At 40.9% G+C, this 57,671-nt stretch carries 56 protein-coding genes (1 of these 56 cut by a window edge); 13 read left to right on the top strand and 43 right to left on the bottom strand.

What is annotated here, in order from left to right; all coding sequences use genetic code 11:
• From WDA22_02545 to WDA22_02480, 14 genes are all read right to left on the bottom strand, one after another.
• Positions 1 to 268, bottom strand: partial view of a GyrI-like domain-containing protein gene (locus tag WDA22_02545; protein MFA5832333.1) — the 5' end (the start) only. It extends 344 nt beyond the left edge of the window; 268 of the gene's 612 nt are visible here — the first part of the coding sequence; its start codon is at positions 266 to 268; its stop codon lies off the left edge, out of view.
• A gap of 210 nt (positions 269 to 478) precedes the next feature.
• Positions 479 to 1,423, bottom strand: coding sequence for a YafY family protein (locus WDA22_02540; protein MFA5832332.1), 945 nt, complete (start codon positions 1,421 to 1,423; stop codon positions 479 to 481).
• 22 nt (positions 1,424 to 1,445) lie between these two features.
• Complete coding sequence (locus tag WDA22_02535) at positions 1,446 to 1,811, bottom strand: response regulator (protein ID MFA5832331.1); 366 nt, start codon at positions 1,809 to 1,811, stop codon at positions 1,446 to 1,448.
• A gap of 176 nt (positions 1,812 to 1,987) precedes the next feature.
• Positions 1,988 to 3,682, bottom strand: a complete 1,695-nt coding sequence (locus WDA22_02530) for an ATPase, T2SS/T4P/T4SS family (protein MFA5832330.1) — start codon at positions 3,680 to 3,682, stop codon at positions 1,988 to 1,990.
• Between the two features lie 4 nt (positions 3,683 to 3,686).
• On the bottom strand, positions 3,687 to 3,860 hold the full coding sequence (locus WDA22_02525; protein MFA5832329.1) for a hypothetical protein: 174 nt from the start codon (positions 3,858 to 3,860) through the stop codon (positions 3,687 to 3,689).
• A gap of 143 nt (positions 3,861 to 4,003) precedes the next feature.
• A complete protein-coding gene (locus WDA22_02520) occupies positions 4,004 to 4,393 on the bottom strand; it encodes a response regulator (GenBank protein ID MFA5832328.1) in 390 nt (129 codons plus the stop codon).
• A 12-nt stretch (positions 4,394 to 4,405) separates the two neighbouring features.
• The gene (locus WDA22_02515) at positions 4,406 to 6,109 is read right to left on the bottom strand and encodes a GspE/PulE family protein (protein MFA5832327.1); all 1,704 of its coding nucleotides are present in this window, start codon (positions 6,107 to 6,109) and stop codon (positions 4,406 to 4,408) included.
• Positions 6,110 to 6,111: 2 nt separating this feature from the next.
• Positions 6,112 to 6,444 (bottom strand): hypothetical protein, encoded by a 333-nt coding sequence (locus WDA22_02510; GenBank protein MFA5832326.1) that lies wholly within the window; start codon positions 6,442 to 6,444, stop codon positions 6,112 to 6,114.
• The gene (locus tag WDA22_02505) at positions 6,441 to 6,806 is read right to left on the bottom strand and encodes a response regulator (GenBank protein ID MFA5832325.1); all 366 of its coding nucleotides are present in this window, start codon (positions 6,804 to 6,806) and stop codon (positions 6,441 to 6,443) included. The genes WDA22_02510 and WDA22_02505 overlap by 4 nt, the downstream gene beginning before the upstream one ends.
• Positions 6,807 to 6,925: 119 nt before the next feature.
• Positions 6,926 to 7,345 carry a hypothetical protein gene (locus WDA22_02500; GenBank protein MFA5832324.1) on the bottom strand — a complete coding sequence of 140 codons (420 nt, stop codon included), beginning with the start codon at positions 7,343 to 7,345 and terminating at the stop codon, positions 6,926 to 6,928.
• A gap of 1 nt (position 7,346) precedes the next feature.
• Complete coding sequence (locus tag WDA22_02495) at positions 7,347 to 7,766, bottom strand: hypothetical protein (protein MFA5832323.1); 420 nt, start codon at positions 7,764 to 7,766, stop codon at positions 7,347 to 7,349.
• 69 nt (positions 7,767 to 7,835) lie between these two features.
• Complete coding sequence (locus tag WDA22_02490) at positions 7,836 to 8,036, bottom strand: cysteine-rich CWC family protein (protein ID MFA5832322.1); 201 nt, start codon at positions 8,034 to 8,036, stop codon at positions 7,836 to 7,838.
• Positions 8,037 to 8,097: 61 nt separating this feature from the next.
• Positions 8,098 to 9,123, bottom strand: coding sequence for an acyl-ACP desaturase (locus tag WDA22_02485; protein MFA5832321.1), 1,026 nt, complete (start codon positions 9,121 to 9,123; stop codon positions 8,098 to 8,100).
• A 207-nt stretch (positions 9,124 to 9,330) separates the two neighbouring features.
• Positions 9,331 to 12,069: a vitamin B12-dependent ribonucleotide reductase gene (locus WDA22_02480; GenBank protein MFA5832320.1), complete on the bottom strand. Its 2,739-nt coding sequence runs from the start codon at positions 12,067 to 12,069 to the stop codon at positions 9,331 to 9,333.
• A gap of 660 nt (positions 12,070 to 12,729) precedes the next feature.
• Between WDA22_02480 and ndhC the strand changes: the two genes are divergently transcribed.
• From ndhC to mreC, 12 genes are all read left to right on the top strand, one after another.
• Positions 12,730 to 13,083 (top strand): NADH-quinone oxidoreductase subunit A, encoded by a 354-nt coding sequence (gene ndhC, locus WDA22_02475; GenBank protein MFA5832319.1) that lies wholly within the window; start codon positions 12,730 to 12,732, stop codon positions 13,081 to 13,083.
• Positions 13,074 to 13,616 (top strand): NADH-quinone oxidoreductase subunit B family protein, encoded by a 543-nt coding sequence (locus tag WDA22_02470; protein MFA5832318.1) that lies wholly within the window; start codon positions 13,074 to 13,076, stop codon positions 13,614 to 13,616. The genes ndhC and WDA22_02470 overlap by 10 nt, the downstream gene beginning before the upstream one ends.
• Positions 13,617 to 13,656: 40 nt before the next feature.
• Positions 13,657 to 14,139: an NADH-quinone oxidoreductase subunit C gene (locus tag WDA22_02465; GenBank protein MFA5832317.1), complete on the top strand. Its 483-nt coding sequence runs from the start codon at positions 13,657 to 13,659 to the stop codon at positions 14,137 to 14,139.
• Between the two features lie 19 nt (positions 14,140 to 14,158).
• Complete coding sequence (gene nuoD, locus WDA22_02460; GenBank protein ID MFA5832316.1) at positions 14,159 to 15,415, top strand: NADH dehydrogenase (quinone) subunit D; 1,257 nt, start codon at positions 14,159 to 14,161, stop codon at positions 15,413 to 15,415.
• Between the two features lie 66 nt (positions 15,416 to 15,481).
• Positions 15,482 to 15,946 carry an NAD(P)H-dependent oxidoreductase subunit E gene (locus WDA22_02455; protein MFA5832315.1) on the top strand — a complete coding sequence of 155 codons (465 nt, stop codon included), beginning with the start codon at positions 15,482 to 15,484 and terminating at the stop codon, positions 15,944 to 15,946.
• Between the two features lie 55 nt (positions 15,947 to 16,001).
• Positions 16,002 to 17,267 carry an NADH-quinone oxidoreductase subunit NuoF gene (nuoF, locus tag WDA22_02450; GenBank protein MFA5832314.1) on the top strand — a complete coding sequence of 422 codons (1,266 nt, stop codon included), beginning with the start codon at positions 16,002 to 16,004 and terminating at the stop codon, positions 17,265 to 17,267.
• 72 nt (positions 17,268 to 17,339) lie between these two features.
• Positions 17,340 to 18,161, top strand: coding sequence for a hypothetical protein (locus tag WDA22_02445; GenBank protein ID MFA5832313.1), 822 nt, complete (start codon positions 17,340 to 17,342; stop codon positions 18,159 to 18,161).
• A 2-nt stretch (positions 18,162 to 18,163) separates the two neighbouring features.
• Complete coding sequence (locus WDA22_02440; protein MFA5832312.1) at positions 18,164 to 19,102, top strand: LD-carboxypeptidase; 939 nt, start codon at positions 18,164 to 18,166, stop codon at positions 19,100 to 19,102.
• Between the two features lie 125 nt (positions 19,103 to 19,227).
• Entirely contained in the window at positions 19,228 to 19,818 is a 591-nt protein-coding gene (gene purN / locus WDA22_02435) for a phosphoribosylglycinamide formyltransferase (GenBank protein MFA5832311.1), read from the top strand.
• Positions 19,814 to 21,364, top strand: a complete 1,551-nt coding sequence (purH, locus tag WDA22_02430; protein ID MFA5832310.1) for a bifunctional phosphoribosylaminoimidazolecarboxamide formyltransferase/IMP cyclohydrolase — start codon at positions 19,814 to 19,816, stop codon at positions 21,362 to 21,364. The genes purN and purH overlap by 5 nt, the downstream gene beginning before the upstream one ends.
• A gap of 11 nt (positions 21,365 to 21,375) precedes the next feature.
• Positions 21,376 to 22,401, top strand: a complete 1,026-nt coding sequence (locus WDA22_02425; GenBank protein ID MFA5832309.1) for a rod shape-determining protein — start codon at positions 21,376 to 21,378, stop codon at positions 22,399 to 22,401.
• Positions 22,402 to 22,407: 6 nt separating this feature from the next.
• The gene (gene mreC / locus WDA22_02420) at positions 22,408 to 23,232 is read left to right on the top strand and encodes a rod shape-determining protein MreC (protein ID MFA5832308.1); all 825 of its coding nucleotides are present in this window, start codon (positions 22,408 to 22,410) and stop codon (positions 23,230 to 23,232) included.
• A 6-nt stretch (positions 23,233 to 23,238) separates the two neighbouring features.
• Here mreC and WDA22_02415 read toward each other — a convergent pair whose 3' ends face one another.
• From WDA22_02415 to WDA22_02405, 3 genes are all read right to left on the bottom strand, one after another.
• Positions 23,239 to 24,174, bottom strand: coding sequence for a CPBP family intramembrane glutamic endopeptidase (locus WDA22_02415; GenBank protein MFA5832307.1), 936 nt, complete (start codon positions 24,172 to 24,174; stop codon positions 23,239 to 23,241).
• 320 nt (positions 24,175 to 24,494) lie between these two features.
• Positions 24,495 to 24,638 carry a hypothetical protein gene (locus WDA22_02410; protein ID MFA5832306.1) on the bottom strand — a complete coding sequence of 48 codons (144 nt, stop codon included), beginning with the start codon at positions 24,636 to 24,638 and terminating at the stop codon, positions 24,495 to 24,497.
• A gap of 59 nt (positions 24,639 to 24,697) precedes the next feature.
• Complete coding sequence (locus WDA22_02405) at positions 24,698 to 25,948, bottom strand: hypothetical protein (protein ID MFA5832305.1); 1,251 nt, start codon at positions 25,946 to 25,948, stop codon at positions 24,698 to 24,700.
• Between the two features lie 347 nt (positions 25,949 to 26,295).
• On the opposite strand from WDA22_02405, the gene WDA22_02400 reads away from it, so the two are divergent.
• Positions 26,296 to 26,583, top strand: coding sequence for a rod shape-determining protein MreC (locus WDA22_02400; protein MFA5832304.1), 288 nt, complete (start codon positions 26,296 to 26,298; stop codon positions 26,581 to 26,583).
• Positions 26,584 to 26,691: 108 nt separating this feature from the next.
• Here WDA22_02400 and WDA22_02395 read toward each other — a convergent pair whose 3' ends face one another.
• The 26 genes from WDA22_02395 to WDA22_02270 form a co-directional block, all read right to left on the bottom strand.
• Positions 26,692 to 27,672: an RluA family pseudouridine synthase gene (locus WDA22_02395; protein MFA5832303.1), complete on the bottom strand. Its 981-nt coding sequence runs from the start codon at positions 27,670 to 27,672 to the stop codon at positions 26,692 to 26,694.
• A 99-nt stretch (positions 27,673 to 27,771) separates the two neighbouring features.
• Positions 27,772 to 28,422 (bottom strand): signal peptidase II, encoded by a 651-nt coding sequence (locus tag WDA22_02390; protein MFA5832302.1) that lies wholly within the window; start codon positions 28,420 to 28,422, stop codon positions 27,772 to 27,774.
• Complete coding sequence (locus WDA22_02385; GenBank protein ID MFA5832301.1) at positions 28,392 to 28,889, bottom strand: TraR/DksA C4-type zinc finger protein; 498 nt, start codon at positions 28,887 to 28,889, stop codon at positions 28,392 to 28,394. The genes WDA22_02390 and WDA22_02385 overlap by 31 nt, the downstream gene beginning before the upstream one ends.
• Positions 28,890 to 28,922: 33 nt before the next feature.
• On the bottom strand, positions 28,923 to 32,117 hold the full coding sequence (gene ileS / locus WDA22_02380; protein MFA5832300.1) for an isoleucine--tRNA ligase: 3,195 nt from the start codon (positions 32,115 to 32,117) through the stop codon (positions 28,923 to 28,925).
• A 4-nt stretch (positions 32,118 to 32,121) separates the two neighbouring features.
• Positions 32,122 to 32,943 carry a purine-nucleoside phosphorylase gene (locus WDA22_02375; GenBank protein ID MFA5832299.1) on the bottom strand — a complete coding sequence of 274 codons (822 nt, stop codon included), beginning with the start codon at positions 32,941 to 32,943 and terminating at the stop codon, positions 32,122 to 32,124.
• Entirely contained in the window at positions 32,943 to 33,470 is a 528-nt protein-coding gene (locus tag WDA22_02370; protein ID MFA5832298.1) for a DivIVA domain-containing protein, read from the bottom strand. Before WDA22_02370 ends, WDA22_02375 begins: the two co-directional genes overlap by 1 nt.
• Before the next feature lie 11 nt (positions 33,471 to 33,481).
• Positions 33,482 to 34,180 (bottom strand): YggS family pyridoxal phosphate-dependent enzyme, encoded by a 699-nt coding sequence (locus tag WDA22_02365; protein ID MFA5832297.1) that lies wholly within the window; start codon positions 34,178 to 34,180, stop codon positions 33,482 to 33,484.
• Between the two features lie 243 nt (positions 34,181 to 34,423).
• On the bottom strand, positions 34,424 to 34,906 hold the full coding sequence (locus tag WDA22_02360) for a universal stress protein (GenBank protein ID MFA5832296.1): 483 nt from the start codon (positions 34,904 to 34,906) through the stop codon (positions 34,424 to 34,426).
• 21 nt (positions 34,907 to 34,927) lie between these two features.
• Positions 34,928 to 35,146, bottom strand: a complete 219-nt coding sequence (locus WDA22_02355; GenBank protein ID MFA5832295.1) for a hypothetical protein — start codon at positions 35,144 to 35,146, stop codon at positions 34,928 to 34,930.
• Positions 35,146 to 36,501: an acetyl-CoA hydrolase/transferase C-terminal domain-containing protein gene (locus WDA22_02350; GenBank protein MFA5832294.1), complete on the bottom strand. Its 1,356-nt coding sequence runs from the start codon at positions 36,499 to 36,501 to the stop codon at positions 35,146 to 35,148. Before WDA22_02350 ends, WDA22_02355 begins: the two co-directional genes overlap by 1 nt.
• A 3-nt stretch (positions 36,502 to 36,504) precedes the next feature.
• Positions 36,505 to 36,771: a ferredoxin gene (locus WDA22_02345; protein MFA5832293.1), complete on the bottom strand. Its 267-nt coding sequence runs from the start codon at positions 36,769 to 36,771 to the stop codon at positions 36,505 to 36,507.
• A gap of 12 nt (positions 36,772 to 36,783) precedes the next feature.
• Positions 36,784 to 37,590 (bottom strand): TonB family protein, encoded by an 807-nt coding sequence (locus WDA22_02340; GenBank protein ID MFA5832292.1) that lies wholly within the window; start codon positions 37,588 to 37,590, stop codon positions 36,784 to 36,786.
• A 198-nt stretch (positions 37,591 to 37,788) separates the two neighbouring features.
• Positions 37,789 to 39,627 carry a phosphoenolpyruvate carboxykinase (GTP) gene (locus WDA22_02335; protein ID MFA5832291.1) on the bottom strand — a complete coding sequence of 613 codons (1,839 nt, stop codon included), beginning with the start codon at positions 39,625 to 39,627 and terminating at the stop codon, positions 37,789 to 37,791.
• Positions 39,628 to 39,767: 140 nt separating this feature from the next.
• Positions 39,768 to 42,281 carry a choice-of-anchor B family protein gene (locus WDA22_02330; protein MFA5832290.1) on the bottom strand — a complete coding sequence of 838 codons (2,514 nt, stop codon included), beginning with the start codon at positions 42,279 to 42,281 and terminating at the stop codon, positions 39,768 to 39,770.
• Positions 42,181 to 44,220 (bottom strand): FG-GAP-like repeat-containing protein, encoded by a 2,040-nt coding sequence (locus WDA22_02325; protein MFA5832289.1) that lies wholly within the window; start codon positions 44,218 to 44,220, stop codon positions 42,181 to 42,183. The genes WDA22_02330 and WDA22_02325 overlap by 101 nt, the downstream gene beginning before the upstream one ends.
• Complete coding sequence (aroB, locus tag WDA22_02320; GenBank protein ID MFA5832288.1) at positions 44,210 to 45,319, bottom strand: 3-dehydroquinate synthase; 1,110 nt, start codon at positions 45,317 to 45,319, stop codon at positions 44,210 to 44,212. Before aroB ends, WDA22_02325 begins: the two co-directional genes overlap by 11 nt.
• Complete coding sequence (locus WDA22_02315; GenBank protein ID MFA5832287.1) at positions 45,312 to 45,869, bottom strand: shikimate kinase; 558 nt, start codon at positions 45,867 to 45,869, stop codon at positions 45,312 to 45,314. The genes aroB and WDA22_02315 overlap by 8 nt, the downstream gene beginning before the upstream one ends.
• A 73-nt stretch (positions 45,870 to 45,942) precedes the next feature.
• Positions 45,943 to 46,632, bottom strand: a complete 690-nt coding sequence (locus WDA22_02310) for a hypothetical protein (protein ID MFA5832286.1) — start codon at positions 46,630 to 46,632, stop codon at positions 45,943 to 45,945.
• A 19-nt stretch (positions 46,633 to 46,651) separates the two neighbouring features.
• A complete protein-coding gene (locus WDA22_02305; protein MFA5832285.1) occupies positions 46,652 to 48,742 on the bottom strand; it encodes a peptidylprolyl isomerase in 2,091 nt (696 codons plus the stop codon).
• A 132-nt stretch (positions 48,743 to 48,874) separates the two neighbouring features.
• Positions 48,875 to 50,770: an excinuclease ABC subunit UvrC gene (gene uvrC, locus WDA22_02300; GenBank protein ID MFA5832284.1), complete on the bottom strand. Its 1,896-nt coding sequence runs from the start codon at positions 50,768 to 50,770 to the stop codon at positions 48,875 to 48,877.
• Positions 50,771 to 51,425: 655 nt separating this feature from the next.
• Positions 51,426 to 51,830: a methylmalonyl-CoA epimerase gene (gene mce, locus WDA22_02295; GenBank protein ID MFA5832283.1), complete on the bottom strand. Its 405-nt coding sequence runs from the start codon at positions 51,828 to 51,830 to the stop codon at positions 51,426 to 51,428.
• Between the two features lie 63 nt (positions 51,831 to 51,893).
• Positions 51,894 to 52,463 (bottom strand): pentapeptide repeat-containing protein, encoded by a 570-nt coding sequence (locus WDA22_02290; protein MFA5832282.1) that lies wholly within the window; start codon positions 52,461 to 52,463, stop codon positions 51,894 to 51,896.
• A gap of 30 nt (positions 52,464 to 52,493) precedes the next feature.
• Entirely contained in the window at positions 52,494 to 53,213 is a 720-nt protein-coding gene (gene radC, locus WDA22_02285; GenBank protein ID MFA5832281.1) for a DNA repair protein RadC, read from the bottom strand.
• A 2-nt stretch (positions 53,214 to 53,215) separates the two neighbouring features.
• Entirely contained in the window at positions 53,216 to 55,189 is a 1,974-nt protein-coding gene (locus WDA22_02280; GenBank protein ID MFA5832280.1) for an ABC transporter substrate-binding protein, read from the bottom strand.
• Positions 55,189 to 56,937, bottom strand: a complete 1,749-nt coding sequence (locus WDA22_02275; protein MFA5832279.1) for a hypothetical protein — start codon at positions 56,935 to 56,937, stop codon at positions 55,189 to 55,191. The genes WDA22_02280 and WDA22_02275 overlap by 1 nt, the downstream gene beginning before the upstream one ends.
• Positions 56,934 to 57,668, bottom strand: a complete 735-nt coding sequence (locus WDA22_02270; protein ID MFA5832278.1) for an ABC transporter ATP-binding protein — start codon at positions 57,666 to 57,668, stop codon at positions 56,934 to 56,936. Before WDA22_02270 ends, WDA22_02275 begins: the two co-directional genes overlap by 4 nt.
• Positions 57,669 to 57,671 lie beyond the last annotated feature (3 nt).

Genomic DNA, 57,671 nt, shown 5'->3' with positions numbered 1-57,671 from the left:
AATCTTCCATCACTGGCACCCACCATAGTCCCTCCAACGGTAATACACTATAATTAATGAGCCCCTTTCCCTTTTTAACCATAAACTTAATAGTGTAAGAGACGGTGTACAATGCTTCAACAGCTTCACGGTATTCAATGGCAGTGTTTGGGTCACCTTTTCCATCAATCATCACATATTGCAACGCAGGAACATCAACAAGAGTAATTTCTGTTGATGAGGATGCATAGAGAAGGTGCAATTCCTTTTTATAATCAATTTTTCTCATTATTCACTCCATGTGGATAGTATAGTTGAATAGTGATTCCTATTGCAATTTTCCGGATGAGGAATGCTATCGCGAGTGGTATTTTTATCATGAGCATCGTTCCCTCCGTAGTTTTTAATTTGAAGAACACTACAAATTTACAAAAGGGGTATGACAACCCTATGTCAGCAGGAAACGATTAATAAAATTATTTACAAAGAGAAGAGGTGTTTATTGGTAGATTTCGAGAAATTTTTTGAGGGTAGCTTTTACATTCTCGCGAAATGGTAAGGGGGAAATTGCCTCCGCCTTTTCTCCCCACCGAAGAAGCCACGTAATAATGGCGCTTTCGCTGGAGGATTCGATCGTAAGCATTACATGATGCTTGCTGGTTTGAGTTTTGATGATTTTATACGGCGGCTGTTCTTTTACCCAGCGAAAAATATCCCGGGAAATTTTTATCTGAAATAACGTTTTCACCGTTTGTTCTTCTCTTGCCAATTGGGAAAATCGGAAATTCTTCGGTCGCTCAAATGATTTGGATGTGACCATAACTGCTTCCATCCTGTCTAAACGGAACATCCGAAGACTTTTTCTTAAATGGTCAAAACCAGACATGGCCCAATTGCCATAAAAATTCGTCAACGCATATGGATCAACTTCACGCACCATAGGCTCTGTAGTATCTGAATAGCGTTTGTAGTATCGAAAGGCAAGACTCTTTTTTTCGATTATCGCGCGTCGAATTTTTTGCATTGCATCGCTTAAATTCCCTTTTTCTGCCTGTACTCCGGAAAAAAATGCAATATAGCTTTTTAGATAGGAGACCTCTTTTTTGAGTCCCTTTGAAAGCGATGCATGAATTTTATTTTCAGCTGAACGTGCCGCCTTTTTATACTGCGCATCAAAATGCTGTCCGACAGCATCAGCGCCAAGAATCAGCAGCAATGCTTCGTCTTTCGTGAAACTGACGGGAGGAAGAAAATACTCTTCATCAATGGAATATCCCTCTCCTGCTTTTCCTTTTACGGGAACGTTTGCTTCCATCAGCGCAAGAACATCGCGGTATATGGTCCGTTTGGTTACATCAAACCGTTCCGCTAGTTTTTGTGATGTAATTGTAGGGTTGTTTTGGATCTCAAGAAGGAGTGCAAAAAGCCGGTCAGTGCGGTTCATAGAGTGAGGCGTTGTTTTTGAATCAACTGATGACCTTGTATTTTTTTAATACCTCAGTGATATCCGGAAACGATATCGGTTTCGGTAAAAATTCTTCCGCATTGCACGATTCCATGATAGCTTTAATATCTTCCTCATTTGTCAAGGCCGACATCAAAATCGCAGTGAAGTCCAATGTAATGAGTTTCATCTGTTTTATTGCATCCGATCCGTTCTTGTGCGGCATAATCTGATCGATGAAAACAATATCCGGTTTGAATGCGGCGAATTTTTGGACGGCGTCTTCGCCATCAACAGCATATTCAACCTTTACACCCAGCTTTGAAATAATGGCGCCAAACAGAATGCGATTTGCTTCCGCATCGTCCACGATGAGAGCTTTTTTCATACATATCCCAATTTCTCCCCCCGCTGTTATAGTAAGAAGAAATCAAAGACGAATCAATACTTTTGCCGAATTTTGAAAATATTTTCAAATAATAATTTGCATCTTTTTGTTGGAATGGGTGAAAATAAAAACGCCGATAATAAATTATCGGCGTTGAAATCTTTTTTGGACTTCTCCTAACCCAACACGCGTAAATATTCTTCAAGGGATATAATTCCAGAAACTAATTTTTTTGCGGCATCGAATCGGATTCCTTCAAACCCTTTTTTCACTGCCGATTCTTTCACCTTCACCGGTGATGCTTCATTAAAGATCAAATCTTTGAGTTCTTCTTCAACGATCAATACTTCATGAATCGCTGTTCGTCCCAGATGCCCATCACCGCCGCATACTTCGCATCCTCGTCCTCGGTATAATACGATTGAATCTTCCAGCTGACTAAGACCGGCGGCATTCATCATATGTTTTGTCGGTTTATAACTTTCTCGGCAATGTTTGCAAATTTTTCTCACCAATTGCTGGTAAATAATTCCATTTAATGTCGGCGCCAGCCATGATGGAGGAATTCCGAAATTGGTCATACGAGGAATGCAGGAAAGTGCATCGCTGGAAAGGATTGTACTGACAACCATCGTCCCCGTCAGCGCAGCTTCGGCGGCGGCGGCGCCCGCCTCCGCATCCCGGATCTCTCCAAGAAAAATCAAGTCTGGGTGTTGTCGCAATACTGCACGCATGGAAGAAGCATAGTCCAGTTTTTGATCGACATCCACCTGCACCTGGCTGGCAAATTCCAGCCGGTATTCAACCGGATTTTCAACAGTAATAATATTCTTTTGTGAATCACGAAGCTCGTTCATACATCCGTAAACAGTGGATGTTTTTCCTCCGGCAGAAGGACCAGCAACAATCAATAATCCACGAGGTCTGTTCAGCAGATATCGCACAAGCACGAGATTTTCCGAGGAGAATCCAAGATCGTTGATGTCAACAACACGGTTCGATTTTTTCAGAATACGTACGGAAAACCGTTCTCCCTCAACCGTCGGCAGCGTACTCACCCTCATATCGAACGAAAAATTTCCGTAAGTGGAAGCGTACCGGCCATCCTGTGCTTTTTTCTTATCGAACATGTTCAAACTGCCGCGCGACCGCATAACGTTACACAACGATTCGGTCATCTCTTTGGGGAGTGAAACAGCATATTCAAGAACACCGTCTATATTGTATCGTACCCGGAACTCCTGTTCCATCGGTTCAAAATAGATGTCTGTTGCTCCAATTTTGATCGCTCGAATAATAATCTCATCAATCAGCACATCGGCATTCGGGATTCTGCCTGTCTTATAAATTTCATAGACTTTCTCTTTCCCGCGTTTCCGCATATCAAGAGTATCAATCTGAAATTTCGACGGAATTTGTTGATATTCATCTGTCTCATCCACCGGTGCTTTCATAACGATAGCATGGTAGGCTGAGCGTTTCACCGCTACGGGAATGATGAACACCTTCGCGTCACGGCGCATCTCATCCAGTATTTCTTTATAGGGCGGATCGGTAAACGCAACAGTCAATTCAACCCCGCTTCGAATAATGGGGAGAGCATGATATTTCCCCAGAAATTCATCTTTCAGCTGTTGATTGGTGACAGAAACTATGGAAGGAGCTAGATTGACATAAGGAATTTTGAATTCTTCTGAAATGGAGGTGGCAACAGTCTCTTCATTTACACCAAGATTGTCAATCAAAACATCGGCACACCTTTTTTGTTCCACGTCCCCCATCATTCGATGAAATTTATCGAACTTTGTCTTTTCAACATATCCCTTGGCAAAAAGGAATTTAATGATCTTTACGTCTTCGTCCCTGATCATAGACTTATTCGAATAATTTATCAATATCGGTTTGAGAGACAGCGTTTGTTATCTCTTCCGCATGAGTGGTAATCTGCTGGATTTCAATTAATCGCATCAATTCCTGTTCAGAAAAATTAGGATTCGGGTTTGCGTTGGATTCTAACCGAAGCGTACGCGACAGTAAAGAAGACTTCATTAATTGTTTCCCGCACGACCCGCAGTACGAATCCATCAAAGAGTTTAAAAATCCACATCGGCACCGGACCGTATTCAATTTGTTTCCGCAACTGATACATTCCAAAGCAGTTCGCGGATTATCGCTGCTGCATAAAGAACAGATCATGGCGCAACTCCTTCCAAATTGAGTAACTTTTTCATTATTTCTACAATCTTGTTCGGCATATACGGTTTAACAAGATAATAACTCGCCCCTCTGTTCTTTGCTTCCTGGACTGCTTCGATGTTGGAAACTGCGGAAACAATGACAACAATCGCATCGGGTTTCACATTCCGAATTTCGCGCAACACTTCCATACCCGACATTTTTGGAAGCATATTATCCAAAAAGGTAATCGTCGGTTTATCCTGCGTGTACCGCATTAATCCTTCTGCACCATCGGCAGCATAATGGATCTCTTTGATTCCGATTTTTTTGAGTGATAATGCAAACAAAGTACGAATATGATCAGAGTCATCTACTACCAGGACAGAAACATCTTCAATCTTCATAATGCTTTTGAGTTATAAAGTGGAACGCGTTACACGTTGAATCTCTTCCAACGTTGTGAGGCCAGCGACAACTTTTTTCATTCCGTCAAAACGCAGATCACGAAAACCATTCTTTAATGCCGCTTCGCGAATTTTCGATGTTGTTTCATTTTGATAGATGAGAGTTTGTATTTCTTCGTTAACAAAAAAGACTTCATGTATTGCTATTCGGCCGCTGTATCCTTGATAATTACACTTCTTACATCCCACACCGCGGTAAAACGGTGCTCTGCCTGAAAGACCGCTGACTCCGGCTTTATACAATATTTCTTCCGAAGGTTGATATTCATCCTTACAAAAATCACACACTTTCCGAACAAGCCGCTGTGCAAGCACTCCAATGAGTGCGGGCGCAAGCCAATAGGATGGAACGCCCATATTGATTAACCGAGGAATTGCGCCGACAGCATCATTCGTATGCAGTGTGCTTAACACCAGATGACCCGTTAACGCTGCTTCCGTTGCAATAATCCCGGTTTCCGAATCACGAATCTCGCCGACAAGCGCCACATCAGGATCTTGTCGCAATATCGCGCGTAACGCATTGGCAAACGTAAGTTCTCGGTCAGGGTCGACATTAACTTGATTGATCGTATCCACAAGATATTCTACGGGATTTTCCACCGTAACAATATTTTTTTCGACCGATTTAATATGATTGATTGCTGCGTACAGTGTAGTACTCTTTCCGCTCCCGGTCGGGCCGGTTACCAAAAAAAGACCGTTCGGTTGATTCAATAAATGTTCGAGCATGGCCAGATTATGATTAGCCAATCCAAGCTCAGTAATTTTTTTATTGATAGAACTCTTATTCAGGATACGAAGAACAATTTTTTCGCCTCCTACAGTCGGCAATGAATTGACCCGAAGATCGAATGACCGTGTTTCCAGCGTCAATGAGATACGCCCATCCTGAGGTTTCTTCTTCTCAAAAATATCCATTGCCGCTTTATTCTTCACTACCGCAGCAATCCCTTCCGATATTTTTTTGGGGAAGGAAGCCACCCGTTGCAACACACCGTCCAACCGGTACCGGAGCCGCACTTCATCGTCAAATGGTTCAAGATGGATATCGCTCGCACCAATCTTAATCGCACGGAGAAATATTTCATCAACCAACTCAATCAACGGCGGAAATTCACCGATCTTTTCGAGACGATCGACCTCTTTCCCTCCCGTTCGCACGACATCGAATTTTTGGAGATCAATGACACTTGCAATGCGCTTTAATTCGTCGAATCCCCCCTGTTGGATTTTCAGTGTCTCATCAAAATCATTCACTGCCGCAATAACAGGGATAATTTTCTTTTGAGTAAGTTTGGCAAGTTCATCCAACACTTCTTTATAAGGAGGATCAGTGACCGCGACGGTCAGTTCATTACCAAAAAGAAACATTGGGATCACGCGGTGTTTACGAATAAACGAAATTGAGAGGATCTCTTTGGGGGCCGAATTCGTTTCGGCATATAATTTCATGACGGGTAAATTAAACGCTTTACCGATATGGTGGACTAATTCATCCGGTGTAAAGAAACCAAACTCGACCAGCGCACGCGCAATTCCTTCATTCATACCATAATTATTGGCAGTGTCGGTAAATTGCTTCCACCGTTCCTCTGTCAACACTTTGTTGGTAAGACAATAATCACGGAATATGTAGTCTTCGCGGGCAAACATAATCAGTCGAAAAGTTTATCAAGGTCAGATTGCGTGAGCGTTTGAATTTCTTTTTTAGCGACAAGTCGTTCACCCTCTTCCAGCATTTCGCCGATATCATTTTCATTATACTGAGGGATATTCATCGTGCGAAGCTGTTTCCCTTCATTAATCATTGCTGCAATAACAGTTGGAATGGGTACGCCGCATTTGCCGCACCGTCGATACACAAGTGGGTTACCATGGTTACAGGACGAACATTTCCATCCCAACTCCGTTCCGCAATCCGTACATTCGAACGGAGGATCGAAATATTTTTTATTGCACGTGGGACAAGCGTAATTGGGAACTGTCATTCGGTGATAAGGTTGAATTTTCTCAGGACTTCGTAAATTTTTTCCGCTTCATACGGTTTTAAAATATAACCGTTCGCTCCCGCAGCTTTTGCTTCTTGAACATCTTCGGTAGCGGAAATGGACGTCAACATCACTCCGATAAAATTTGGATTTATTTTTTTCATCTCGGCTAATGCTTCAACGCCCGATTTTTTTGGCATGATATAATCTAAAAAAACAATATCCGGTTGAGCGGCAACGAATTTTTCAACACCTTCTGCGCCGTTTTCTGCCATTTCAACGATCAATCCTTTTTTCCGCAAAATAGCATTTAAGAGAGTACGATTATATGCGGAATCATCAACAACAAGGGCTTTTTTCATGTAAGTATTTTTGTCATGTCATTCAGATAGTAGGAATAAAATGAGAATGAAGCAACCACGATACGCCTGATGTTATAGTACTCTCATTTATTTTTTCTTACTGTTTAGATGTTAATTTTTTAATCGAGCGGAATGTCTATATGAGCAAAAGCTTTTTTTATTGGCAGTACTTCATCTTCATATAATCGGATGGATGTTCCTTCTGCATGATGATATACGTTTAATTTTGGCCGTTTATCGGGTTCAATTTCGACTTGTGTAATATCGCTTTTTTGAATAACTATTCTCCTCTTTGAAAAACCGATCGGTTTTTCAAACACGACTATTGTGGGATACACGGCAATAAACCGAAGTGTAAATGCATACGTGGCTACGATACTAATGATTATCAGCGGAATTAAAAATAATTGGTTCTCCATAAATATTTCATCCGTTGGTCCATAAATATACATGGGTAATTCAATAAGAAGTATTATTGAAAAAACAACGAATATACCATCCCAAAAAACATCAAACCGTGAGCGATAAATTGGCTTCATTTTATCGAGTCCGTTTAATTTTATAATCCTTACCGGTAATAGTTACGGTGTAACGGGGAATTATTTTAGTGCGAACCGGAGCAATACCATCTGCTTGGATAATGAGTGAATTGGTTGATGCATTGGTGACTTGATACGTAGCAAATGATTTTTTATTGCCATAGACTGCACCAACTTCTAAATATTTTTGTAATCCTGCAGTTCCTTTTTTTATTTTCGAAAATGACTTCTTACCCCCTTCTAAACTGGTCGGCTTGTGATAATATTCTTGCGCTTTTGTCGCAAGATATTGCAAATCCTGTTCAATCTGTGACAAGTAAATGGAATCACCATTTTCTTGATAAAGCTTTATTCCGGTTGATACGGCTACTCCAATAATGAGTAAACCAAGAACAAGCAATAACTGCTGCTGCTGTGCCATAATTTCCCTCCGCAGGTTATTGCTAACTTCGGCAAATAAAGTGGCATATTCAATATCACCGTATTGAATTTAATCAATCCGGATATTTTTCTCCTGTTTCTTCGAAATTTTTCCTTTTAGGCAATCGGGGCAAAGACATTCCTTTGCATCTTCAATACGAATCAGATGCGGATGATCAAAACACCAGCACGTTGGTTCACCTACTGCTATACCGCAGCGAAATTCTTTCCCGCATTGAGGGCACCGAGATCTTTTTTCAAAATTATGCATACAAATAAAAAAACCTTACTGTAAAAAAGTAAGGCTTCAAATAGTACATTATCATTATTGATTATATCATCTGTATGTTTGGTGTATCCAAGACAATCTCTCGATCAAAGATCCAACGGAATTTTGCGGAACCGGAGATCTTCAGACGATCAGCAACTTTTTCATACCTCTGAGACAATGTGCAGAGATAATCCTGTGCTTTGGCCGATGTATCGGAAAGACCGTTTAATGTTTCAACCTTCCACTCCTGGACTAAAGCAGCAATAATGCTCGCATAATCTTTCGCAGTATAGACGCCGATCCGCTGAGCAACATTGGAAAATTTTGAGAACAAATCTGTATCCTTTCCGTCAGTCATTAAACTGGCAGGCATTGTTACTTTATTTTTCATCATATTCGCAAAGGCTGTCACAGCATTTCCCGGATCAACTTCAAATATTTTCGACATAAAAAGTTTGTATGCTTTTTCATGACGAGCTTCATCGCCGGCGATCAATCCGCAGATCTTATGAAGATGTTCATCGCCGCATCGTTTTGCAAGAATGCCGACATTGCGGTGAGAGATCTTCGTTGCACGTTCTTGAAAAGAGGTGTAGATAAATCCAAGATAGGGGTCGTTTCCGGAATTCGTATTGAATCCGTTGTTGATCAAATGCTGCACGGTTGTTTCAACAGAACGCATATCAACGCGTCCGGTAAGGTAGAGATATTTATTCAGTAGATCGCCGTGACGATTTTCTTCTGATGTCCATCCTCTGCTCCATTTTGCCCACGGAGAATCGCTGTCGCCAGTCGGATCATTAATTCCGCCGAATCGGTTGAGCCACGTTTGATAACTCGGCAATGCTTCTTCGGTTACCATATCTCCCACGAGCACTACCAAAACTTCGTCGGTCAGCTCTTTTGCTCTACGGCGAAACTCGGTAATCTGTTCTCGCCAATCTTCTGCACGCATATCAGGAAGCAGATCAGAGGGCTGCCAGTTCTCATTGATCGGTTTCAGCAAATTTGAAAGATTATCGTCAACAAATCCTTCAATGCTTTTGACAACTTCAAACTGTTTGGAAGTGACTTCGAGCTGGTTCATAATGATTTCCCCTCTTCAGTATTCTTAAACAAGATACAAAAATCCGAATTGAGAAAGCAACTTTTACGGCCATATGATCAGTTCGTACAAATGAAAACGCCGAGGATATTGCTGCCTCGGCGTTTTCACCTTCTTTCGTTAAGATGTAGGACACCTCTTAGGTGTAATATGTCTTATTTATTTCTCCGTGCCTCTGTGGTGAAGAACTCAGGAGCATCCTGAAGTACTTCCACATTGCGTGCATTTATAGCAAGCCCCCGACCGGATCATCAAGCTTCCACATTCATGACAAGGCGGTGCATCGGCTTGCGTCTGAAACACATATTTTTCGCCTCGCTCAGCAGCAGTGACAGTTTCTGTCTTCACTTCTGCTTTTGCGACCGTTTCCAGCACGGGTGTTTCCGTAACCATGGTCATCACTTGTTCATCCTTCGGCAGGAATTTAATCCCTAACCAGCGGAAGATGTAATCACAGATCGATTTTGCAATTGGGATGTCCGGATTCTGCGTGAATCCTGATGGCTCAAATCTCATATGGCTGAATTTATCTACCAGCACTTTAATCGGCACGCCATACTGTAATGCGATGGAAATTGATGTTGCAAATGCATCCATCATACCGGAAAGTGTTGAACCTTCTTTTGACATGGTGATAAATACTTCGCCCGGTGTTCCATCTTCATACATACCGGCGGTGATATAACCTTCGTGTCCTGCAATGCTGAATTTGTGTGTATATGCTGCACGTTCTGCCGGCAAACGGCGGCGGGCAATGCGAGCCTCCGCTTTCTTCTCTTCCTTCTTCTTGTCACCATCCAAAGAGGTCGAAAGTGGTTGCGTCCGTTTACAGCCATCACGATATACTGCGACAGCCTTTAATCCTAATTTCCAGGATTCAACATATGCCTGCATAATATCTTCAGGTGTAACTTCTGTTGGCATATTGACTGTTTTGGAAATTGCACCGGAAAGGAACGGCTGTGTTGCACCCATCATTTTAATGTGTCCCATATATTGAATGGAACGCTTTCCTTTTGCCGGTTTAAATGCACAGTCGAATACAGACATGTGCTCATCTTTTAAGAATGGCGCACCTTCAATCGTATCGTTCTTATCAATGAACGAGACGATGTGTTCAATTGCTTCGCTGTCGTACCCAAGTTTGCGAAGAGCTTCGGGGACAGTCTGATTGACAATCTTCATCATTCCGCCGCCGACAAGTTTTTTATATTTCACAAGAGCAATGTCAGGTTCTACACCGGTGGTATCGCAATCCATCATAAACCCGATCGTTCCGGTTGGTGCAAGCACAGTTGCCTGACCGTTCCGGAAGCCATTCTCTTTTCCGAGTTCAATCGCTTCTTTCCATGAAATGCTCGATGCTTCCCATAATTCATTCGGAACATAATCTTTGGAAATCTTATCAGCGTGGATACTGTGTTTGTTCATTACACCAAGCATTGGTTCACGATTGATCGCATAACCTTTGAACGGTCCTGTATGTTCGGAGATGCGTGCAGATTGAGCGTACGCTTCACCGCACATTAACGATGTGATAGCAGCAGCATATTCACGTCCGGAATCAGAATCATACGCAAGTCCACGAGCCATTAATAGGGCACCAAGATTCGCATATCCTAATCCAAGAGGACGATAGTCATGACTGTTCTTTTCAATCGCCGGTGTGGGATAACTTGCGTTATCAACAAAAATTTCCTGAGCAGTGATTGTAACATCTACTGCATATTTGAACGATTCAACATCAAATTCGCCATTCTCTTTTCTAAATTTCATCAAATTGAGTGAGGCAAGGTTACAAGCTGAATCATCTAAATACATATATTCGCTGCAAGGATTCGAAGCGTTGATCCGTGCCGTGTTAGAAGATGTATGCCATGCATTCACCGTTGTATCGAATTGCATACCTGGATCACCGCATAGCCACGCTGCTTCTGATATTTGCCGCATTAAATCACGCGCACGAAATGTATCGACAACATTTCCGCCTTTAATAGATTTGGTCTGCCATTCTTTATCTTCGAGAACAGCCTTCATAAACTCATCTGTTACGCGAACAGAGTGGTTTGCATTTTGATAGGAAACAGAATCATACGCGCCGCCGGGAACATTGAACCCTCCATTATATCCTGAATCAATCAACGCCCATGCTTTTTTCTCTTCTACCGCTTTGCAATTGATAAACTCAACAACATCCGGATGATCAGCATTCAAGATTACCATTTTTGCAGCACGACGGGTTTTTCCACCGGACTTAATTACTCCTGCAAACGCGTCAAAACCTTTCATAAACGAAACTGGGCCGGATGCTGTCCCTCCTCCTGCAAGTGTCTCCTTTGAAGAACGGAGCGTGGAAAGGTTTGAACCTGTCCCCGAACCAAATTTAAAGAGCATCCCTTCAGTACGAGCAAGCCCGAGGATTGATTCCATCGAATCTTGTACGGAATTGATGAAGCAAGCCGAACATTGCGGTTTTTCTTCAACACCAACATTAAACCACACCGGACTGTTAAAAGCCATGTATTGGTTCACAAGAATAAAACAGAGCTCATTATAGAATATGTCTGCATCTTTTTCTGAAGCAAAATATTTTTGTTTACGACCCCAATTAACAGTAGAGGTCGCAACACGGTCAACAATTTGGCGAACGCTTGTTTCGCGTTCGGGAGTATTTATTAGCCCATGGAAATACTTGGACACAACAACATTGGTAGCGGTCATCGACCACGATTTCGGTATTTCAACGTTCTTCTGTTCGAATATTTTTTCCCCTTTTTCATTGGTAATTACCGCCGTTCTGAGTTCCCATTCTACTTGAGCAAATGGATGAACACCCTCTGTGGTAAAAAAACGACGGAATGTGAGCCCCTGAGTCCCTGATTTCGTAGCTGATGCGGTTTCTTTTACCGCTACTTTAGTGTCACTCATTGGGTTATATCCTCCTGTTAATTAAAAATGTTTGATAAAATTGGTAGTAAGTGTCTGAATTTATAGTTACTTAAGAATTCAATGCTTTTCTGAACAAAAATGAAAAAACGAGCCATCATTCTCTAAAGAATAGAGAAAGCCCCAAATTGTTTATACTAAATTAACTTTCTGATAACTCGGAGAGAACTTCGCCCTGTGTAACCGTATGCGAATATAGATGGTTACAACACTCAAGTCAAGGAGAAAATGAAGTCTTTTTATCTCCCCTTTATTGTTCTAAAACTTAACTTGACAACAGAATGATTCATTATGCGATGTTTGACAATTGCCACGTAACGCCGTTATAGAGATATCCACTACTTCGCTGAAGACAAACAAAAAAGCATTTGAAAAAGCTAACCAATTGATACAAAATATTACATAACGCACATCAACATATAACGGCTGAACAAAATATATTCTCTCTAAAAAATGCATTCATTAAAATATGTGAATAGAAAAATATTTTTACGTAAGAAAGGCTGTGAAAAAATTAATTTTAAAAAATATTTCTACACTGAAAAAAAAACGAATTCATATTGCTTTAGTTACATTGACTTTAGGGCATTTTTTCGATAAATTTTAACATTATACTTTTTCTTCTTCATTAATCTTTCTTCTATGGAATCGTACATACCAATTTTTATGATGATCGGAGTAGCAGGGTTTCTAGGAATTGTTTTCCTGACGCTTCAACGCTTTTTAGGTCCACACCGTCCTAACCCTGAAAAACTTTCGACATACGAAAGTGGAATGCCGCCTATAAAATCTGCACGAGAACGCTTCTCCGTAAAATACTATATGGTTGCAGTGTTATTTATCCTGTTCGACATTGAGGTAATCTTTCTTTATCCATGGGCAGTAAACTTTCGAGTGCTTGGATTGTTTGGGTATGTGGAAATGATATTGTTTATCCTCATTTTACTTGTCGGCTATCTCTATATTTTGAAAAAAGGAGCTCTGCAATGGGATTAGAACACGCACTTGGCGACACCGCACTAACAACAACTATAGATTCTGCAATTAATTGGTGTCGAAAAAATTCTATCTGGCCAATGCCGCTCGGTATTTCCTGCTGTGGTATTGAAATGATGGCTTTTGCAATGCCTCGCTTTGATGTGGCACGATTTGGAGCAGAAGTTTTTCGTTTCTCTCCCAGACAATCCGATCTCCTATTAGTAGCAGGAACAACAACATATAAAATGGCTACTGTTGTTCGTAAAATCTACGATCAAATGCCGGATCCGAAATGGGTGATTGCTATGGGTGCATGCACTTCTTCTGGTGGAATGTATCGGACGTATTCTGTCGTTCAAGGGATTGATCAATTTTTGCCGGTGGATGTATATGTTGCCGGGTGCCCCCCGCGTCCGGACAATTTGCTTCATGCATTGATGATGATTCAGGAAAAGATTCAACGCGGCGAAAGCAAAGGAACACCAATGACCGTCGGAGCTGAAATACGAGAAAGAGAGCTGCTGCAAATTCAAGGCGTGAACAATAATTGAATCTCTATTATATAGATCGAACCTCAAGAAGATAAACTTTATGTTAACAACAGTAGTAGAAAAATTGACAGCAGCATTTCCGAATAGCATCACGTCAGTTCAAGAGTTCCGGGGAGAAACAACAGTCCATATCAAAAAGGAAGATATTGTTTCTGTCTGTCAATTTCTTCGCGACGACGCATCATCACTATTTGATTATTGTTCTGATATCTGCGGTGCTGATGCATACACTCCAGAAAATCGATTTGAAGTGATCTATAATCTCTACTCTACAGTACTAAATCACCGGATCCGTTTGAAAATCTTTATTGATGAATCTCATTTGCATTGTGCTTCTGTCATCTCCGTATGGCCAGGAGCAAATTGGCCGGAACGTGAAACATTCGACATGTTCGGGATAATTTTTGACGGACATAACGATTTGAGAAGAATGTATATGCCGGAAGAGTTTGAGTATCATCCTCTCCGAAAAGATTTCCCGATGATGGGCATCCCCGATTCAATTCCACTTCCACGAAAATAAATATTAATAGAACGATACGATGAATTTAGAACAAGCAATGGAAGTCCGGCAGCAAAAGATCCTCACTGCCCTCGAGAATAAAAACACCAGCGTTTATTTTAAAGATGCACTTGATAATGAGATGGTCCTTAATATGGGCCCGCAGCATCCCGCGACACACGGCGTTCTGCGTCTGCTCATTAAACTGGATGGTGAAACCGTTGCCGCATGTGTTCCTGAACTGGGATATTTGCATCGCGGATATGAGAAACTCGCTGAAAATTGTTCATACCACGAATTTATTCCCCACACTGATCGTCTGGATTATCTTTCCCCCTTAATGAATAACACTGCCTACGTTCTTGCAGTTGAAAAACTTGTGGGAATTGAAGCGCCAAAACGGGCACAGTATATACGTACCATTATCTCCGAAATGGCCCGAGTGTCGTCCCATTTACTGGGTATTGGTGCACTGGCGATGGATGTTGGCGCATTAACAGTATTTACTTGGTCATTCCGTGAACGCGAAAAGATGTACGATATTTTCGAGTTGTTGACCGGTGCTCGTTTTACCACAAGTTTTACGCGTGTCGGAGGTTTAGCACATGATATGACACCTGATGTTATCGCGGCAGTAAAAGACTTTTTTGATCAATTCCCGCAGAAATTCAACGAGTGTATTTCCATGTTGAATACCAACAGAATCTTTGTGGAACGTTTGGATGGCGTTGGTGTAATCACAAAAGAAAAAGCAATCTCTATGGGTATGAGCGGACCAAATCTGCGTGCGGTAGGGTTGGAATGTGACCTTCGAAAGACTCAGCCATACTTGATCTATAATGAACTTGATTTCAATATTCCTGTTTTTAATGACGGCGATTGTTTATCCCGATATTATGTTCGCTTAAACGAAGTGAAAGAAAGCGTAAAAATTATACGGCAATGTCTTGAAAAAATGCCGGCAGGTCCTGTCCATGCAAACCAACCAAAGAAAGTCCTTCCGCGCAAAGAACAGATCTACACAAAAATGGAAGAGTTGATCCATGACTTTATGCTGATCAATTTCGGCGTAAATCCTCCGGTAGGCGAAGTCTATCACGCGGTTGAAGCATCGAAAGGTGAACTAGGATTCTATATTCAATCCCGCGGTGAAGGACATCCGTGGCGGTTAAAGATCCGCTCCCCCTCATTCATGAATTTACAATCGACATCGTTACTCGTTGAAGGCGGAATGATCTCCGATATCGTCGCCGTGCTGGGAAGTCTTGACCCTGTGATGGGTGAAGCGGATAAGTAATTATTCCCGTTCAACAGACAAGTATCCCTGAACGGTTTTTTATGATATTCATTTTTTAATTTTTTTATGCTCAAACAAGAAAATCTCGAAAAAGCACAAGCACTCTTCACCCGTTATCCGGAAAAGAAAGCGGCTCTCCTCCCTATCCTATGGATCGCCCAAGAACAGGAAGGTTGGATTTCACAGGAGATGATGAAATACATCGGCGATCTTGTCGGTGTTCCGTATGCACATGTACTTGGCGTTGTTACATTTTACACCATGTATAATGACAAGAAGTTGGGAAAACATCATATTGAAGTCTGCACAAATGTTTCGTGCATGCTTCGCGGATCAGATAAAATTCTTTCTACCGTTGAAAAAGCCTGCGGTGCAAAACTCGGTTCCACATCCGCTGATGGAAAATTCACTATTTCAGAAGTAGAATGTATGGGTGCATGCGGCGGAGCACCAATGATTGCAATTGGCGAAGAGTACCATGAACATTTGACGCCGGAAAAGACCGAACAACTTCTAGCAAGTTTGAAATAATTCAATCCTGTCGCAGTATTCCATCCTGACAGGATTTTACCTTTTTAATGAGACTATGGAAAAATACATTCTCCCGGACATAAAAAATTATTACCAGATTGATACCTATGAACAGCATGGCGGTTATGCTGCACTGAAAAAAGTGTTAACCATGAAACCGGATGAAGTGATCGACGAAGTAAAAAAATCCGGTCTTCGTGGACGCGGAGGGGCATGTTTCCCCACCGGCTTAAAATGGTCCTTCATGCCGAAAGGAAATGACAAACCGAAATATCTTGCTGTGAACGGCGATGAATCGGAACCAGGTACGTTTAAAGACAGGCAGATCTTCGAACTCAATCCGCATATGATGATCGAAGGAATCATCATCGGATGTTACGCAATGGGAATAAACGCAGCTTACATCTATATCCGCGGCGAGTATGGGAAATGGATAAAGATGGTAGATAAAGCTTTAGCTGATGCATATGCAAAAGGGTATGTTGGAAGCAATATTCTCGGAACAGGGTTTTCCACAAATATCTACACTCATAAAGGTGCCGGAGCTTATATTTGCGGTGAAGAATCGGCATTGATGAATTCTGTTGAAGGTGAACGGGGATATCCCAGAGTGAAACCACCATTCCCTGCGCAAAAAGGATTATGGGCATCTCCGACCACAATTAACAATGTGGAAACAATGACCAATGTTCCACTCATTATCAATAAAGGATCAGAGTGGTATTCAAAGATCGGTGTTGCCAAACATCCCGGACCAATCCTCGTCGGAATCAGCGGCCATGTCAATAAACCGGGTGTGTATGAAATCCCAACAGGTGTGCCTCTTCTGACATTGATCAACGATGCGCAGTATGGGGGTGGAGTTTCCGGCGGAAAAAAAATTAAAGCGGTTATTCCCGGCGGATCGTCGACAATGATACTTCGTGGTGAAAACCTTGAAGGTGTGAATATGGATGCTGATTCCTTGAAAGCTGCAGGATCGTCCGTAGGAACTGCAGGTTTAATTGTGATGGATGAAGATACCGACCTGGTTCGAGTGTTGACGCGTATTTCTCATTTCTATCACCATGAATCGTGCGGTCAATGCACACCGTGCCGTGAAGGAACTGGATGGCTAGAAAAAATGCTTCACCGTTTTGAACATTACGAAGCGCGGCAGGAAGATGTTGATATGCTGGTGAATGTCGCAAATCAAATAGAAGGAAATACTATTTGTGCACTTGGTGACGCTGCGGCATGGCCGGTGCAGAGTTTTGTAAAACGCTTCAGAGAAGAGTTTGAAAAACGGGTGAAAGAAAAGAAGGAAGTTGAAGCGGCATAATTTTTGACGAACAATGACGCCGATAATATTTATCGGCGTTTTTATTTTCACAAATTTTATCATTGGACCGATTTGAAGAAAACGCTACTTCTTCTTTTTATCTTTCTCCCAATCTGTTTGACGGCACAACAGCATCCCCTGGCAGTCGAATCCTCCGCACTACTTGATCCTGGACTTGCACAACTCGATCTTGGATTATCGTACTTCCGTAATCAACCATATCCGCTCTCAGGGTTAAAGGGACACTTACTCAAATTCGGAAATTTATATTTTGCGGTATCACTGAGTGAATATGTAGAACTGCAGACTGAGGGAACAGTGCTGAATCTATTGGATGTCACAAAGCGTGATTCCGCATTCAACTCCAGAAGAACAACTCGTTCGAATCCCACCGGCGATATTGGTGATTTTACCATATGGACAAAATTTGGTCTGTTAAACGAGTATCGATTCGGATTGGGTCTTTCTGTTAGATTTGGCGTCCAACTTCCGAACGCAAGCAATGAATCGGGCCTCGGAGTAGACGAGATGAATTTTTACTCTTCCCTGTTATTGGAAAAACATATTGGCGGTAAATGGACGTGCAACGTAGGACTAGGCATTCTGAGTGATCCGACAGTACTGGGACAACAGCATGATGTTTTCATCTATGGAATTCAATATTATCTTCCAATTGCAGAAAAAACGTCGATCTTTGCAGAAAGTTCCGGTAGAAAGGGACACGCCGGTATAGGCATTCCACATTTGGCAGGCAGTAAGATCGGAATCGAACAAACTTTCGGGGATGTGACTGCAACGTTGTCCGGAATGTTCAACCATTCCCCAAACGATTATGCAAAAGGGGTTGAACTGAGTTTTTCATATCTCTTGCGCATTGTAGACGTCAAAAAATAATTATGAACATAAAACCTCGTTCACTCCGTAAGGGAGATCTCATTGGCATTGTCACTCCCGCAAGCCCTCCGAGTTCTTCTGAAAAAATATATAAAGGGGCAGAATATCTTGAACGACTAGGATATCGGGTAACATTTGGTAAGAATGTCGAAAAAATTTATGGTTACCTTGCGGGAACGGATCAAGAACGCGCGGATGATATCAACAGTATGTTTGCGGATAGGAATGTAAAAGCAATTATTGCTGTACGAGGAGGATATGGAACACCCCGTATACTTCCTTTATTGAATTATTCACTTATCAAGAAAAATCCAAAAATTCTTGTGGGGTACAGCGATCTCACAGCACTTCAACTTGCCATATATAAAAAGACCGGACTGGTAACATTTTCCGGACCCATGGTCGGAGTAGAAATGTTCAAAGGGATCGATCCTTTTACTGAAGAGCATTTTTGGGCATGTGTTTCATCCCCAAAATATAAGGGAATCGTAAAAAACCCTGACGACAGAGAATTACAAACGATTGTCGCCGGGAAAAAATCTGGCGTACTGCTCGGAGGAAACCTCTCGTTGATTGTTGCTCTTGCCGGAAGTAAATATCTCCCTTCATTCAAAAAGTCTCTTCTGTTCATCGAAGAAATAGAGGAAGAATCTTATCGATTCGACCGAATGATGAATCAACTCCGCATCACCAATATTCTCAGTGATGCTGTCGGCATTATCATGTGTGAGTTGACTGATGTGAAAGCAAGCGACACAACAAAACCATTCTTAACCGCGGAACAAGTGATGAATGATTATCTTGCCGGTCTCACAAAACCGGTCGTCAGTGGTTTAGTCTATGGTCATATTTCAAAAAAATTAACTATTCCGCTTGGGATCAATGCAACACTTGATGCAACCAAACGAACGCTTCGATTTGATGAGCCATCTGTTCGGTGAATCTGATAAAATGGAAAAAAGATTCAAAAACAACTGATTTTTCGCCTCATTTTATTGACAAACCGTCCATTTGTACTTACATTTACTATTATTTTTGATGTTTTTGTTGTTAAAAGGTCTCCTGCGTGTTGAAAATTGCTGTTTTTGCTTCCGGGCACGGTTCTAATTTTGAAGCACTGAATCGTGCAATAGTTGAACAACAGTTTTCTGCAAAAATCGTCGTCGTTCTCAGTAACAATTCTTCATCCGGTGCATTGTCACTGGCTCAATCGTTCGGCATTCCTGCTTTTCATCTCAGTCAGCATCAGTTTGCTGATGCGAAATTATTTCGAGAGAAGGTTCTGGAAACACTTCGAGCATACGATGTAAATTTTATTGTGCTTGCCGGATATATGAAGAAACTTGATGCAGAGATCATTCGTGCTTTTCCAAATCGAATTATCAACATCCACCCGGCACTCCTTCCGAAATTTGGCGGTGCCGGAATGTATGGTATGAATGTTCATGTGGCAGTTATTGCAGCAAAGGAAAAAGAATCCGGCGCAACTATACACATAGTAAATGAGGAATACGACAAAGGATCTATCATTGCACAACAAAAAGTAACCGTTACAGAAACAGATACGCCGGAATCACTCGCTGCAAAAGTATTGACTATTGAACATCAGCTTCTTTCAGCGACAGTAAAAAAAATTTCAGAACAACCATTGAATTAAAGGACTATCGGAATTGCTTAAGATCAAGCGTGCGCTTATCAGTGTTTCAGACAAACGGGGGATCGTCGAATTTGCAACGGCATTGCACACATTAGGTATAGAAATTATTTCTACCGGCGGCACACACTCACTGCTCATTTCAAATAATATTCCTGCAAAACAAATTTCTGAAGTCACAGGCTTTCCTGAAATTCTTGACGGCAGAGTCAAGACGCTTCATCCTGCCGTCCATGCCGGTTTACTGGCCATCCTTGATAACCCATCACATCGACAACAGCTTGATGAACATAAGATTCAACCTATCGACCTTGTTGTCGTAAATCTGTATCCATTTGAAGAGACCATTGCGAAAGAGCATGTTACTCTGGAAGACGCAATTGAAAATATCGATATCGGCGGACCAACGATGCTCCGGTCTGCAGCAAAGAATTATCGTTTCACTGCTGTGATTGTCAACCATGCACGATATGCAACATTCCTGACGGAAGTACAAGAACGCAACGGCCATGTCAGCGAGGAGACTTGTTTTGAACTTGCTAAGGAAGTTTTCCAACACACAGCACACTACGACACAACAATTTCTACATTCCTTTCCGGAACAGCACAACAACAGACTCTCCCCTCAACCTTCACGGTATCATCAAAAAAATATGCCGATCTTCGTTACGGAGAAAATCCTCACCAATCGGCTGCTTTGTACGGAACATATGATGAGTGGTTGAAAAAATTGCATGGAAAAGAATTGTCGTTCAATAATATCATTGATGCAAATGCCGCTGTGAATCTTGTTTCAGAGTTTAATGAACCGACGGTGGTTATTGTAAAACATACGAACCCATGCGGCGCCGGCTCAGCATCAACATTGGAAGAAGCATATCGCAAAGCTTTTGCAACAGATACGAAAGCTCCTTTTGGAGGAATCATCGCTGTCAATCGTCCATTGGATATGAAAGCGGCCGAAGCGATGAATGAAATCTTCACGGAGATCATTCTAGCGCCGTCCTTCGAAAATGGAGTTCTCGATTTTTTGATGAAGAAAAAGGACCGCCGTATTGTTCAAATTCTAAAAAACAATTCCGCTGGACTGGACATACGTTCCGTCTCCGGAGGATTGCTTATTCAATCGAAAGACACAGCTCGAGTCACAAAAGATCAGTTAAAAATAGTTACGAAAAGACAGCCGACAGCCGATGAACTTGAAGCAATGATGTTTGTTTGGAAAGTGGCAAAACACGTTAAATCCAATGCAATTGTCTATGGTTCGAAAGATCGGACCCTTGGTGTGGGTGCAGGACAAATGTCCCGGGTTGATTCATCGAAAATTGCTGTGTGGAAATCTAAAGAAAGTAACTTATCTTTGCATGGCAGTGTTGTAGCCTCTGATGCCTTCTTCCCGTTTGCAGATGGTCTACTTGAAGCGGTCAGCGCAGGAGCCACAGCGGTTATTCAACCTGGCGGATCGATACGGGATGAAGAAGTTATACAAGCAGCAAATGATCATAATATTGCAATGGTCTTCACAGGAATTCGTCATTTCAAACATTAAGTAATAACATTATGGGTGTATTAGATTATTTTTCGGCAGATATCGCCATCGATTTGGGCACAGCAAACACGCTCATCTATATGAAGGGCAAAGGGATCGTACTGAACGAACCGTCGATCGTTGCATTCGACCGCAATACAAAAAAAATTGTTGCGATCGGAAATGAAGCGAGAGAAATGCTTGGAAGAACACATCGCGACATCCGAACTATTCGTCCGATGCGGGATGGTGTAATTGCTGATTTTGAAATTGCCGAAGGGATGCTTCGCGAGTTCATTAAGAAGATCCATTCCAGTTGGATGCCGAGTCGCAGGATTGTCGTCTGCGTGCCGAGCGGGGTGACAGAAGTTGAAAAGCGAGCCGTGCGTGATTCCGCTGAACACGCTGGCGCAAAAGAGGTCCATTTGATTGCTGAACCGATGGCTGCAGCGATCGGCATTGGACTGGATGTCGAAGCTCCAGTTGGAAATATGATCGTTGATATCGGAGGCGGAACAACTGAAATTGCGGTTATAGCTCTTTCCGGAATTGTGAACGAAGAATCAATCCGCATAGCAGGAGATGAATTGAACAATGCCATTATTCAATTTTTCAAAAAGAACCATAATATTTTGATTGGTGAGCGAACTGCCGAGGCAATCAAGTGTGAAGTCGGTTCTGTGATGCCGATGAAGGAAGAAGTGACAATCCAAGTAAAAGGACGCGATCTTGTGAATGGTATACCGAAAACGACAGAGGCGAGTTCTGTTGAAATTCGCGAAGCATTGAATGAAAATATTTCCTCCATCATCGACGGTGTGAAAATGACACTCGAGCGCACCCCACCCGAACTTGCTTCTGACATCCTTGACCGAGGAATAATGTTGACCGGCGGCGGCGCATTAATCAAAGGCCTTGATGAGCGGCTCCGATTGGAAACGAATCTTCCTGTTCACGTTGCGGAAGATCCTCTCACAGCTGTTGTTCGTGGAACGGGGCGGGTATTGGAAAATCTTGAAAAATATCAAAAAGTTCTCCTCACAAGCAGACGCTATTAATCTGCAATGATCCAGCGCATCTATCAATATCTTTTTCTGTTCAAAGAGTATGTGATACTTATTGGATTGGTCTCTCTTTCGCTCATCCTGCTTGTCTTAAATGACAATACTCAGATTCGACAGATCCGTTCGTTAACTGTTGGAACGCTCGGAGTCATTCAGCAAACATTCTCCTTCATCCCAAATCTTACTTCGCTGCAACGGGAAAATGAGTTACTCCGCAAAGTAAATGTCAACCTTGCCGACGAAGTCAATCAACTGCGCGAAGCACGATTGGAAAATATCCGCCTTCGTTCTATGATTGCACTACAGGAAACATCTATCGTAAAATTAACCGGCGCAAAAGTCGTAGCAAAAAATTTAAATCTTCTTCGCAATACAATAACGCTGAATGTTGGATCCGATGACAGCATTCAGATTGGAAACCCAATTGTTACTGGTGAAGGATTGATCGGCAGAGTTGTCGCTGTCAGCGGCGGATATGCTATCGGACAAATGATCGTCAATGTTGATTTTAGAGCGAGCGCAAAGATCCAACGAAGCAGAGTCGACGGCATTGTTGCATGGGATGGAAAGACGCTGTTACTGAAAAATGTTGCAAAAACACAAGATGTGCGTGAAGGAGATGCAATCATCACTTCCGAATATAGCAACGCATTTCCACCGGGAATCAAAGTAGGTATTGTCAGTTCAATCAGCGAAATTCCCAATAGTCTTTTCCAGAAGATTGAGGTTGTTCCTACCGTCAATCTAACGCAATCAGAGGAAGTGTTTGTGATGGATTATGTTCCTAGTTTGGAACGGGTAGCGTTGGAATTGCAGAAAAAATAATACTGACTATTTCACAGTAAACTTTACATTCACAGCAAAAACATTTTCTTTTGGGTTTATTAAAAATGACCCAAGTATAAGAGTAAAATTGTACCAAGTATGTGCAGCAACAGCAGGACCAATTTGATATCCTCTGTTTTGTACGTCTCTTCCAAGTAAATATCCACCAATTGTTGCTTCAAAAACCTGCAACAATGATTGCCCAAAGTCAGGTTTATTGGAAAATGCTAAATTAGTAAAGTGTCCTATTCCAAATGATATGCTAGAGTATAATAATCCCTTGGTTTGTCCATATTTATAATCAAGAATTGGCATTATTGTATTCCTAAATAAATATTCTTCGCTCACGCCTGCTCCCCAACTCAGTGATAATGAAGTTGTGCCATAAATAGTCAATGCTGGATTTCTTTTAATATAATGATCCAAGAAATATATTTGTTCTACTTTATTAATTTTTTGTTCAATTCTTCTCCCAGTGACCAACAATTCTATCAATGCAGCACCAACGAATCCAATTGTAATTGGTGTAAATATATTTTCAGATTTGAATGGTGCTAATAAAAGGTCACTTTCAGAGATTTGGTCATACTTAAAATCCGGTGCCTTAAGCTTAATTAATTCTAATCTATTCCTTAAAAAGTCGCACTTATCTACCTCGAATATTTTTAGCGCAACAACCGCCGGATAATTGTAATAGGGAGATGTACTATTATTTTTTAAGGTGCTGTTATATTTTAGACCTATTACTACCCCACTTATTTCTAATGCAGCAAAAGTTAACCCTTCTGATATTCTCCCATTGTACAAATATGATCCACCAGGAATAATTAATGTCCATGTAGGAAAAGCTTTCGAATATTTTGATATCAGCGTATCTGAAGTCTGTGAGCTTAATGAACAAATAGGTATCAACAAAAATAAAATAACTAATAATTTCTTCATGCAATATTGGACCACCATAGAAATATTATCACATTTTATTATACATCATTTTAATACATCTCTTACTTACCGCTTATCATACATATATTTTTTTTATGTTAAGGGCATTTATTAGATTTAGCTACTATATATTATACTAAGTTTGGTTTTCTCATTTACTCTGATTAAAACTGATAAATATTCTTTTTATTAGGCAGTTCTTTTTGTATATCAATAAACTCATTGTTACCACACTATATTATTTAAACTAATATTAACAAAAGGAACTACAACAATTTACAGACCCAATTTTATGTTGTAGTTCCCTATGTAACAGCACATCACGGTCCGCCAACTGTTACTGTGCATTTACCTGGATTTGCTTCACAATACAATACAACCGCTACAAGGAAAATGAAACTAATTATATCAACCCATGGTAAAGTCGGTTCAATGACTTCCAATTTCCGCGCTTTTATTTTCATTTATATTCACCTCCTTTCACATATGGCATGAATTACATTTCCTCTCGAGAAGGACATAGTTAAATAACATCACAAACAATATTGGTTTTCTGTTTATATTTTTTATTTAATAATTGTTTAATTGGTAAGATCAGATTTATAGCTACCAGAATAAATAGCAATAGTGTGTCGAATAATGGATCTGTTATTTTGCCTGATGATATGACTGGAACAATAATATTCATTACCAAATTATAAAGAGAGGGAATAATAAATAACACGAATATGATTGCCACAATTAACCAATTAATCAGTAGCGCTATAGAAAACATGACAACAATTACTTTTTGACGCTGAGAATATTGATGTGTAAATAATTCATGGTCAAATGGTAGTTTCCCTTTTCGAATATGAATTGCAATATTTTTGAGGAGCGAAATTGACTCAGAATAGAGATCATTGCTATTTGACCAGTTTGCAATTATATAATAGAAATCACTTCTAAGGATTATCAATAATTGAGAGGCTATTTTCATCAATTGCATAGACATCACTATTCTTAAAAGAACACCTAACATACTACTTGGAATGTTTTCTATTATTTCGAACAAATAGATAGTAACAACAATAACAGAAATGATTAACAGGTCAACTAACATTCCAGCAATATAGACTTGGGATCGTTTATTTCGAGGTATTGACCAAAGATTTGTTACTGTAGTTTGAGCAACTGTAAAAAACAATCTAGAGCTAAGTTGAACATTTGCATCTATTTCAAGAGATTTCGCTGCAATTAAATGGCCCATTTCATGGAACAATGTCATCAACCATCCTGTTAATGTCATAAAAATCAAAAGCAAAAATAATCTATCAAAAACGAAAAAATCGGAAAATGTTGGACGAATCTGTGGATTATATAAAACTAAATATCCACTTGCGATAATAAACATTACGTAAATAAATATTGCATACGTTGAGCATAATATTTTTGCCGTTTTAACAGAAAATGGTATTCTAAACGAAATATTCTCACTATGTTTTATTAGTACTTCAATTCCATTAATTCGTTTAATAAGACCAGCTTCGATAAATGTTTCAAGGAAGTCTTTAATTACAATATCCTCAGTCTCATTTGAGTATTTTAATTTGAGCCTATTTTTAACACCACGAACTGTTAAACCTTCGGAAAATAGTTTTAGTGATTCGTATCCTATAGAATCAATTACGACATAAGATGATTGTTGTTTGTTTCCAACTATAATTTCACCATCGTCATTTCGATGAATAAGATCCATAAATTCTATTGTGCTATTTTCAGTAATTACATACATTTTTGTAGATCATTAATAAAATTATAAATTGCACAAACAATATTTTCTAATCCAATTGTATCTGTTTTTATTTTAGTAGTCAATTTAATACCATTGATTTATTAGGTTTGATTTTTTTGGGATTGCTATTTCCAATAAAGGCATTTGATAATAGAAACATCTGAAAAACTCTTGAACAATGTCATTACGAGATATTTTTTTCGAAACAATCTTGTTTTTAGTTAAGTCGAATGAGATTGCCTCGTCTCTTCGCTCCTCGCAATAACCTTTCCAGACGTCCCTAATTTTTAATATGAGAGCTATATTATATTCACTGCATCTTGTATTAACCTTTAATATTTTTGTAGATCAAACTTGTTAATGATGGCAGAGTTGTCGCCGTCAGCGGCGGATATGCTATCGGACAAATGATCGTCAATGTTGATTTCAGAGCGAGCACAAAGATACAACGAAGCAGAGTCGACGGTATTATTGCATGGGATGGAAAGACGTTGTTACTGAAAAATGTCGCAAAAACTCAAGATGTGCGTGAAGGAGATGCAATCATCACTTCAGAATATAGCAACGCATTTCCACCGGGAATCAAAGTAGGTATTGTCAGTTCAATCAGTGAAATTCCCAATAGTCTTTTCTAGAAGATTGAGGTTGTTCCTACCGTCAATCTAACGCAATCAGAGGAAGTGTTTGTGATGGATTATGTTCCTAGTTTGGAACGGGTAGCGTTGGAATTGCAGAAAAAATAACTACGGACGTAGTTTCATCAAAACCGCCTTCATATCTTCCGGCAATTCACTTTCGAACCGAATCATTTTTTTTGTCTGCGGATGGACAAAACCGAGTTTCTTGGCATGAAGCGCCTGACGAGGCATCATGTCCAGGAGATTCTTCAATTCCGCTTTCTTCTTCCCTTCAACTTTTCCAGCGATGATCTCTCTCCCTCCATACGTTTCATCTCCAAATACCGGATGATGAATGTGTGAAAGGTGTACACGAATCTGGTGAGTTCGGCCGGTTCGAAGATGTAATTTTATCAACGCAAGAAATTCAAATTGCTCCATTACTTCATATTCAGTAACCGCATGTTTACCATCGTCAATAACGGCAACTTTTTTCCGATCTCTTTTACTCCTTCCAAGCGGGGCGTCAATAACACCGGATTGCTGCTTGAATGTGCCCCAGACGATAGCATTGTATTCTCGTTCCGATGTTTTTGCAGCAAACTGTTTTGCCAACTTCTGATGGGTCGTTTCGTCCTTCGCTACTACCAACAACCCACTGGTATCTTTATCCAACCGATGGACAATTCCTGGTCTGACGATATCAAACTCTTCGTCTTCTTCAGAATGGAGTTGGGAAAGTTTTTCAGAATGATGCATGAGTGCATTGACCAGCGTGCCGGAATAATTCTTATATGCCGGGTGCGTAACCATTCCTGCAGGTTTATTAACGATAAGCAAATAATCATCTTCGTAAATAATGTCAAGCGGGATGGATTCTGCTTTTACTTCAGGAGGATCAGGGCGGGAAAGATTGATCGCTATGAGATCATTGGGGAGAATGGAATAACTTGGTCTTACCGCTTTTCCATTGACCAACACCTCTCCATTTTTAATCGCCTCTTGAACCTTGTTTCGAGTGGCATTTTCCGTATGATTCGTCAGATAGACATCAAGCCGTTCCTTCATTTGGCCGGCAGGAATACGAATCTCGAAATGGTTTTTCATGAAAAGACGATTTACGATCTAGGAAAAAAAGATGCCCGCTTTCACGAAGTGATTCTTCGGATCGGCGAGCATCTACAAATACGGTTATGATAATTACTCTTACGTTGTTGGAGTTGACTCCGTGGAAGAATCAGATGACGAAATGGATGACGATTCGACTACCGGCAGCTGATCTTCTTGATCTACGAATGAACGATGAAAGATTAACATCATCAACACACCGATAGAAACAGATGCGTCGGCGATATTGAAGACCCAGAATCGATTAAGATAGAATCCCCACACATCAATATTGAAGAAATCAACATCGATAAAGTCTACCACTTTCCCGTGGAACAGCTCCGATTCACCGTACAGCACTCCGTAGAAAGTCCGATCAATCAAATTGCCGATCGCTCCACCAAGAATCAATGCAAGAGAAATACGGAATAATATCTTTTCCGTTCGCATCACATACAGATAGAGCAATATGCCGAAACTTGCCGCTATCGAGAACAATGTAAGAAACAGCTTCCCGTCCACCACTTCAATTCCGAAAGCCATTCCGGGATTTTCAATAAACGTTATGCGAATAAAATCTCCCATCACCGGAATCGAACTTCCCAACTGCATCCCTTTGAATGATATTCCAAGGGATGGAACGTCGATCCCTTTTATCATGAACTTAGAGATCTGATCTGCAATGACGATGAAAGCGGTTAAAAAAAGAACTCTCACTGTTACATCGATCCCTTCTTTAGATGCTTGCACTCGATGCACAATTGCGCATGGGGCACAGCTTCTAATCGTGCTTTGGGAATCAATTTTCCGCAATTGATGCAGAAACCGTATGTTCCTTTGTCAATCCGTTTTAACGCATCATCAAGATAATTTAGAAACTTTCCTTCGCGCGATGCAAATAAGAATGTCTTTTCACGCTCCATCGCGTCCGTTCCCTGCTCCATATGCGTTGAATAGGTTGAGTTCTCACTAGCATATTCACCGGTCGTCACATCCATCATACTTTCTTTCAAGATCGCCAGTTCCTCCAATATTTCTTTCCGCTTTTCGGTAATGATCTTTTTGAAGTATATGAGGTCTTTTGTATTAAAGCCTTTGACCGATTTTTTCTTCACCGGTTTTTCTGCTACATTCTTCAGCTTTGCCGCCGATGTTTTCGGATGCGCCGCTTTCTTTGCCGGTTTGGATTTCGCTTTTTTGACGATCTTTTTTGCCATTGTTATCCTTTTTGAAAATGACAATGAAATGATTTATACTTTTTTGATACTGATCTCACACTGTACACCGTTAATATCTTCTTTCACAGAAGTACCATTCACCGGTGCTTTTTTCAAATCAACCGAAAGTGTTTCACTATTAATATACGCCGATGACTTCAGCAATGCATCGGCTAATTCATCGTTGGTGTTGAATACGATGGATATTCTATCCGTTACTTCTAATCCCGAATCTTTGCGAAGATTCTGCACACGACTGACAAATTCACGGGCAAAACCTTCCATGCGAAGTTCCGGAGTGATTTCCATATCCAATGCAACGGTGACTTTGCCATCAGACTCTACAACCCATCCTTTAATTTCTTCGGCAACAATCTCTACATCTTCATGGATAATATTCAGCGTGTTTCCTTCAACAGAAATCTGAATAGTCCCATCCGCATTAATCTGGCTAATTTGATTCGCCGTAAAGGTACGAATTACTTCGGCAACTTTCGCTGTCGATTTTCCATATTTATTACCAAGTACCCTGAAATTCGGCTTAATTTTATATTTTATAATATCTTGATCAATTTTTGCATCGAGCTCTTTTACATTAATTTCATCCAGAATAACATCCTCAACCGATTTTAACAAGGCAAATTCTGATTGATCCTTCACCGGAACAAGGATCTTCAGCAATGGTTGACGGACCTTGAGGTTTGCTTTCATCCGCATGGCACGGACTAATCCAACGATTCGGATCGCACGATCCATTCTAGTTTCGAGTGAGGTATCAATAGCTGATTCATTCACATTCGGGAGCATGGCAAGATGAACGGATGAGTGTGATTCGTGATGCGTTGCCGAATTGAGATTGCGATACATCTCATCTGCCAGAAACGGAGCAATTGGCGCAGTTAACTTTACAATGGTATCCAAGCACTCATATAATGTTTGATATGCCGCGGTTTTATCTTTTCCTTTTTCACTCTTCCAAAAGCGGCGGCGATTCCGTCGGACATACCAGTTAGAGAGATTATCAAGAGTAAAATCTGCAATTGCACGTGATGCCCTGGTAAGATCGTATTCGTCCATATATTGCTTGTATTCTTTCACCAGCGAATTAAGCGATGAAATAATCCAACGATCGATCTCCGAACGTTCCGTAATGGGAATTGTTGGCTCGCTGAAATCAAACTTGTCTATGTTGGCATACAATGCAAAGAAGGAATAGGTATTGACGAGCGTACTGAAAAACTTTCGCTGCACTTCTCCAATTCCATCTTCATCAAACAACGTTGGACGCCAAACAGGAGACTGCGACACTAAATACCATCGTGTTGCATCGGCACCATATTTTGCAATGAGACCAAATGGATCAACAGTGTTCCCTTTTGATTTGGACATCTTCTGTCCACTCTTATCCAGAATCAATTCGTTGACCAATACATTTTTATACGCAGGTTTATCGAACAAGAATGAGCCGATAGAATGAAGCGTATAGAACCAGCCCCGTGTTTGATCGATACCTTCTGAAATGAAATCCGCAGGATACGATTTGTCGAAGATCTCTTTGTTTTCGAACGGGTAATGCCATTGTGCAAACGGCATTGCACCGGAATCGAACCACACATCGATCAATTCAGGTGTTCGTTTCAAATATTTTCCATTTGCCGTTTTGAACGCCAATCGATCGACTGTCGGTTTATGCGGATCGAGACTCTTAATATCGTCCGCATGAAATATTTTGCCGGTCGGTGTTCCGTTTTCATCTAACCATTCAGCACCAATCAACTCTTCAAAACTCCCGACACATTTCATTTCTTTTCCATCTTCCGAGACCCAGATCGGAAGCGGTGTTCCCCAATATCGATCCCGAGACAATGCCCAGTCTTTATTTTCTTCCAACCAATTGCCAAAACGACCTTCGCCAACTTCTTTGGGAATCCAATTGATCTGTTTGTTCAGATCAATCATCCGCTGTGCATATTTTGTGGTGCTGATATACCACGAGGTTCTTGCGTAATACAGAAGCGGCGATGAACAACGCCAACAATGCGGATAACTGTGTTGATACTGTTCTTTTTTATACAGGATGTTTCGCGATTTCAGATTCAGAATAATATCATTATCTGCATCCTTCACAAACTTTCCCTTAAAGTCAGTTACTGCATCTTCAAATTCGCCGGATTTATTAACAGGATGAATCGTGGGTAATCCATACTTGCGGCATGTTTGATAGTCATCTTCACCGTATGCGGGAGCCATATGAACAATACCGGAACCGGAATCCGTCGTAACAAAACTTCCTTCGACAACGTACCAGCCTTTTTCTTTTACTTGATGATAATTGAAAATCCGTTCGTATTCTTTTCCAAGAAGCTCTTTCCCTTTAAATTCAGCAACGATGGAGTATTTCTCTTTTAATACTTCCAAACGCGCTTTGGCAAGGATAAAAAATTCACCGGTTGGTTTCGTAGCTTCCCCATCCACAGAAAGAAGTTCAACCTTTACATAATCAATGTCCGGATGAATTGCGAGTGCAACGTTTGAAATTAATGTCCATGGAGTTGTCGTCCAGACCAGAAAATATGTGTTCGCTTCATCTTTCAACTTCATCTTTATATAAACGCTCGGATCTTTTACATCTTTGTAGCCCAGAGCAACTTCATGAGACGAAAGAGGTGTCTCACATCGAGGACAATACGGCTGAATTTTATAGCCGCGATAGATCATATCTTTGACGTAGTATTGTTTCAGCGCCCACCAGATGGATTCGATGTAATTATTATGGAACGTAACATATGGATCGTTGAGATCGACCCAATATCCCATTTCTCGAGTCAGCTTTTCCCAATCAACTTTATATTTCCAGACAGACTCACGGCACATCTGATTGAACTTCTCAACGCCATAGTCAAGAATTTCATCTTTGTGTTTAATGCCGATCTGTTTTTCCACTTCGATCTCTACCGGCAAACCATGCGTATCCCATCCCGCTTTACGGTGTACTTGGAAGCCACTCATAGTCTTATATCGGCAGAACGCATCTTTCAACGTACGCGCCATAACGTGATGAATTCCGGGACGCCCGTTGGCAGTGGGAGGACCTTCGTAAAAGGTATATTGCGGTTTTCCGCTGCGAGAGGTGATTGATTCTTCGAAGATCTTTTTTTCTTCCCAGAATTTCAGTATTTCTTTTTCAACGTCAGCGTAATTAATTTTATCGGTAAGTTCTTTGAACATTCTTTTATAGTCTCGTTACTACTTCTTTCATGATAGAGGTCAATTTCGGTTCCGCTTCATTCGCCACAGCAATCACTTCTTTCAACGAAACCGGTTTTAGTGCATCGGGAAAACATTCATCGGTCATAATGGAAAATCCAAGCACTCGCATAGATTGATGCACTGCAACAATCACTTCAGGAACAGTGGACATCCCGACAACATCCGCACCAATGCCCCGTAAAAATCGATACTCCGCTCTTGTTTCTAAATTCGGCCCGGAAACAGCAACAAAAACACCTTTTTGCAATCTAATTTTCAGATCGAGTGCCACTTTTTCTGCAAGGGAAATAAGTTCACGGGTATACGGTTCGGTCATATCTGGAAATCGGGGACCGAGTTCATCGTCATTATGGCCGATCAGCGGATTATCACCGAGCAAATTGATATGATCGGTGATGAGCATAATATCCCCCTTTGAAAACAACGGATTCATTCCCCCTGCTGCGTTGGAGATCAATAACGTATTTACTCCAAGAAATTTCATCACGCGAACAGGAAAGGTCACTTGTTGCATCGAATACCCTTCGTAGTAATGAAATCGTCCCTGCATCGCTACAATATTCTTACCGCCGAGTTTCCCAAAGATCAATTTCCCTTTATGAGATTCAACAGTAGAAACTGGAAAATGAGGAATCTCAGAATAATCGATCACCGTTTCGATCTGGATCTCTTTCACCAATCCGCCCAGACCGGTGCCAAGAATGATGCCAATTGACGGCGTCGACTGCGTTTTCGTCCGTAGGAATTGGATCGTCTCGTTAATCTGTTTTCGTAAATCTGACATTATAATTTTTTTAATACATCATCAATTTGAAAAAGTTCTCTCCCTGTTCCCTGGCTTTGATCGCGTTTATTCATCTCCTCATCTACTTCAAGTGCTTTAATTAACTCAACTTCAGAATTCAACAGTACTTTCAATCTACTAACCAGAGCTTCTTTCTTTGCACGCAGATTGGTCACTTCCTCTTTCGCTCTCATCACTTCCATACGGGCGTAATCAACAATCTGGCTCGCCTTGAGTTCGGATTCCTGAATGATCAGCTCCCCCTCTTTTCGTGCATTATCAATTGTGCGGGCACTGTTTTCTTGTGCCTGCATTAATACTTGCTGCAGATCCCGTTCTTTCTGTTTATAATCGCGAAGCTGCACTTCATTTTCGATTGCCAGTTCACGCATCTCTTTTGCCTGTTTCAACAAGTCTGCAAATTCTGCAGAAAGTGTATCCAAAAAAGCATCCACTTCTACGGAATCATACCCGCGAAGAACTTTTTTGAATTCTTGTTTCTTTATATCCAGTGGAGTGAGCTTCATACTTCCTCCTATCAATGAATGTTTTTTGTTCTTGCCCCAAAAATTGCTGTCCCGATACGAACCATGGTTGAACCCTCTTCGATTGCCGTTTCGTAATCGTGTGTCATTCCCATGGAAAGCACAGTCAATGGCTGTTTTAAAAATCCGGCGCTGTTTGCTTCGGTAAAGATCGATCGCAATAGTTTAAATGAAATTCGTGATTCAGCTTTGTCATCCGTAAATGGTCCAATCGTCATCAATCCTTTAAGGTTCAGATTGGAAAAACAGCTAACGGATTGAATCAATGCTAATGCTTGATCTGGTTTTACACCAAATTTTGTCGCTTCTTCGGATGTATTCACTTCAACAAGAACATCAATTGTTCTGCTGTTCTTCTCTGCACGTTTTTGAATTTCAAACGCAAGACTTTCACTATCCACAGAATGGATCAAATGAATCCAATCCGCAATATACTTCACTTTATTCGACTGCAAATGACCAATAAAATGCCATTGAATGTTTTTATCTAGCAATGCATTATGCTTTTCAAGCAATTCTTGAACATAATTCTCACCAAAATCAATAACTCCTGCATCAATTGCTTCAAGAACATTTTTTGCACCAAAAGTCTTACTTACAGCAATGAATTTCACATCTTCAGGATTTCTACCGGTGCGGATGCACGTTTTTTTGAGCGTTTCCTCAATATTTTGAATGTTTTCGGCTATCATCCTTCAAGGTTAAGTGGAAATATATGTGTTTATCACCCTAAAAACAATAAACTTCCGTAAAATGAATGATAACGTTATCTACAACACAAAAAGTGTTTTTTTATGCAATTAGTGAGAGTATAGGATCACACTGAGAAGAGTCTGTCTAAATGGGCTATTTTGACGAATGGTTTTTAAAGCAAAAATCCCTTTGATATTTTCAATAGCAAAGGGAAGGGTGAAGAGTACCAATATGTATTAATATTACTTTCTTCGAGTATTTTTTCTTGGCGGGACTGGTACACTTTGCGATTTAACAGTCAATACCGGACAATGCGCTGTCCTTACCACTCGTTCTGCGACGCTACCCAAGACAACATGGGGAATTCCGGTTCTGCCATGAGTGCTCATGATGATGATGTCGATGGAGTTTTGTTTTGCATATTGTACTATTGATTGAGCAGCGTTCCCTTCCGTTAGTACGACGTTCAGGTTTTTAGAAAAATCCTTTTTGAACGTATCTGAAAATTCCATCAGTCGTTTCCGTTCAAACGTAAGGATCTCCTCTCGAAATTTATCGAAAGTGAGATCAACAGTATGATAGGCAACAGATGGAAGGTTATCGACACTATAGAACAGGGTCACGGTTGCTTTTTCTTTTTTTGAAAGCCATGATGCATATTCCATTGCAGAGTACGAAGCAACGGAAAGATCTGTCGTCACCAAAATATTTTTTATAGAAATCATACGAACCTCATTACCGACCGTTCAGGCTTTCTTGACTTTTGTCAGGGATTGCATTTGTTCCCCCAGCTTGGATAATCTGGAACTGACCTCCTGCATTCTTTTCCGGATTTTTTCATAATCCAAAGGATATTGCGGATGTTCCTGATAATAATGAAGGACCTTCTCTACTTCGTATGAAAGCTCTTCTATCGCTCTTTGTTCGGCAATAAGTGATGTGACTTTTTTATCGATTGAATCCATTACGCTCTTTCCTTAGAGTGATATGATGAACTGAACCATTGTTCAAGTTCTTGACGCACAGTGGGATGAGCGATCGCGATCAGCGCTTCCGCACGCTGCCGCAGAGTCTTCCCCTTTAATAATGCAATTCCATATTCCGTTACAACATATTCAACATCTCCCCGCGTTGTTACAACGCCGGCTCCCTGCTTCAGCATCGGCACAATGCGTGAACAGGCGCCTCCTGCTGCCATTGCAGGAAGAGCTATGATCGCTTTCCCGTTTTTAGATGCAGCGGCACCGCGGACAAAATCTAATTGACCGCCAAATCCGCTATAGATCTGTGTTCCGATAGAGTCAGCACATACTTGTCCGGTAAGATCAATCTCGATGGCAGAATTAATAGAAACAATTTTTTCATTCTGGCCAATCAAGAATGGATTATTCGTTGAATCAGTCGGCAATAATTTGATTGATTTATTTTTATTCACAAACTCATACAGCTTTTTTGACCCCAGCACAAATGTTGCGATGGAGTATCCGGGATTGACTGTTTTTTTCTTGTTGGTAATGACCCCTTTTAACATCATTTCCATCATTCCGTCGGAAAACATTTCTGTATGAACACCAAGATCCTTTCGTCCATCCAGCGCTCCCATGATAGCATTGGGAATCCCCCCTATTCCCAATTGTAAAGTAGAACCGTCTTCGATAAGCGGGGAGATATAATCGGCAACCTTTTTCTCAATCGCGCTGATCTCCGGCGTCGGTAATTCGCACAATGGTTCTGTATGTTCAACAATATAATGCAGCTTAGAAATTGGTACTAATGCTTCGCCATATGTAAACGGCATATCTTTATTGATCTGCGCAATAACCACTTTCCCCGCTTCGATTGCCGCTAACGAGGCGGCACATTCAACTCCCAGACTGACAAAACCCTCTTCATTCGGCACTGAAACCATCACAAAGACAACATCCAGCGGTATGATATTTTTATAAAACAAAGAGGGAATTTCATTTAGAAATACTGGCAAATAATCTGCAGAATGTTCCTTAATGGCTTTGCGATCAGCGGTTCCCACAAAAAAAGAGACATGCCTAATCCGTTCGCGTGAATTTCCCTCAACATCAAACGGATCTTTACCCAATAACAGAAGATGAAATACAGAAACATTTCGTAAATCCTGGCATCGTTGGGCAAGAGTTTTTAAGAATGTTTTCGGTGAAGCTGCGTTACCGCTGACAAAGACATTATCATTCGAATAGACAAGCGCTGCGGCTTGTTCCATTGAGATACATTTAGCAACGTAGTTGCTCCGCCAAACGGGGCTTTGCATTGAAGACTGAAGGATATCATTAATAGTCGATACCATATGCTAATCCATTCCTTGTTCTAAAATATCTGCTTTATCATGAAATGCTTTACTCGGACATTGGAGATACGCCCGTTGTAACACTGCCAATTCTTCTTCATTCATTGGCTGATAAATGATTGAACAACGTTGGACCATTGATAAAAAACCAATATTGCCCGGAGCAAGTGAAAAACAATTTCTGCAGCCGGCACAATGTTGATCGATGAAAAATCTCCCGAGTTTTTGACGAGATAGTTTAGGATTTTTAGTATCTACTCTTGCAATCATTATATTGAACGCTCAGTTTCTATCGATTAATTGAAAATTGAATTTGATAGCAACCCACACCTGAACCGGGCCACTGTTCATTACACCGGGTGTGAATCTATATTTCATTGCAGCATTGATTGCGGATTCATTAAAAATTGCTCCGCCATTTTCTTTAATCACTACTGCCTTTTTTGGTTTTCCGTTTTTATCCACAAGAATTTTCACCCAAACGTATCCTTCCATGCTTGAGCGACGCGCGATCTCTGGATAATCCGGTTTCTCCGCATAGACAACCTGCGGAATTTTTTCTACCGGAATAAATTCATTCATTCCGGGTTCATCATTTTCGATTGTCACACCTTCTTCAATGCGTACTTCGCTCCCCTCCCCGTCACCTTCCAGCGTTGCATTGCTGGTTACTGCGCTCATCTCCGCTTGTGTTGCAATTGTCTGTTCTGGATTAATTTCTGCATCCGGAACCGGAACAGGTGTACCAACTGTTGGTTTTGAAATCTTTGCTATACCGACTGCCGGCGCTGACATTGAATTTGTAATTGACGGTGGAGGTCCAAGTTCACTGTACTTGATAATCCTGATTCTCACCATCGGTGCATCATCTTCAAGACTACTATAATATTGTGCTGCGTAATATGTTCCTATCAGCGCAATATGAAACAACGCAGAGATGAATAATCCCATCTCTAAATTAATACCCAACCGCTTCTTAAGTTCTTTCCGGGCTTGTGCGACTGAATAATTCCCCGGGATAACAGTCGCAACAATCTTTTCTTTTGAATGGAATCTGATAGGTAAAGGATGATGAAATATCGTATTCATGACACCCTCCTTTCTGTTCACCGTATTCTTAAAAAGCAAACAGCGTACCGCAGAAAGTGTTGAATTTTTAATGATTTCAGCAGGTTTTTAGGTGTAGAATTTCAAAGCTGGGAAAACGCTGAATAGTTTCTTACTCGTAGGAGAGGTAATTGAAGAGAAAACCATCGGATTGTTTAAGCAATCCGATGGTTTGAATAACTAATATTCCGGTGCCATTTCCCATTTTTCCGGGGAACGCCAGAGCTGAGAGAGGAGCAAATCACGCATCAACATAAATTCCTTCGGAAGACGGTCATACATTTTAATGAATAGTTCTTCGTGCGAAAGAATTTCTTTTTTCCATAATTCTTTATCGACTGCCATCAATTCATAAAACTGTTCTTGAGAAATATCGTGCCAGCCGGTAAAATCCATATCTTCATACCGGGGCATCCAACCAATCGGACTTTCGATGGCAAATGCCTGACCATGGACTCGTTCAACCACCCACTTCAGAACACGCATGTTATCCCCATATCCGGGCCACAAGAAATTTCCTTCACTGTCCTTCCTAAACCAATTCACGTTGAATATTCTCGGCGGATTGTAAATTTCGCGTCCCATCCTTAACCAATGATTGAAATACTCTCCCATGTGATAACCACAGAATGGCAGCATTGCAAATGGATCTCGGCGAACTTCTCCCGTAGCTCCAACAGCTGCTGCAGTTGTTTCCGAACCCATTGTCGCGGCCATATAAACGCCGAAGTTCCAATTAATGGCCTGGGTGATAAGCGGAATTGTTGTGCTGCGTCGTCCGCCAAAAATGAAAGCACTGATTGGAACGCCTTGAGGATTTTCCCAATCTGGATCGATAGAAGGACATTGGTATGCCGGTGCAGTAAAACGTGCATTCGGATGAGCTGCTTTTTTTCCGCTTTCCGGCTTCCATTCATGACCTTGCCAATCCGTAAGTTTCGCGGGGGGAGTTTTCGTCATTCCTTCCCACCAAACATCGCCATCTTCTGTTAGAGCGACATTGGTGAAAATGGTGTTTTGTTTAATTGAAGCCATTGCATTCGGATTGGTTTTTTCTGACGTACCGGGTGCAACTCCAAAAAAACCCGCTTCAGGATTGATGGCATATAATCTTCCGTCCTGTCCCGGTTTGATCCAGGCAATATCATCTCCCACGGTGGTAACTTTCCAACCTGCAAATGATTTTGGTGGAATCAGCATCGCAAAATTTGTTTTACCACACGCGCTGGGGAAAGCTGCTCCAACATATGTTTTTTGTCCTTCCGGCGATTCCACACCGAGAATCAACATATGTTCCGCTAGCCAGCCTTCATCGCGAGCCATTGCAGAAGCAATCCGGAGGGCGAAACATTTTTTTCCTAATAGCGCATTTCCACCATAGCCGCTGCCAAAGGACCAGATACTTCGTTCTTCAGGAAAATGCACAATGTATTTATGCTCTCTATTACATGGCCACGTAACATCTTTTTGACCGCCTTTCAGCGGCATTCCAACTGAATGAACACACGGAACAAACTCACCTTGATCTCCTAAAACATCATACACCGCTTTTCCCATGCGTGTCATAATTTTCATATTAACAACAACATACGGTGAATCAGTTATCTCAACACCAATGTGTGCTATACGTGATCCGAGAGGACCCATGCTAAACGGAACAATGTACATCGTCCTGCCGGCCATACAACCATCAAACAATTTGTTCAATGTCGTTTTCATCTCTTTGGGATCGACCCAATTATTCATTGGTCCGGCATCGGTACGGCGCTTGCTGCAAATATATGTTCTATCTTCAACTCGGGCTACATCGGACGGATCAGAAAATGCGAGATAACTATTGGGTCGTTTCTTGGGATTCAATTTCTTGAATGTTCCACTCTTAACCATCTGGTCGCACAGTTCATCGTATTCTTTGTCAGTACCATCGCACCAGTGTACTTTATCCGGTTTTGTTAGTGCGATAATTTCTTTGACCCATTGTTTGAGCCGTTCGTGTTTAACGAAGGAGGGTATTTCCATGTCAAATTCCTTAGTGAATTGAATGTTGAAGATCTATTAGTAATAGAAACATACGACTATTTCGTTGTGAATTCAATAAACAAAAAATCCCTGAAATCACATCTGATTTCAGGGATTCATGTGTTCCACATGAAGAATTTCTACTTTACTAACATCAATTTCTTTGATTCAACGAATGCTCCTGCTTGAAGTCTGTAGAAATAGATCCCGCTCGATAAACCCACTGCATTGAATGTCACTGAATATCTCCCTGGAGTTTTTTGATGGTGAACAAGAGAAGCAACCTGTTTACCCAAAACATCGAACACACTGAGCGTGACAAAAGCCTGTGAAGGAATGTGATATTCAATTGTCGTCGAGGGATTAAAAGGATTTGGATAATTCTGGCGCAAAGCAAATGCTGCCGGTATTGCACTTTGATCTTGTGCAACATTCAATTGAAGATTCTCACCAAACGCAATATCATCCACAGAAGCTTCAAGGATGGAAGAATTACCTCCGTCTTTTGCTACAAATCGGATTTTCATTTGTTCCGTTACTGGAAGTACACTCTTTAAATCAATCCGATATTGTTTCCAAAATGGCTGCTTCCCGAAAATAGTGTTGGCTATCTTCCAGGTCTGGCCGTTGTCGTTTGAAACATCAACATAAAGCGTATCATCTTTTGCCGATGACCGTGAACTAAAAAATACCCAATACGTAAGTGTGGGAAGCGTCATGCCTTCCGGATTAAATGACGGAGAGGTTAATGTTGTTCTGTAATCGACATAATCCGTTGTGACAGAGGATCCCCCCGTAATAAAACACAATGTTCCATTGGTAGAATGATCTTCTTTTGGTTGAAGGGTATCTAAACCTACAACAGTCACATTTGGTTTTACCCGTTCCCATTTTCCTGATACACCAGAATCTTGTGGACTTCCCACCACCCATCCTCGGTCAATTTCAAAATCATCCAGACCATTTGGTGCTAATTGAATAGCAACATTATTGACAATTCCGCCAACAATGTTGACAGAAACTGTTTCCGCAGTAAAGCCCCATTGCGCGGCAACCACCGAAAATTTTCTCCCTCCCAACAGTGTAGGAGTGGAAAATTTACCGGACGAATCCGTTAATCCTTCAATCGGCGTATCGATGATTCTGATTCTAAAATCCCTTACCGGTTTTGCTGTCGCTTTATTGGTCACAACACATGCTAATGATCCACTCAAACTCTGTGTAAGAGCCACAGTAATATTCATTACCGAATCATATTTCATCAATATTTTTTGAAACTTTGTTCCATATCCCGTAGCATAGGTCGATTTGGAAAATGCCGCCGTTAATGTATCAGACAAAGCGCCAAACTTTATTTTACCTTGACTATCTGTGAGCAGTGTATCAAACCGTCCGGGAAGAACAACTTTCACGCCGCTGATTGGTACGTTGGTGGCAGAATCCACAACGGTAACAATTGCGCGTGCCGTTTTTATGGAACCATTTTGTCCAGGAAACTTTATCACAAATAATCCGCCGCTAATATCCGAAATAATCACTTTGTTCGATGCAAAATATGGGAATGTTCCCCATGCACCGATATAGTTGTTCACGGAACCATTAAATGTATCATAATAACCGACCTCGACAGGGATCTCGGGATATTTAAGATCGAGAATTCTTACTCCTTCTGAATAATGTGCTAAGTAACCATATTGGTCTTTAATATGAATATTATGGACGATCGTTTTTGGACGTGCTACATATGTCGCCACTAATTTTAGGTTCGTTATATCAGAACGATCCCATACGCGCAAAAGGTTTCCATTTCTATCAGGGTTGGAATTAACTTCATCGGTTGTCAGCACATATTTTTTGTCGACAGTAACGTCTGTATTATGCGTTCCAGAATATGGATAGTTCGTAAGACTCACTCGCTTGGGATTTGCTTTATTTGTCACATCAATAATATCTAATCCTTGTCCATTGATCGCCGCAGCATAGATCGTATCGTTCTTAATAACACAATCATGAACATATTGTGCTTCGTACTCACCAACTACCTTCGGAGCAATGGGATTTGTTAAATCCAGCATAACAACGCCGCCGCTTTTGTATCGTGAACCGTTGATATATAAATATTTTCCTTCAATGGAAATTGTATGCCCTGATGGAACCTGTGTTGTTGTTATCGTATTTACTAATTTCAGCGAATCGAGATCAATGATTTGAAGTCCCGCCCCGTTTCCTTCCGTAACCACATACGCATAATGCTGATACACTTTCATTTCACGCCATCCTGAATTAGGACCGGGAATAAAAGCAACCTCTTTCAACGTATCAGAAGTTATATCAACTATTTGAGTTCCAGTTTGACATCCAAGAATAGCATACTCTTTTCCCTCTGGAGAAACATAGCCCCAACAATTGGAATATCCGTTCGTCCCTCTGGTTCTCACTTGTCCAACAAATTGGACATTGAAACCTCCCTGTGCAGCACTAAACTCTGTACAAAGCAGCATTACGATAGACAACAACAGGTGACGTAACTTCAGCATTGCTTCTCCTTGAATTTTATTTAGATAATACCATGAGTTTGGTTTTGTTGTATAGAACATCTTTTGTTTCAACTGCAAAATGACAGAAATACGTCCCTGACGGATACTTCGTTGCATCCCAAACCACGGAATGTTCCCCTCGGATCATCTGTTCTTGAAGTAATGTCGCGATCTCCCGTCCTAACATATCGAATACCTTGAGTGTAATAAATGCATTGAACGGGATGCTAAATGTAATTGTTGTTGAAGGATTAAAAGGATTCGGATAATTTTGATATAACGTAATTTCGGATGGAATAGCCAGATATTCATGGATATTTGATGTTTTCACATTCTCATATAAGAAGATTCCCCCTTTCCCATTTCCCAAAAGCAGATCATCATCACCATCTGCATCTATATCCACAATTGAAGGAACAGTTTGTGTTTTTAGATCGATATTTTGGAATTTTTTGTTCACTAAATCGAATGTACTCTTTGTCTCTGAGTTTTGTTTGTAATGCCACACAACACCATCACTGTTTCCAATAAAAAGATCCAAAATTCCATCGTGATCAAAATCTTTTACAAAAGGAATGGCATCATTGCCGACATCAATCGAATTAAAGTTCATTTCCGATTGGTATGAAGGGGAAGTATTGGTGCCAATGTTTTTGAGGAACATCAATTGTCCGCCGCTGTTTCCAATAAGAATGTCAGTTTTGCCATCCAAATCGATATCGGCAACACAAGGCGCACTACTCTGGCCCGGAAGAAATGTTTCAGCGGGATGATTCTGTCGACTAAACGTTATTTTTCCATTAGTGCTTGTATTGATAAATGTTTTTAAGCCGCTCTCGTACGTCCCAGCCAATAGATCGGGAATATTGTTGCCATTGACATCTCCGGCCGCGATAGTAATATTCAAATCGTTATCCACACTAATCACCGAAGTTGGATTTGCAGAGTAAACCGGCAGTGATGCTGTGCCAATATTTTGAAAAATGGAAATTGTTCCACCGCTTGATGAAATACATAGATCAATATCTCCATCGCCATCGAAATCCGCTGCGGCTACACAACTCCGGGAGCCAACATCAATCATTGGAATAAAATTTTTGGATTCCAGAGTGTACAAGGGATCTACGTTAGAACCGATGTTTTTATAGAACATAAAATTATTGTAGTCAACGTTTGGGAAGACACATCCAACCATTAGATCGATAATGCCGTTACGATCGACATCAACATGCTGAGGGAAATTAAAACCAAATGATGTAATGACCGCTTCGTTTGGATAGGTGGAATCGACAAGAGTAATGTTTGCGTTTTCTTTTGTTCCGCTATTTTTTAAGAAATATAAACTAGGGTTAAAATAGTCTCCCCAGAAAAGATCCATCACTCCATTACTATCAACATCAAAAAATTCAATTCCGCTAGCTCCGTGTTGAGGTTTAGGAAATGTTCCTGGTCCCCCTTGAATATTGATCCCCTGATAGGCGCTTGTAACGTAGGTGAATTGCGGAGAAAATTTTGTTCCTATATTCTTGTAATATGTAATCGATCCAATCGATCCACCGGTGAAAAAATCATCATCACCGTCTCCATCCATATCGGCAAATGTCGGGATGCTGAACCGTTCACTGAATAATTCAATCCCAGATGTATCGAGAAGAGAGGCTGTCGTCAGTTGAAAATTCGGCGAAGTGCTGGAACCAATATTAGTGAACAATGACACTTCAGAAAAACTGCCGTTCGTCAAGCAATCATTATCCCCGTCTCCATCAATATCAAGAAAATGGAACCATGAACCGACAATGATTCCAAACGTGCCGTTTGGTTCCAAGCGATAGCTTCCATTGAGATTTCGATAGAACCATAATTTCTCATCCCTATCAAAAATAAACAGATCTTTGTCATTGTCTCCGTCAATATCCACAAACTGAAATCGCGGAGTATCAATACCACCGGCAAAGAGATTTGTTCCAAATTTATGAGGATTCAGTTCAAAGTTTTGGGCCGAGAGAGTGTGCAGAAAGGAACAGCATATGAAAAAAGAGAGGATATTACGAACCATACATCTTTAGATAATCGATCGAATGGTGAACATTCTGTTCAGTTACGCTCATCGGCAAGGTGACTTTTCCAATCTTCCGCGGGAGTGTCATTCTGATTGATCCGTCTTTCACTTTTTTATCTTTTTTCATTGTAGCAATGAGTCCGTCATATTTTAATTTCAACGGCGTTAATGATGGAAGAGGGATTCTTTGAATCAATGATTCGATCCGTTCTTTCTCTTTCAATGATATCATTTCCATTTCACACGCGATGTGCGTTTCAGCAACCATTCCGTAAAGAATTGCTTCGCCATGCTTCAAATATCCGTACCGACCAGAATGTTCAAGTGCATGACCGACAGTGTGCCCGAAGTTCAAAATTGCCCGCAAATGTGACTCTTTTTCATCTTTCGCAACAACATACGATTTCAATTCGCAACTTCTGCGAACAAGATTTGATAAGATCGTCTGTTGGCCGCTAAGAGCTTTTTCAAGATTGTTATCAGTGAAATCAAATAATTTTCGATCAAGGATAATTCCATATTTCACCACTTCACCCATACCGCTAATAAGTTCTCGTTTTGGTAATGTCTGTAAAACAGAAGTATCAGCAAGAACAAATAACGGTTGATAAAATGCACCGATCATATTTTTTGCAAGGAGATGATTAACACCCACCTTACCACCGACTGAACTGTCCACTTGAGCAAGCAATGTGGTGGGAATCTGCACAAAACCAATTCCTCGCTGATATGTTGCGGCAACAAATCCTGCAAGATCGCCAATCACTCCACCACCGAGGGCCACGATTGTTGATGATCGTTCTACATTCCACTCCAATAATTGCCGAACAATTTTTTCAACCGAACCCAACATTTTCTGTTGTTCGCCTGCCGGCAGGATAATCGAACGAACATGATATTTTCTTGATCTCAATGATTTCTGGACAATGGAGAGATGATGACGTGCAACATTCTCGTCAGTAATGACGACAATGGAAGTTCCTACATGATGATGAGAGAAATACTTTCCGGAGTGTTTCAAAACATTGCTTCCGATATAAATCGGATATGAACGTTTTCCCAACGGGACGTTGACGATATGTGTTGATTTAGTCAATAAAGGGAGAGAGTTTTTTTGCAAGTTCATCAATAGTGTGTCCGATCTTTTTATCATCAGTTGAGATGATAACATCGGCTTGATTATAGAATGTTTCCCGAGCACCAAGCAGCGTTTCGATCTTTTTTACCAGATCATCTCCGTCAAGCAGGTTCCCATCATCATCACGCAGCATAGGACGATCACTTTTTGTCCGTAATCGTTGATAGATATGATCAACATCGGATTTCAGATACACCAGTACTCCATTCTCTTTCACCAGCTGCAATGTTTCATCGTTGGTCACCGATCCGCCGCCTAAGGATACAATAGTCATGGCGCTGGACAAAATCTCTCTTAACGTTTCACGTTCCAGCATCCGAAATTTCTTTTCCCCTTCGGAGGTGAATATTTCGCTGATTTTACGATTCTCTTTTTTTTCTATCAGCATATCAAGATCAATAAACTGAAATCCAATTGTATTGGCAAGAATGGGCCCGACGGTACTTTTTCCGCTTCCCATGAAGCCAGTCAGGAAGATCAACGATACATGTTCTTTATGATGTTTCATTTTTCTTTAGCAAAAAACAAATTCCCGCCTGTGTTGCAGCGGGAATGTTCCAGAGTATATTGTAAAATTACAATTATAACGTGATGACCAACCCACCGGCGTAGTTAACACCGAACAGATTGATCTTTGTAACATATTCTCCTTGAGGGAGTTGAATTTTTTTGCCTTGATAATCGGCAGCGGTTTGATCAAACTTTGTTGTAACATCGAAATGCGGGTCACGGAACTTAATTTCAAACCGCAGACCAATACGCGCGAACAACTGATAATCAATCCCGGTCATCACATGTATTCCAAAATACGATAGGGACGAAATTGTCGCTGCTCTCACTTTGGCTATGGAAAAATTCCTGTCGCCGTCGTACGTCCCAAATCCCCCACCAAGATAAAACCGTATCCGTTCACTGCTGATCGGAACAACATAGTATCCGCTCAATTCCATCGCTGTCAGTTCAAATCCCTCTTGAAACGGAATCGGGATATCACTCTGCAAATAATAGACGTGAACCAGATCGAGTCCCCCGACTTTCTCAACGGAAAAACCGAGATAGAACCGGTCCCACAAAATATTCCATCGAACGTCCATTCCGTATCCCAGATTCGAGGTCAGCGTTCGTTCTTCGCTGTATGAATTAGGACGATCGATATTGTACAAAAACCTGGTGCTGGTGGTGAATGAACCTTTCAACGACAAGGAAAAATTTCGTTCATTCGCAGCAAGTACACCAATCAACAGTATATGCAGCAGAACTAATTTCTTCATTCACCCTCGCAAAAAACATTTAACGATAGAAGGTATCTCGATTATCTTCAATATCAGTCGTTTCTTTAAGTTTCTCAAGCCATTGCGTCAACACACGTTGGCGTTTTTCTGTGACCATTTGTGTTGAAAGCATATTTTTCATCGATTGGAAACCTACCGAATCAAACGGGGATTTGCTCAAAATTTTCATCAAATAAAAACCGCGTTTTCCTTCGACTGGGGGAAGGACTGTTCCAGTTTGTCCATTCTTTGCTGCGCCGCTAAAAGCATATTCACGGCCAATGGTTGGAATGCCGCCGCCAAATGTAAAATCTCCGGTTGTTTGAATGGAAACATTCGCGTCAGATGATAGAGACATCAAATCACCATTTTGTCCAATGGAAGAATATTTTTGTGTAACAATATCTTTCAATTGAGACATCTTCTTTTCACGTAATGCACGACCGCGGAGAGATTCTTTCACTTCATCAAATGGGCGAATTCCCTCTTTTTTCACTTCGGAAATTTTTACGACAGCATAGCCGTTATTCACTTGATAAGCGTCGCTGATATCTCCAAGATCATTTTGGAAAGCAAATTTGTTGATCGATTCAAATTGTCCAAGACCAGGAATGTACGCACCTTTTGCAAACTCTGTTGACTCAAGAACTTTCAATCCTGCAGATTCCGCATCCTTTTCAAAATTTCCTTTTTTTGCAATGTAGGCAAAATCTTGTGCGCGCTGGAATGCCTCTTCACGCGTGGAGGAACTTGCTTTAATCGGGATTGTGATTGTGGCAACTTTCAATTCGCGGGAATCACGGCCTTCAATTTTAATGATATGGATTCCGAATTGAGTTTTCACTGGTCCGAGGATTTGTCCGGGACGTCCAGCCAACGCAGCCGTTTCAAATTCCTTTACCATTCTTCCTTTTCCGAACCATCCAAGATCTCCGCCGGATGTTGCAGCAGCGGGTTCCGTTGAATATTGACGGGCAAGGGACGCAAAATCTTCACCACGATGAGCGCGAGCCATTAATTCGCCGGCAAGTTTCTTCGCGGAAGTTTCCTGTTCAGGCGAACCTGCATTCAAAAGAATATGACGTGCTTTTACAAATGCATCATTGCTTTTCTTTTCTTCCAACACTTTGAAAATGTGCGCACCTTCAAAATCCGAAACAGGACCGACAACATCCCTTACTTTTGATGAGAAAATAGATGTTTCCTTTTCCTGTGTCAATTCGCCGTGTTTAAAGAACGACGGTTGCGGTGAGGTTTCAGAATAATCTTTTTGAACTTCCATGAAATCAATTCCGGATTTCACACGAGCAAGAATGCTGTTAATTTCATTCAGCACTTCAGCAGAGTCTCTTGAGGAGGGCTGATCACTGAAAAAAACATACTTTAATTTCCGCATTGCAGGTTGTTTGAATTCATCGGTATTTTCGTTGTACACTTTTTTCATATCGTCGTCGGTAAGCATAACCGAATTATCGGCAACATATTTATCCGGATCAAAAAATGCATACTGCACATTTGCCTTCATGTTTTGATCGATGTATCGATCACGCACTTCGCCATCGGTGGCACGGACTGAAGCAAAAACCACGGACTGCATTTTTTCGGCAAGGCGCTGTTGACGCAAAGCACCTTCCACTTGAATCCAGACCTGTTTATTGCGGGGATCATTCAGAGCCTGATCATATGCATCGCGTCGAAATTGTTTTGTTGAATCACGAAATTGATCAACCAGGAATTCCGGAGGATTTTCGCCACGGACCCAGTCAATAATTTCTTGATCGGTCACCGTGATGCCAGCACGTTTGGTTTCGCGTTCAAGTAAGGACTGCGTTACAAGATTATTCCAAACCTGTTCTCGAATCTGTCGCAGCATGTTCTCATCAGGATCCTGATTTGACTGCTTTTTATACTGTTCCGACTGTTGACGTACCAGATCTGAAAATTCTTGATATGAAATTTTTTTGCCGTCAATCACACCAATCGTATCGCTTTGACGCGACATACCGAGGTAATCCATACCCCACTCAAATACGATGGTAATGATAAAAACAACAACCAAACCGACAAGAATAATCGGCATATTGTTTCGCATTCTTGACATTATAGCCATACTGCCTTACAACTCCTTACTGCAATATTGTGAAATTTCGAAAATTTTCATGTTTGTAAAATTAAAGATAACCGAAATAGCCCTGAAAAACAAAGAAAAATTACATGAAAAATCCATGGGGAAGGAAATCTATTACGAGTTTTCCGAGGGATGTTGTTCAACTGGAATCGCATCAGTATCAAAATATTCCTGTATTTTTTGTGTAGTTTTTTCTCCGACGACTTCACCCAGTTGTTCTACCGTCGCAAACTTAACACCTTGCACAGAACCAAAGGCTTCCAGCAGTTCTTTCGCCCTTTTTTTTCCAATTCCTTCAATCAAATCCAATTCTGTCTGAAGCGTACGCTTATCCCGCAATGAACGGTGGAACGTTATGGCGAACCGGTGTGCCTCATCTCTCACTTGCTGTAACAATCGGAGCGCCGATGATGATTTGGGTATTGGAAGCGGATCACTTTGGAGCGGAACGAAAACTTCTTCCAACCGCTTTGCTAAGCTGATAATAGGATGTTGTTCAAGGTGTAACTCTTTCAGTGATTCAAGTGCGCTGGAAAGCTGCCCTTTCCCGCCATCAACCATAATCAATTCCGGCAATTCCATTGCTTCATCTAAAACGCGTTTGTATCGACGGTAGATAACTTCTTTCATGCTTGCAAAGTCGTTCACATCGGCAGGAGCGACTGTTTTGATCTTGAACTTTCGATATTCGCTTTTTTTCGGTTTGCCATCTACAAACACAACCATGGAGGCAACGGTTTCTGTCCCTTGAAAATGGGAAATATCGAAACACTCAATCCTGCGTGGCGGTTTTTGCATTCTCAGATCGCGCTGTAACGAACGGACTGCCGCCGGAATAAAATCTTTCTGCTTTAATTTTTGCAATTTTAATTCGTCCAGAAGAAATTTTGCGTTGTTCTTACACATTGCTATCAGTTTGGAAAGTTCTCCTCCTTCGGGAAATACAAACGATACACCACCGCTGCGACGAAGCGTAAGCCATTGTTCAATCACCGTTCGTGATTCAATATCGAAAGAAAGAATGATCTCTTTGGGAACATCGATCGCTTCCAAATAGTACCGTTGCACAAGTGTTTCCAATATCTCACTATCTGTCTTCCCTTCCACACCATTCATATAATAATGCTGACGCCCGATCACTTTTCCTTCACGAATCTTAAAGATTACTCCGCACGCATCGTCATCCTCCGTGGCAACGGCAACGATATCCCTGTCTCGCAATTCAACATCAACTACCTTTTGTTTGGATGAATAGATTTCTAATTCTTTCATCCGATCGCGGAAATAGGAAGCCTCTTCAAATTTTAATTGTTCCGCCGAGGTCCGCATCTGTTTCTCAAGTGATTCCAAAACAAAAGTCACTTTCCCATTCAATACTTGTTCAACATTGGCGATCATAGTATTATATCGTTCGCTTGACACTAGGCCTTCGCATGGGCCTTCACATTTTTTTATGTGGTAATCCAGACAGACTCGCGTTTTTTTCTTTGCAATAAATTCTTCATCAATGAAGAAATTGCAGCTGCGAATCATAAAGATATCTCTGACCGTCTTCAGCGCAGCGCGCATGGTGTTCACATCTGTGTACGGACCAAAATACCGTGAGCCGTCACGTTTGATTCTGCGGGTGACAAATACGCGCGGGTACGGTTCGTTTGTCACAACAATGTAAGGATACGATTTATCGTCTTTCAGATTGACGTTGTATCGGGGTTTGTGAAGTTTAATGAGATTTGCTTCCAGGATCAGCGCTTCCACCTCGGAATCTGTGGTGATGATCTCAAGATCAGAGATCTTCGACACCATGGACGCAATACGTGGTTCATGATTGCGTGAATGATGGAAATACTGGCGCACGCGGTTGCGTAGATTGACTGCTTTCCCAACGTACAAAATCACCGCTTCTTTATTCTTAAATTGATACACACCGGGACTTACTGGCAGGTTATCCAACTTATCCTGAAGGTCGAACTTATCAACAAACGATATTTGGATTGGTGTGTTTTCCATTAATACGTATTTTTAAAAACAAACGTAACTACTTAGCGTTTATGATTTTTTGCCACAAAAAAAAAATTTCATCACCTTTTTGGGGTAATTGTTCAAATTCTTTTTGTCTGTTTTCGTAAGTTGGTGGCATGTTTTTGAATTTTTATGTACAACCCATCTCAAGAATGAAACTATTGCCATTCTGAGCAAGCCTTTGATGTTTTTATACTAAGCGCAGCGAAGAATCTGATACTATTTTCAGATTTCCTGCCTGTCCAAAGGACACTTCGGTGCGGCAAGCAGGTTCATCCCGATAAACAACATCGGGATTCAGACCGTTGTTTTTGTGTTTTTGAGATGACTTCTAATACTGCTGAGAGTTACAAACGAACAAAATCCACATCATTGTCATTCCGAATCCACTAAAGGTGGACGAGGAATCTCGAAAAGAGATTTCTCAGGTACCCCTTCGGGCTGCGTTCGAATCGACAACACAAAACCATTTAAAGTTAATGAATATCCTCGCGGCAAGCCGCGAGGAATCTTGTCATGTCCCGCCTTTCGGATTCCGGTGCCGAAGGCATCACTTTGTAGACTTTCGCCAGAATGACGCCGCAAGCGGTGGGTCTACGACCTCGTAGAGGGAATTAGACCCTTAAGAGATTAAACGCATTCTCTATTGCATTTTCTCACACAGCTCAATCAAAACTCCGTTTGCGGATTTTGGATGGATAAATGCAACCCAATATCCATCTCCACCGGCAGAAGGGACATCACTCATAAACTGAAAATTGTGTTTTTTCAACCGCTCAATTTCAGATTTTATATTTTCCACTTCCAAGCAGATGTGATGAATCCCTTCACCCCGTTTTTCGATAAACTTTGAAATGGAAGAATCTTCCGAAGTTGATTCAATAAGTTCTATCGAACTCTCTCCGACAGGAAAAAATGTGATCGTTGCTTTTTGTTCGGCCACCGTTTCAGTATGCGGTGAGGGTTGTTCAAACAATTTTGAAAAAAGATCGGATGATATTCCAAGATTCTTTACAGCTACACCAATATGGCTAATTTTTTTTATCATATTTGCTACTCATTGAATTTTCACTGTCAAATCATTCACATCGGATGAAATCACGATTTGTTTTTATTCTATTTCAATATCGTATTTATGCAATAAACCAACAATTCCAGTCGTTGAAAATTTCGCTTTCTTAATACGATTTATTTCTGGATCAATCGAATAATTATACGAAGTTCGAAAATCTGCCTTAACCAATACAGTTCTTTCAAATTTTGCTCTCATAAGGTTACAGTTATCAAACAGTGATTCGCTCAAATCACATTCACTAAAATCAACTTCTTGGAGAGAACAATTTTTAAATTTCGTTTTTTTTAGACTGAGCTTATTAAAACTGGAAAGGTTAAGGATACATTCTTCAAAATCGGCAGAAAACAGAATTTTATTGCACTGTTCGAACTGTAATCCTGAAAGCTTACATTCTTTGAAAATATTGTCTCGAAAGACTGAATCCGTTATTTTTGCTAAACTAAGATCACATCCATGAAATGTACAATCTATAAAATTAACATTTGCCAAATCAGTTTTCAAAAAGAGGCAATTTTCAAAGGAACAGTTTTCATATTCACCTTTCACAAATCCCTTCCGAGAAAAGTTGATTCCCTTAAATGTTTTGTCTTCAAAGATATGTTTCATCATTATTCGTCAATAACCCAATGGCAGGCATTACATCAACCCGCGTTCCATCAAACTCGTATATCCGTCCCCGCCGATGATGATATGATCGTGCACCGAAATACCGATGATTTTCCCTGCCTCTACAATCTGTTTGGTGATGGAAATATCTTCTCGACTCGGTTCCAGATTTCCACTGGGATGGTTATGCAATAAAATGACACTGGCGGCATTATCCAAAATAGCTTCGCGAAAAACTTCACGAGGATGCGTCAACGACGAATTAAGCAAACCTTTCGTGATGATACGATCCTGAATGATCTTGTTCGAACTGGTTAAGCTAATAACCATAAAGACTTCCTGCTTTAAATCCCGCAGCTGAGATCCGAATCGCTTCTGAATATCTCCCGGAGATTGGATCGGTTTATCCAACTCTGTCTCTTTCCAAGTGAACCTTCTGGCAAGTTCGAACGCCGCCACAATCGTCACAGCTTTTGCCGTTCCGATCCCTTTGTTCTTTTTTTGTTTAAGATCTGCGACAGAGAGTGAACCGATATTTCTGAGGGATTTGTATTCATGGATGAGTTTTTTGGCAACATCCACCGCCGAGATATTTTCCGTACCAATATTAATCAAAATTGCTAGAAGTTCAGAATCCGAAAGCGAAGCGGCACCATGCTTCATCAATTTTTCGCGCGGGCGTTCGTCTTCGGGCCATTCCTTAATGGTGGAATATCGAATAGGTGGTTCATTGATTTTTGTGCGAGGCATGTTCAGTGCGCTGAATAGGTTTGTAATTTTGATACTGCGCCATTCTTAAATTGTAACATATGCAGCGCAGTATTCACCCTATCTGCTTTTAAGGTAATCGCATTCCTGATCCCTGCAAATTCAACAACAGTACCAAGTGCTTCCGAAAGTTGTTCTCGCGATAATGCACCTTGGCTGAACTGTTTGATGAGCATCGACATTGCATCATATCCAAACAAAACATTGTCGGATATCTGTTTCCCGTATTTTTGTGAATATTTTGAATAGAGTGCAGTTGTCTGATCTTTACGTTCAATCCAGCGATCTGCTCCAAAAATAACACCATCAGCATATCGTTTATTCAAATCAAGTTCGTTCGCATCATTCCAATCACCAGAGCCTAGAAGTATTGCTTTGATATTGTAAAATGTCAGCTGCGATGTTAAGACACCGATTTCATGTCCATTGGAAATTGAAGAATAAATCAGATCGATTGCAGAAACAGGATATCGTAAACTATCAACATACCTCAGCGTTCTTTTTGCGGGCAGTTTCAATGAATCCGCAATGGTCTTTGCATTGCTGCCAAAAAATGGAGTCAAATTAAATAGACCTGTTGACGCTATAACAGAATCGATATAAGAAAATTTAACGTCCGCAGACACAAGTTTTCGTGTTATTTCTCCAACATTGATCTTCCCTTTTAAGTCAATCACATAATCCGGTCGAAGGTTAACCGCTTCCATTCGTATTGCACGAATGTATGAACGGAGATCCGATTCATTTCTTTTAAATCTCCTGTCGATAACAATATTTGCCCCAAGACGTTTTGCCTCAACAATAAACGAATCCGTCTGAATGGCGGAAGATTGAACGGCAGAGCTTAACACTGCAATATTCTTTACCCCGAGAATATTAACAGCATACTGCGCCATCGTCTTTCCCTTTGCTCCGTTTGTTGAATTCGCCTGAAAAACAAATTTCCCCAGCGATGAAATTCCTTCATCCGTTGCCGTTGGTGAAATGATTGGGATAGAATATTCCTGCGCGATCTTTGCTGCGGCCATTGTTTCATTGCTGAACACGGGACCAATGATTCCAATAATATTACTATTTTCCGACCATGCAGAAATGATAGTATAGATTTTTGCCGAGTCCTTTTCGGAATCCTGAACATCCAATTCCATGGAAACTTGGCCCGGAGTCATACGTTCTTCATAATCGCTTATCGCTAGTTGAATTCCCTCCAGAACTTCGGCAGCAATTTTTTTCTCCCGTGTTTCAATTGCCGATGATTTCTGCAACGGGAGCAATACTCCAATCCGTATAAGATTTCCCTTCTCAATCTGCGAAAGAAGACGATTGATTCGATACTGTAGCATTTGATCGGCTAACGAATGATCGATGCGATTGATGCGGGATTTTGCCTCATCATTATTTCCTGCTTGAAAATATTTTTCAGCAAGAATCACCAAGAACAGATTTTTCAATTCCGGCTGTGTAGAATCTGTAATAGCAGATTCAACCTGCTGCTCAGTAAAATATTCTGATGCAAGATTCTCGATCACTCTGTAAGAGTGTTCCTTATTCATCCGTTGCTGAGCAATGGAAAATGTCTGGATCATCTCACTAAATGCACGCAGGATATCGCCTTGATTATAGTAACACATTCCTCGGGTAAACAATACGTCTTCTCTATAGAGTGATGCGGGAAATTTCGCCAGAATAGAATCACATAATTCGGAAGCATGGGGATAATTCTTCAACGCATATTCCGATTTTGCTTCCATCACCATGGCTGCTGTTATTCGATGATTCATCGGAAAACTTTCAATAGATCGCTGGAATGATTGTGATGCTGGTTTGTAATCCTTTTGGGAATATTGACGCATACCCAATAAGAAATACTCTTCGGCAAGTTGATTGAAATAGACCTCCTGCTCTTGCGCAGAAAGGAGCGAAACAATCATTAACACAAAACAGGAAAATAATTTCATCAATAATCTCTTCGTAATGAACGGATACCAATAACATGAGACACTGCGGTGATCACAATGGATGGAAAGAGAATTGCTACAAAGACAATTTGCAGCATCCGCCAGTCCGGCTGTAGTTCCTTCATTTCGGCTGTGAAGAGCATTGTTGCAGGGAAATAATACACCGCAAGCAGCAGCACCAGATACACAACACTCAACAAAAATGTCATCGTAGCTCCTTGTGATGAGGCAATCCGGATAGGATTTTTTTCGATAAAATTAGAATAGACGGATCCAAGTCCAAAATTCAAACTGACCAATGTAATCGTAATGAGCGGCGTTACAACCATAGAACAATACGCAAGAAGTTTTACCAGATCGCTTGGTTCGCTGTAAGAAAACATCCAGGGATGGTCTCCGACCACTTTTCGTATATAGAGATACGGAATATTGGAAAGCCATGAAATGAATATGCTTAACAAACCAAGAAACGTTACCACGACAGCAAATTTTATCCAATACACTCGCGCCGTTGTAATGGGTGTGCTTCGTATAGTCCAATACGCATTTCCCTCCAAACTCATCATAGGAAAGCCAAAACGTAATGCCATTGAATTGATAAGGAAAATATTGAAAATAAAAACAACAAGGTAAACAACTGCACGTAATTCAGGGGTTTCCAATTTAATATTTAAGGTGCTGACACTCGAAAGAAAAATCAGCAACAGCGCCATCATTACCGCAAAGTGAATCCATTGACTAGGTTCACGAAGAAACTGCCAAAATTCCTTTTTCAATATCACTTCCTCCTGAGGAGAGAAAAAAGACACTTTGCCAAAACTAAAAAGAGAATTTTTCAATTCAAGCGACTTTACCGTCATTGATCTTATGGAAAGAGACGTAATCCAGGTAGAATAAAACATTGCATTGGCAATGGCCAGCGCAAATACAAACAGGCCAGCCGTGGAAAGAACAAGCAACGCCGTATATCCCGTAACAGCCCTAAAATTATTTGTGACATAGAAATACATAATCTCTGAAACCCAAAAATTCGGGAGCAGTTTTACGACCGTCGGATCAAGCGTCCCGAAATAAAGATCAACATAGGGATAGTATTTCATCACTTCCCGAACGAGATGTACCGGACTTGAAATTTGAAAATAAAAATAGATCTGCCCTATATAAAAGAGAACGATCCCTCCAACCAACAAACGAAAGTTAAACTTCGAAGCAAGTTTCATCAATAATAATAAGACGATAACTGCGATACATGCCGCCAAAAACATAAACGGCACCAAGACGCCAAACATCATCAACAGATAGAAATGCCACGGCAGATTAAAATAGATTCCGTATCCCAGCAACACAGAAAATCCGACCATAAAAAGAGTGCCGGAACTATAAAAAAAATTATCCAAAAATTTGATGACAAATATATTGAGATACGAAACAGGGGACGTTAAAAGAAAATGCACTTCGGGAGTGCGATACAATGTGGAAAAGGAGACAACCATGTTTCCGAGATTGATTGTCACAAAAAACACAAACAATAGCATTCCAACAAATCGGTGAAACAGGAACAATCCAATCCGGACATTTTCCAGTAAATAGGCCGTGATGAAATTGGAAAAATAAAACGCTCCTACCGCAAACGAACCAAATACGATGAATGAACCAATATTTCGTATAACCATTCCAAAATCTTGTTTTGAAGATACTTTCCAAAACATCAGATTCTTAAACCACAGTATGTGAAGAAAGGTTATCACTTCTCGTCTTCTTCTTTCGTCAATTCGAGAAATACTGATTCAAGATTTCCATCATATTTGGTCTTATGCAAATGCAGGTTTTCCCGTGTGTCGAGAAAAATAATTTTGCTTTTATTAATAATCCCTATCCTGTCGCACAATTCTTCCGCCATTTCTAAGATATGTGTGGACATGAAAATTGATGAGCCATCCTTTGACTGCTGCTTCAATGAATCCTTCACAATTCTTGCACTCCGCGGATCAAGACCGACCATCGGTTCATCAATGATGATGGTCTTCGGTTTATGAACAAACGCTGCGGCGAATGTTACACGTTGACGCATCCCTTGTGAATAATCCTCCGTCTTTTTATCAACCCAACTCGCTAATTCCAAAAGATCGATCACACGCTCTACATTTTCTTTCAGATCGTTCTTTTCCATTTTGTACAACCCACCCATGTAATAAATAAACTCGCGGCCTGTCAGTTTATCATACAAGTATGGATGATCAGGGATATATCCAAATGTCGCTTTTGCTTCTAACGGCTGTTGAACAACATCAAAACCGTTGATGACGATTTGTCCTGACGAAGGGGAAAACAATCCTGTCATCATCTTTATTGTCGTCGTTTTTCCCGCACCGTTAGGTCCGAGGAATCCGAAAAATTCTCCCGAAGGAATGGAAAGTGATACATCATCAACAGCGACAAATGATCCGAATGTTTTTCGCAGATGTTTAAGCTCAATCATAAA

Source organism: Bacteroidota bacterium (genome assembly GCA_041658205.1).
In the GTDB taxonomy this organism is placed as follows: domain Bacteria; phylum Bacteroidota; class Ignavibacteria; order UBA10030; family UBA8401; genus UBA8401.
The sequence above is the reverse complement of the archived record's forward strand: the minus strand, read 5'-3'. Positions and strand labels throughout refer to the sequence as shown.

Bases quoted from the DNA above. Each gene is read 5' to 3' on its own strand.
- WDA22_02530 (MFA5832330.1), bottom strand. From the start codon at position 3,682: ATGATCAGGGACGAAGACGTAAAGATCATTAAATTCCTTTTTGCCAAG.
- WDA22_02310 (MFA5832286.1), bottom strand. From the start codon at position 46,632: ATGAAGAAATTAGTTCTGCTGCATATACTGTTGATTGGTGTACTTGCT.
- WDA22_02350 (MFA5832294.1), bottom strand. From the start codon at position 36,501: ATGGTATCGACTATTAATGATATCCTTCAGTCTTCAATGCAAAGCCCC.
- WDA22_02365 (MFA5832297.1), bottom strand. From the start codon at position 34,180: ATGATAGCCGAAAACATTCAAAATATTGAGGAAACGCTCAAAAAAACG.
- mce (MFA5832283.1), bottom strand. From the start codon at position 51,830: ATGATAAAAAAAATTAGCCATATTGGTGTAGCTGTAAAGAATCTTGGA.
- WDA22_02490 (MFA5832322.1), bottom strand. From the start codon at position 8,036: ATGCATAATTTTGAAAAAAGATCTCGGTGCCCTCAATGCGGGAAAGAA.
- WDA22_02510 (MFA5832326.1), bottom strand. From the start codon at position 6,444: ATGACAGTTCCCAATTACGCTTGTCCCACGTGCAATAAAAAATATTTC.
- WDA22_02465 (MFA5832317.1), top strand. From the start codon at position 13,657: ATGTTAACAACAGTAGTAGAAAAATTGACAGCAGCATTTCCGAATAGC.
- WDA22_02525 (MFA5832329.1), bottom strand. From the start codon at position 3,860: ATGAAGTCTTCTTTACTGTCGCGTACGCTTCGGTTAGAATCCAACGCA.
- WDA22_02395 (MFA5832303.1), bottom strand. From the start codon at position 27,672: ATGAAAAACCATTTCGAGATTCGTATTCCTGCCGGCCAAATGAAGGAA.
- WDA22_02325 (MFA5832289.1), bottom strand. From the start codon at position 44,220: ATGGTTCGTAATATCCTCTCTTTTTTCATATGCTGTTCCTTTCTGCAC.
- WDA22_02315 (MFA5832287.1), bottom strand. From the start codon at position 45,869: ATGAAACATCATAAAGAACATGTATCGTTGATCTTCCTGACTGGCTTC.
- WDA22_02535 (MFA5832331.1), bottom strand. From the start codon at position 1,811: ATGAAAAAAGCTCTCATCGTGGACGATGCGGAAGCAAATCGCATTCTG.
- WDA22_02405 (MFA5832305.1), bottom strand. From the start codon at position 25,948: ATGTATGTAATTACTGAAAATAGCACAATAGAATTTATGGATCTTATT.
- WDA22_02370 (MFA5832298.1), bottom strand. From the start codon at position 33,470: ATGAAGCTCACTCCACTGGATATAAAGAAACAAGAATTCAAAAAAGTT.
- WDA22_02355 (MFA5832295.1), bottom strand. From the start codon at position 35,146: ATGGATTCAATCGATAAAAAAGTCACATCACTTATTGCCGAACAAAGA.
- WDA22_02515 (MFA5832327.1), bottom strand. From the start codon at position 6,109: ATGTTTGCCCGCGAAGACTACATATTCCGTGATTATTGTCTTACCAAC.
- nuoD (MFA5832316.1), top strand. From the start codon at position 14,159: ATGAATTTAGAACAAGCAATGGAAGTCCGGCAGCAAAAGATCCTCACT.
- WDA22_02520 (MFA5832328.1), bottom strand. From the start codon at position 4,393: ATGAAGATTGAAGATGTTTCTGTCCTGGTAGTAGATGACTCTGATCAT.
- WDA22_02495 (MFA5832323.1), bottom strand. From the start codon at position 7,766: ATGGCACAGCAGCAGCAGTTATTGCTTGTTCTTGGTTTACTCATTATT.
- WDA22_02340 (MFA5832292.1), bottom strand. From the start codon at position 37,590: ATGAATACGATATTTCATCATCCTTTACCTATCAGATTCCATTCAAAA.
- WDA22_02385 (MFA5832301.1), bottom strand. From the start codon at position 28,889: ATGGCAAAAAAGATCGTCAAAAAAGCGAAATCCAAACCGGCAAAGAAA.
- radC (MFA5832281.1), bottom strand. From the start codon at position 53,213: ATGCCTCGCACAAAAATCAATGAACCACCTATTCGATATTCCACCATT.
- WDA22_02500 (MFA5832324.1), bottom strand. From the start codon at position 7,345: ATGAAGCCAATTTATCGCTCACGGTTTGATGTTTTTTGGGATGGTATA.
- WDA22_02470 (MFA5832318.1), top strand. From the start codon at position 13,074: ATGGGATTAGAACACGCACTTGGCGACACCGCACTAACAACAACTATA.
- nuoF (MFA5832314.1), top strand. From the start codon at position 16,002: ATGGAAAAATACATTCTCCCGGACATAAAAAATTATTACCAGATTGAT.
- WDA22_02345 (MFA5832293.1), bottom strand. From the start codon at position 36,771: ATGATTGCAAGAGTAGATACTAAAAATCCTAAACTATCTCGTCAAAAA.
- WDA22_02270 (MFA5832278.1), bottom strand. From the start codon at position 57,668: ATGATTGAGCTTAAACATCTGCGAAAAACATTCGGATCATTTGTCGCT.
- WDA22_02540 (MFA5832332.1), bottom strand. From the start codon at position 1,423: ATGAACCGCACTGACCGGCTTTTTGCACTCCTTCTTGAGATCCAAAAC.
- mreC (MFA5832308.1), top strand. From the start codon at position 22,408: ATGATCCAGCGCATCTATCAATATCTTTTTCTGTTCAAAGAGTATGTG.
- WDA22_02410 (MFA5832306.1), bottom strand. From the start codon at position 24,638: ATGAAAATAAAAGCGCGGAAATTGGAAGTCATTGAACCGACTTTACCA.
- WDA22_02335 (MFA5832291.1), bottom strand. From the start codon at position 39,627: ATGGAAATACCCTCCTTCGTTAAACACGAACGGCTCAAACAATGGGTC.
- ndhC (MFA5832319.1), top strand. From the start codon at position 12,730: ATGGAATCGTACATACCAATTTTTATGATGATCGGAGTAGCAGGGTTT.
- WDA22_02485 (MFA5832321.1), bottom strand. From the start codon at position 9,123: ATGAACCAGCTCGAAGTCACTTCCAAACAGTTTGAAGTTGTCAAAAGC.
- WDA22_02455 (MFA5832315.1), top strand. From the start codon at position 15,482: ATGCTCAAACAAGAAAATCTCGAAAAAGCACAAGCACTCTTCACCCGT.
- WDA22_02480 (MFA5832320.1), bottom strand. From the start codon at position 12,069: ATGAGTGACACTAAAGTAGCGGTAAAAGAAACCGCATCAGCTACGAAA.
- WDA22_02360 (MFA5832296.1), bottom strand. From the start codon at position 34,906: ATGATTTCTATAAAAAATATTTTGGTGACGACAGATCTTTCCGTTGCT.
- WDA22_02505 (MFA5832325.1), bottom strand. From the start codon at position 6,806: ATGAAAAAAGCCCTTGTTGTTGATGATTCCGCATATAATCGTACTCTC.
- WDA22_02375 (MFA5832299.1), bottom strand. From the start codon at position 32,943: ATGTCAGATTTACGAAAACAGATTAACGAGACGATCCAATTCCTACGG.
- ileS (MFA5832300.1), bottom strand. From the start codon at position 32,117: ATGTTCAAAGAACTTACCGATAAAATTAATTACGCTGACGTTGAAAAA.
- WDA22_02415 (MFA5832307.1), bottom strand. From the start codon at position 24,174: ATGAAGAAATTATTAGTTATTTTATTTTTGTTGATACCTATTTGTTCA.
- WDA22_02330 (MFA5832290.1), bottom strand. From the start codon at position 42,281: ATGCAACGAAGTATCCGTCAGGGACGTATTTCTGTCATTTTGCAGTTG.
- WDA22_02290 (MFA5832282.1), bottom strand. From the start codon at position 52,463: ATGAAACATATCTTTGAAGACAAAACATTTAAGGGAATCAACTTTTCT.
- WDA22_02440 (MFA5832312.1), top strand. From the start codon at position 18,164: ATGAACATAAAACCTCGTTCACTCCGTAAGGGAGATCTCATTGGCATT.
- uvrC (MFA5832284.1), bottom strand. From the start codon at position 50,770: ATGGAAAACACACCAATCCAAATATCGTTTGTTGATAAGTTCGACCTT.
- WDA22_02425 (MFA5832309.1), top strand. From the start codon at position 21,376: ATGGGTGTATTAGATTATTTTTCGGCAGATATCGCCATCGATTTGGGC.
- WDA22_02280 (MFA5832280.1), bottom strand. From the start codon at position 55,189: ATGAAATTATTTTCCTGTTTTGTGTTAATGATTGTTTCGCTCCTTTCT.
- WDA22_02305 (MFA5832285.1), bottom strand. From the start codon at position 48,742: ATGGCTATAATGTCAAGAATGCGAAACAATATGCCGATTATTCTTGTC.